The organism is Marisediminitalea lipolytica (assembly GCF_001758465.1).
GTDB lineage: Bacteria > Pseudomonadota > Gammaproteobacteria > Enterobacterales > Alteromonadaceae > Alteromonas > Alteromonas lipolytica.
In genome coordinates this window covers 1-57,671 of record NZ_MJIC01000004.1, presented here as the reverse complement: position 1 = coordinate 57,671, position 57,671 = coordinate 1, and the positions used below count along the sequence as shown (strand labels likewise).

Here is a 57,671-nt window from a genome sequence, read left to right as displayed (position 1 = left end):
GAAGCTCATGTTGTGAAATTTAAGTCGAAATTTCCCCGAATCGAAACGCCGCCGCCATCTCCTGAGAGTGATGATATGGCCTTGTTTCAGCAGGAAATGAAAGGCATTGCACCGCTTAAGCAAGACACCTATGTCGCTCCGGTGAGCAGGCCCGAAATAAAAATCAGACGACAGCAAAAGACCACCAGACAGGCTCAGGCCAGTTTTGAATTTTCTGATGCGTTTGAAGGGTTTGTGCCACCGGAAGGTGCGCTAAGGTATTGTCGGCAGGATGTCCCGGGCTACGAGCTGAAACAGCTGCGCCGCGGCGACTATTTGCCGGACTACATTCTTGATTTACACGGCATGACCCGCGCTCAGGCTAAACATGAACTAGGCGCGCTGCTGCACACGGCTTGGCAAGAACATATCGACTGTGTTTGCATCGTCCACGGGGTCGGATCAGGTGTCCTGAAGCAGGCACTTCCCCATTATCTGATCCAGCATCCCCGCGTGATGGCTTTTCATCAGGCGCCCCTGGAATATGGCGGTCAGGGCGCACTATTAGTGCTACTTGAAATAGAGTCTCCTTTCAGTAAAAAGCGCTAGCCTCCCCAGGCTTGCTACAAGCGCACAGTTTACTTATTTATGATCGTCGCCACTGTTGTGGATAAACAGGTAGGTATAGTACGCCATCATCACACAGACGATAAAAATACCAAGCAGAGAGCCCCAAACCACCGGATCTTTTAATAACATTGACCACATAATAATCACCTTTTAATTTGCTGTTTCTATGGTGATAGTGTGCGCTGCTGAACGAAAAAAAACGCTGATCCAAATCAATATCAAAATGCCCCCGTACGGCAAATCATGACCTGGATCAAAAGAATGCGGGGAATCTAATATAAGTGCGTTTTAAATCTATTATTGATAATAATTATCATTTAGATTAAAGTAAAAATGCCTGTTGGGTTTCCGCAATTTTACGGTCTTGGACGGAATCCCACTTCTATCAGGCGGGCCCGTGCCCGCCTGTTTTTTTAGGTGAAATAATTAATCAAACAGCTTCCAGAACCAGCTTTTTTGCAGGTCTTCTTCGCAGGTTTTAAGTTGTGTAGCATAGCGCAGGGAGCGGGCCTTTACCTTTTGCGATACTTTTACCAGCCAGCCTTTTTTCAGATAGGTTTTGCGTTTGTAGCCGCCCCAGCCTTCATGGTAATTAAGATACTGAGCGTAAGCGTCCCATTTGGAAACGCCGTTAATTTTATGGGTTTTGCTGATAAACCAGCCCATAAAATCCATGGCATCCTCAAAGTCGTCCCGATCAGCACCGGAGTTTCCGGTTTCGCGCATGTAATCACTCCAGGTCGGCGTTTTGGCCTGAGAATAGCCATAGGCAGAACTCACCCGCCCCCAGGGGATCAGGCCAAACAAGACGTAATCACGGGGTGGTAAGGCATCATGGCGAAACGAACTTTCCTGGTACATCATCGCCATAGGAACGTGAATGGGCACGCCCCATTTATCCCGCATGTCCGCAGCTGCATCGTACCAATCTTCTTTTTCGTAAAAAATTTCGCACAGATTACTGGTATCCTGCGGCGGCGTGGTGGCACAGCCGCTGATGGTTAGCGGCAATAAGATCACCCAACCCGAAAAAAAGAAGCAAATCTTTTTGAACTTTTCGTACATACGCTGTCCAACTTAGTGTTCCGAATGTGTGTTTCCCTGGAACAAATTCTTATGCCTGACCCATGTCAGGCATTTTTTTTAGCAGGCTCCTTGCTGAAATAGTCGCTGATAAACTGGCTAAATGACACTTCATCACCGGCTTCTATTTCCCGTTGCAACGCAAAGGAACGCTCAGCTTCGGCCTCAAAGGCTTCGGCCGATTTAAAATGATAGCTAAAATCCCCGATTTGCTGGCGATAGGTCTCAGCAAGTTCTCTTCCCAGCACCGCGTTATCCCCTTCTGCCAGCAATTTATTTAACCAGCGGCCTGAATAAGTAAGGTCCGGATTTTCGATTTTCTGCCATTCGCGCTTCACCGCATCGCTGTAGCGGCTGTCGCCATAGTTTTCATCCATCATTGCTGCCACGTCAGCATACTGGCTAAACAGGGCTTTAGCCCAGTCCTGCATGGCGACTTCCTGATTGTTTTGCAATAAGGATAAACCGGGTTTACGCCCTTCCAGCACAACCCGGTTTAAATTTACTTCCGTTTCTTTAAAGCCATCTTCGTTAAATTCCGGGCTGTCCTTTAACAAACAGGTTACCAGGAACACATCGAGAAAATCCACTTGCTCTTTTGCAATACCTATCGGACTGAACGGATTGACATCCAGCGCTCTGACTTCGATGTAATTTACCCCACGCAGCGCCAGAGCATCGGTTGGCTTCTCGCCTGATGCGGTAGGTTGTTTAGGGCGGATTGGCGAGTAAAATTCGTTTTCAATTTGCAGTACATTTTTACTTAACTGCTGGAAATTGCCGCCTTCTCCTGCGGCGAAACCGGCATAATTTTTTGATGGCTTGTACATCGCCTCACGCAGTAACTGTACGTAGGTATCAATGGAGTTATAGCAAATCCGTAACGAGGATTGCTCATTACTGGTGTAGCCCAGTCCGCTCATGCGCAACGACGTAGCGTAAGGTAAATAAAGCGTACCCCGGCCAAGCTTTTTAAAATCGAGTCCATGTTCACGGCCTTCAACGAAGGAGCTGCATAAAGCCGGTGACGCACCAAACAAATAAGGGATGAGCCAGCAACTGCGACGGTAGTTACGAATAAGGCCAAAATACGCAGCTGAAATCCAGTCCTGGGTGGCTTCTTCGCCTTTTTGCGTAGCCAAATGCTGCCAGAAACTCTCTGGCACGGAAAAGTTAAAATGAACGCCAGAAATAACCTGCATCATACTGCCATAGCGATTACGCAGCCCCATACGATAGGCTTTTTTCATTTTGCCTACGTTGGACTCACCAAAATAAGCCAGGGGAATATCATCGGCATTCTCGATAAAACAAGGCATGCTGAGTGGCCACAAGCGCTCCTCACCAATATTATCAATGGTGAATTTGTGGACATCCTCTAACTGTGCAATGGTGGTATTAACATCCGACTCAGGCGGCGTAATAAATTCCAGTAACGACTCAGAATAATCTGTTGTGATACTTTCATGGGTAAGTGCGGCACCTAACGCTTGGGGATGCGGGGTTAGTGCCAGCGTTCCGGCCGGATTTATGCGCAAACACTCCCTTTCCACACCACGTTTTATCATGCTTAAAGCTGAAAACGCAGAAGTAGATTTAAGAGCGTCAAAATCGTAAGAAAAATCGTGAGTCAATGGGCGCAATGTCGATTCCATGTTGTCGGTGGCGACTTACATTTATTGCAAGACGGTTAAGCTATGGGTCGTATAGTATCAAATATTTATATCGACCCAAGTATAATTCATAGCGGATAGTCGTTAATTCGTACCTGTTATGCCGCAATTACTCTAATTTGTAACCTGAAGGCCTGTTGCAGCATTTATCTCAACAACAGGAATCCCCAGAGATTGCAATTGTGGCAGAATCGCCGCTTTATCGCCGACCACCAGAATTTGCAGTTCCTCCGGGGTTAATGTTCGTTCTGCTACCCCATCAATTTCGGCTTTATCGATACTTAACAGAATTCGCTTCTGCGCTTTTTTGTAATTTACCGGCAAATCATGAGCCAGTAACCGACGCAGAAAAGAGGCTTTATCCAGGGGCGTTTCATATTCCAGAGCTTCACTTAAGGTAAAAGCATTCTGCATGTAGCTGAGCTCTTCTGCCGTTATGCCCTGCTCCCGGTATTGACGAATTTCATCCAGCAGTGCAGCAATGCCTGCGCCAGTAAATTGCTGTTTTAAGTCGGCGCTGGCTTCAAACCAACCCAGGGTTTTACCGCCATTAAAAGCCGAAAACGCACCGTACGTGTAACCTTTGTCCTCACGCAAACTTAAATTAATACGGCTGTTAAAATCATCACCTAAGGGAAAATTCATCAACTGAGCCTTAAAGTATTCACCGGTAGCATCATAAGGCAGCGCGCGCTTTACCATTCTGACCAGACTCTGGGTTGTACCGGGCACGTCTACCAGCATGATCTGCTGACCGGGGTACTGCGGGAAGTCGCCATAGTCTGCCAGTGAATAATCCTCGCCCTCCCAGCGATTAAGAAAATCGAAATAACCGGGAATTTGCCCGGGGGTCATATCGCCTACCACCACCACAGTGCCTTTAGCCGGCACATAATAACGCTGATAAAACGCCTTAACATCTGCCAGGGTTATCCGGGATACCGTTTCTACCGTTCCGCCTTCAGGCAGACCAATGCGGTTGTCGCTGCCCCATAGCACCTTACTCTTTATGCGCTCGGCGATAGCGGACGGCTCTTTAGCCTGAGCATTAATATTGTCGATCATCTGCTGTTTAATTCGCTTAAAGTCAGCTTCTTTAAAGGCCGGATTAAACAACTTTTCCTGCATTAATTGTAGGGTTGGTATGAAATGTTCGGTCAGGCTGGACACATTCACCTGGGTATAGCGTCCGCTGCTGGCAAAACTCACCGAGGATCCCATTTTAGCCAGTGCATTTGCCATCTCTTCATTGCTGTAATGCTGAGTTGATTCATTCATCATCATCGCGGTCAGCACCGACAGCCCTGCTTTATCGATAGGATCCAGCAGCATACCGCCGTCTAAATCCAGGGTCACGGTAACCGTTGGGGTTTCATCATTAGTGACTCCTAATACCTGAATACCATTACGAAACTTTAACTGCCAGAAACTGGGAATAGTAACCACCGGCGGTTCACCGGCCTGCGGGACTTCACTGCGGTCAAAAGCCGATTTGATCTCTGTTGTTGTCAGCTCAGCAACGTTATTAGTATCCGGGATGTTTCGCTCAGGTCGCGCCACAGTTGGCGCAGCCACAGCTAATTCAGGCTGAGCTGTAGGTACCACACTGAGGACCACCGCAGCTTTACCCTTAATGTACTGATTAAACACCCGGTATACGTCTTCCTTCGTGACTTCGCTATAGCGTTTAACGTCTTCATTCATCAGGTCTGGCTGGCCAAAAAAGGTTTCGTTATAAGCCAGCGTCGACACTTTACCGCTTACACTTTGTAAACCATAGATGGTGGATGCCTTAATGTTGCCCTTTACCCGCTCAAGGGCGTCTTCATCAAATGGGCGCTGTTCAAACTCATTGAGGATGGTCTGAATGTCCTGGTAAATTGAGGCCAGAGACAAACCTGACTCTGGCGACGTCAGGGCCACCAGGTTAAATTCACAAGCCAGTTCGCTGCAAGGGTGAGAAACGCCAGCCTGCACCACTCTGCCGGTTTTCACCAGTTGCTCATAAAATACCGAAGTCTTGCCGGTCCCCAAAATACTGGCCAGAACGTCCAGAGCAGCTTCATCTTCATGTCGCGCGTACACGGTAGGAAAAACAATCTGCACCAACGGCAGGTGAACATTGTCCTCCAGCGTTATAAAAGTACTTTCTTCCAGTTTTGCCGGGGCCGGAGCCTGCTTATTTACGGCCGGGCCGGCCGGCAACTCAGCGAAGTACTTTTCGATCCAGGCCTTGGTTTGCTGCACATTAATATCACCGCCAATGGAGAGCACGGCATTGTTGGGGCCATACCAGCGTTTGAAGAAGGCTTTGAGGTCGTCAACGTTGACCCGGTCCAAATCCTCAATATAGCCAATAGTGAGCCAGGAATAGGGATGCCCTTCGGGATACAGCACTTCGCCGATGCGCTCGTGGCGACGGGCATAGGGTTGGTTATCGATGCGTTCCGCGCGTTCGTTTTTAACCGTTTCCCGCTGAATTTCAAACTTCGCCTGAGTGACGGCCGGGAGCAGAAACCCCATCCGGTCAGACTCCAGCCACAGCACCTTTTCCAGCTGATTAGCCGGCACCGTTTCATAATAGTTAGTGCGATCCCGATTGGTCGAACCGTTCAGATTGCCACCGGCATCCGTAATCAGCTTAAAGTGCTGCTCATCGGCCACATTTGCCGAGCCCTGAAACATCATATGCTCAAAAAAATGAGCAAAACCGGTTTTACCTGCCTCCTCTCTTGCAGAGCCCACATGGTAAGTAACATCAACATGCACTAGAGGGTCAGAGTGATCTTCATGCAAAATAACGGTAAGTCCATTTTTTAATTGGTATTTCTCATAAGCAATAGAAACAGGCTGTGCTACACTTTGTTGAGGCGCAGATGAGAGATCTGACGTTTGGGTGCAACCATAAATAAGCGGGGCTAGAAACCCCAAAAGGATAAATCTGTACAACATTAGACATTCCGTAATTGATGAAGCTAAGTCCCATAGCGAGAATATACGTTAACTTTTCGTGACAACTTTAACAATAAATATACGGAAAAGGTTATAGTTAATGACTTAACCGGTTATAATTTTCAGTACAATTATTGAGATAACAGGAACTTATGCAAGAACAGCCCATGGTAATAGATTTTGACTTCGGATTACGACAATTAAATGGAAATCGTAGCCTGTTGTACAGGCTGTTACGTAAATTTGCCGCTGAATACCGCACACTGGACGCCCGGTTGCAGGTTATGATGGCCGAAAAGGATATAGCTAATGCGGAAAATCTGGTGCACACGCTTAAGGGTGTATCAGGTAATTTGGGCTGTACTGCCGTTTACCAAACCAGTCGCCTGGTAAACGAAGAACTAAAGCTTGGTAAGCCCGAGCCGTCATCACTCAAGGAGTTGATTGAGCAGCTGAACGAAACCATTCGTGTTATTGAGGAGCTCCCGGATGACAGCCATACTCCGCAGGCATCAGATGCCCCGGCAGACGCTAAACAGCAAACCTTGCAGGCGTTAACCCAGGCACTGCAGCACCACGAATACATCAACGACGACAAACTCAACAAATGGCTCGCTGTTTTAGATTTTGATAATTCCCATCGGCAAAGTCTGATCGATGCCGTCTCCTCGCTGGAATATGATAAGGCGCTGACCATTATTGAAGGTGCCACCGCCTGATGACCGAAGTGATTTTTAATCACTCCGACTTTCTCATCATTAATAAGCCTTGTGGAATAACCATGCACGACGCTCAGGCGGGTGTTGTGCAGCAGGTTCAGTCGGCCCTGGGAGAGAGCGGTTTACATCTGGTACATCGACTTGACGATGGCACTTCAGGTTGTTTGATCCTGGCCAGAAATGCCAGGGCAGCAGCCAATTTTGAGGTTATGTTTCGCCAGCATCAGATCCAAAAATACTATCTGGCACTGGTCGAAAAAAAGCCGAAGAAAAAACAGGGTACCGTTATGGGCGATATGAAAAACCGCCGCAATGGCCAGCATATTTTATTGAAAACAAAAACGAATCCGGCAATTACCCAATTTTTCAGCTATGGCTTTGCTGACGCACCACGTATGATGTTGGTTAAGCCATTAAGTGGCAAGACCCACCAGATCAGGGTGGCAATGAAAAGTCTTGGCAGCCCGATTGTCGGCGATACCCTGTATGGCGCTGCACCTGCCGACAGGTTGTATTTGCATGCCTGGGGACTGGATTTTGACTATCAGGGTGAGTCTGTCAACGTGTTCTGCCAGCCTCCTGCCGGTGAATACTTTTTGCAGCCCCCCATAGCGGACTGGCTGGCTTGTGCGCCAGCGCCACAAACCCTTAACTGGCCCAAAACCAACTTCAAATTCGAGCAGAACAACGTACTATGACAACAACGGTGAATATTCTTGGCAGCGGTGCGATTGGCGGACTATGCGCAGCCGGAGCACAGCTGTCAGGTACGGATTATCGTTTAATCCCGCGAGCAGGCAGCCCGGCACTTACCCACGTAGAACTCATCAACGGTGAGCTGTTATCGCTAACACCCAAACAGACAGAACCTGATCTTTGCAAATCCAATCACAGTGACCTGTTGTTAATCCCACTGAAAGTCACCCAGTTAAAAGAAGCGCTAAAATCCTGGCGACAGCAACTAAGTGCACATACACCAGTGGTGCTTCTGCACAACGGAATGGGTGGAATGGAACTGGCCGAAAAGTACCTGCCAGACAATCCGGTTTACCTGGCGACCACCAGTCATGGCGCGTTAAAAATCGCTCCTGACACAGTGCGGCACACTGGTAAGGGCGAAACCATGTTAGGTTTATCACCAAAGCACCAGGCCAATACACCGCTCAACACCAGTGTTGCTGAAATTCTTAACCGCTGCATTGGCCCGGTCACCTGGCGCGAAGACATCGAAACCGCGCTATGGCAAAAACTCGCGGTAAACTGCGCCATTAATCCTTTAACCGCGCTTAACAACATTCCCAATGGCAAACTCAGCGATAAATCCTACCTGCCAACACTGGAAAAGGTATGCAAGGAAGTATGTAAAGTCGCCGCCGCCTGTAAAGTTGAACTGGACAAACATGCCACCCTCACCCTGGTGTTAAACGTGATTGCGCGCACCGCCGAGAATTTTTCGAGCATGCATCAGGATGTAATAAATAAACGCCCGACAGAAATTGATGGTATCAATGGTTACATCGTCAGGCAGGCAAAGAAAAAGGGTATTGATGTGCCCACCAATACCCTTTTGTTTGAATCGATTAAATCGCTCTAGGCTTACTCTGAATCCTGGGCCTGCACTTCTGGTTTCATGTGCGGGAACAGGATAACGTCTTTGATTGTGGGACTGTCAGTAAACAGCATGGTCAGGCGATCAATACCAATGCCCTCACCCGCAGTCGGTGGCAAACCGTATTCCAGTGCACGGATGTAGTCTTCATCGTAGTGCATCGCTTCATCATCGCCGGCGTCTTTTTCTTCAACCTGCTTACGGAAGCGCTCAGCCTGATCTTCCGGATCGTTCAGCTCGCTGAAACCATTGGCCAGCTCACGTCCACCCACGAAAAACTCAAAGCGATCAGTGATAAACGGATTCGCATCATTACGACGCGCCAGTGGCGAGACTTCCCATGGGTATTCGGTAATAAAGGTAGGTTGTTCCAGTTTTTCTTCAGCAGTCGCTTCAAAGATTTCACACAGATACTTACCAGCACCCCAGATACCGTCAACTTCCGGCTCTTTAATATGCAGTTGCTTGGCCATGGCTTTTAGCTCATCCAGATGTGCTTCCGGGTCACGGATAGCCGCTTCGTTGGCTTCAGGCCAGTACTTCAGGATGGCCTCACCCATGCTTAAGCGATCAAAGGGCTTGCCAAAGTCATAGTGTTTCTCTTCTACCACGTTGCCTTCAGTATCACGCACGGTATTAACCAGCTCAGTGGTACCCAGAATATCTTCGGCCAGGGTACGCAGCATGTCTTCGGTCAGGTTCATCAGATCGTTATAATCTGCATACGCCTGGTAAAATTCCAGCATGGTAAATTCCGGATTATGGCGGGTTGATAAGCCCTCGTTACGGAAGTTACGGTTAATTTCGAACACGCGCTCAAAGCCACCCACAACCAGACGCTTCAGATAAAGCTCTGGTGCAATACGCAGATACATATCGATATCCAGTGAGTTATGGTGAGTCACAAAAGGCTTAGCGGTAGCACCGCCTGGGATCACCTGCAGCATCGGGGTTTCTACCTCGATATAATTACGGGTAGTCAAAAAGTTACGAATACCGTTAACGATTTTGCTGCGCACTACGAAAGTTTCGCGGGTCTTCTCGCTGGTGATCAAATCAACGTAACGCTGGCGATACTTGGTTTCCTGATCGGTCAGGCCGTGGAATTTTTCTGGCAACGGACGCAGTGACTTGGTCAGCAGCTCGTAGCTTGCCATGTTCACATACAGGTCGCCTTTGCCAGACTTATGCAGCGCACCGGCTACGCCGATGATGTCGCCAATATCCAGCGAACCATAGCGTGCTTTAATGTCTTTTTGCGTGTCTTTATCGGCGTAAGCCTGAATTCGTCCGGTCATGTCCTGTAACAGCAGGAAAGGACCACGTTTAGCCATGATACGTCCGGCGATACTGACCTGATTATCCTGCTCAGCCAGGGTCTCTTTGTCCAGTTCACCGTACTGACCTTGCAGTTCTTCGGCGTAATTTTCACGACGAAAGCCATTCGGGAAACCGTTAGCGCGGCAGTTTTCGCGGATAGCGCTTAACTTGGCACGGCGCTCAGCAATCAATTTGTTTTCGTCGAGTTGTTGTTCGCTCATAGTCTGTTCACTTAAAGTTGAGTTACTACAGCCCCGATTTCAGGCTGGCTTCAATAAATTTGTCTAACCCACCGTCCAGAACGGCCTGGGTATTGCGGGTTTCCACACCGGTGCGCAAATCTTTAATGCGCGAATCATCTAGCACGTAAGAACGGATCTGGCTGCCCCAGCCGATGTCAGACTTATTGTCTTCCAAAGCCTGTTTTTCGGCATTTTGCTTTTGCAGTTCAAACTCATAGAGTTTGGCTTTTAACTGCTTCATGGCCTGATCTTTGTTTTTGTGCTGTGACCGATCGTTCTGACACTGGGCCACTATGTTGGTGGGAATGTGGGTAATACGTACCGCAGAATCTGTTCGGTTAACGTGCTGACCACCGGCACCAGAAGCGCGATAGGTATCAATACGTAAATCCGCCGGATTAATTTCGATTTCGATATCGTCATCAATTTCCGGATAAACAAAGGCTGAAGCAAAAGAAGTATGACGTCGGTTACCCGAATCAAACGGCGACTTACGAACCAGGCGGTGAACGCCGGTTTCGGTGCGCAACCAGCCAAAGGCATATTCGCCTTCAAAACGAATGGTGGCACTCTTAATACCGGCAACATCGCCGTCTGAAACCTCGATCAGTTCGGTTTTAAAGCCGTGTTCCTCACCCCAGCGCAAATACATACGCAGCAGCATATTCGCCCAGTCCTGAGCTTCTGTACCGCCAGAACCCGACTGAATATCAAGGTAACAATCGCAGGTATCGTTAGGACCAGCAAACATACGGCGAAACTCCAGCGTCTCCAGCTGTGAGATCAGACCGTCCAGCTCACTTTGGGCTTCAGTAAAGGTTTCTTCGTCTTCGGCTTCAACGGCCAGTTCGACCAGGCCTTCAACATCCTCAGCGCCCTGCTCGAGATTGACGATGGTCTCGACCACCTGTTCCAGGGCAACCTTTTCTTTACCCAGAGCCTGGGCACGCTCTGGCTCATTCCACACATCGGGACTTTCGAGTTCGCGGTTAACTTCTTCTAAGCGCTCTGACTTTACATCAAAGTCAAAGATACCCCCGAAGCGCTGCGGTGCGTTCGCGGATATCGCGGATCGCATTTAGCACAGGGTTTACTTCAAACATAATGACCTTTTTAATGATTCATTTTTCAGGGCCCGGATAGTACCGGATTTGGCTAACTTTTAACAGTCGTTTTGCGTGGACTTAACACCGCCGCGCGGTGTTACGCCTTTAATTTTTCGGCCATGGAGACAACCTGCTGTGCCAGCACAGCCAGTTGTTTTTGCGTTGGCTCATCACACAGCTTACCTGCGGCATCGAGCTTTTCACCCGCTCTGGCCACTGACACCTGTTGCGGTGCCACCACACACATCAGGTTTTGCATCAGCATACGCAGTACCATCAGTACCCGCATTCCGCCCAGCGCACCACCGGAGGCCGCCATCAAACCGACCACTTTGTCTTTGTAGGCCGCCAGAACGGCCTCATCGCCCACTTTGCGAGAGGCCCAGTCAATGGCATTTTTGAGCACCGCAGGATAACTGCTGTTGTATTCAGGGCTCGCTATTAAAAACGCATCATGCTCAATCAGTAATTGCTTAAATGCCTGGGCCCGCTCGGGGACACCATAGTCATCTTCTTCGTCCTGATTGTAAATCGGCATGGCATAATCGGCCAGGTTAATCACCGTCACTTCTGCCCCCGCGTTCCGCGCAGCCTGGGCTGCGCATTCAACAATTGCCTGATTTAACGAGCCGCGCCGGGTGCTGCCGGAAAATGCCAGAACTTTTACCATGATGCCATCCTTCTTAGTCGACGATTGCTGTTGAGCTTAAGTTCAGACTTACATTTTTTCCAGTGTTTCAATACCAAGTAAGTCCAGTCCCAGCCGCAGTTCTTTAGCTACCAGTGCAGACAATGCCAAACGACTGTTGCGAGTAGCTTCTGGTACGTCAGACTTCAGAATCGGGCAGGCCTCGTAGAAACTCATAAAGTGACTGGCAAGGTCGTACAAGTAGCTACATAACACGTGTGGTGTTGCATCACGGGCAACCACACTTAACTGCTCTTCCAGTTGCAGTAATTGTACTGCCAGCGCATGTTCCTGGGCATGTTCGATGACGATATCTGCGGATAACGCTGTCGGCGCGACTTCAGCCTTACGGAACAGGCTTTGCACCCGGGTATAGGCATACTGCAAATACGGCGCGGTATTGCCTTCAAAGCTCAGCATAGTATCCCAGTTAAACACGTAATCGGTGGTCCGGTTTTTACTTAAATCGGCGTATTTCACTGCGCCGATGCCCACTTTACGGGCCACGTCCTTAAGCTCGTCCGCCGTTAAATCCGTATCACGCTCGGCCAGTAATTTACTCGCGCGTTCAACAGCTTCATCTAACAGCTCTACCAGTTTTACGGTACCGCCGGAACGGGTTTTAAAGGGCTTACCATCACTCCCCAGCATCATACCAAAAGGACAGTGCTCATAGGTTTGCTCTGGTTTCATAAAGCCGGCTTTGCGACCCACAATTTCGGTTTGTTTAAAGTGCAGGGCCTGACGGGCATCGGTGAGGATCAGCGTACGGTCTGCGTTGAGTTTACCGCTGCGATAGCGCATGGCCGCTAAATCCGTGGTGGCATATAAATAACCGCCACCGGATTTTTGTACAATATACACCGCCGGCTTGCCTTCTTTGTCGGCCAGTTCAGGAATAAACACCACCTGGGCGCCCTGATCTTCAACCGCAATGCCTTTTTCTTTCAGCTCGGCAACCACATGTGGTAAGTCTTCGTTATAGGCCGATTCGCCCATGATATCCTTACGGGTAAGGCTGACATTGAGCTTTTCGTATACTTCTTCACTGTGAGAGATGGAAACATCGATAAACAAATGCCACAGTTCGGCGCATTGTTGATCGCCGCTTTGCAATTTAACGACGTATTCCCGGGCACGATCGGCAAAACCTTCTTCTTCGTCAAAGCGGACTTTGGCTTCACGGTAAAAGTTTTCAAGATCCGAAAGCGCGGTTTCTGCCACTTCATTGGCACTTAACTTATCGCTAAGATGCGCAAGCAACATACCAAACTGCGTTCCCCAGTCACCCATGTGATTCTGACGAATCACTTTATGGCCAAGAAATTCCAGCAGTTTTACTACAGCATCACCAATAATGGTGGTACGCAGATGCCCCACGTGCATCTCTTTAGCCAGGTTTGGCGACGAATAATCCACCACAATAGTCTGCGCGTTCTGCGCGGGAATACCAGAGCGGGTATCCGCCAGTGCTTGCTGACACTGACTGGCCAGCCATTCGTCGGCCAGATGAATATTAATAAAACCAGGACCGGCAATTTCCAGCTTACTGGCAACATCATCCAGCTTAACGTGCTCGAGAATTTTCTCAGCGATGTCACGAGGCTTTTGTTTAAGTTGCTTAGCCAGCGCCATGGCACCGTTAAACTGATATTCACCAAACTCAGGACGGCCACTGCGCGCCACCGGCACCGGTGCGTCAGTAATGCCCATATCGCTTAAGGCCTGAGAAAAACGGGTAATAAGAAGTGCGTGAATATTCATTGTAATGTCTAGTGCTCGCGAGTCGTTCTAAATTCAATATCGGGGTAGCGTTCCTGAGCTAATGACAGGTTCACCATCGTTGGGGCAACATAGGCTAAGTTGTCACCGCCATCCAGCGCCAGGTTTTGTTCGGCTTTGCGGCGGAATTCATCGAGTTTTTTGTCACTGTCAGAATACACCCAACGCGCCGTGGCTACGCTGACATGTTCGTACAACGCATCAACGTTGTATTCAGCCTTGAGTCGGGCTACTACAACATCAAACTGCAGCACACCCACCGCCCCTACAATCAGGTCGTTGTTGGCCAGCGGACGAAATACCTGAACTGCCCCTTCTTCAGATAACTGAATAAGGCCTTTTTGCAGTTGTTTCATCTTTAACGGATCGCGCAGGCGAATACGTTTAAACAACTCAGGGGCAAAGTTAGGGATACCGGTAAAGCGATAATCATCACCCGAAGAAAAAGTATCACCAATGCGGATTGAGCCATGATTATGCAAACCAATAATATCGCCGGCATAGGCTTCTTCCAGCAGCGAGCGATCGCCAGCCAGGAAAGTCAGTGCATCAGAAATTCGCACATCCTTACCTATCCGGGTGTGGCGCATTTTCATGCCCTTTTCGTACTTGCCCGAGACTATGCGGCAAAAAGCAATACGGTCACGGTGTTTCGGGTCCATGTTGGCCTGAATCTTAAACACAAAACCGCTGAATTTTGGATCCAGTGAATCAACACTTCCCTTGTCAGTTTCGCGACCCTGAGGCTGCGGCGCCCAGGCCACCAGTCCGTCAAGCATGTGGTCCACACCAAAGTTACCCAGTGCAGTACCAAAAAATACCGGGGTAATTTCGCCAGCAAGGAACAGCTCTTCATCAAACTCGTTAGACGCGCCCATCACCAGTTCCAGCTCTTCGCGGAACTCGGCGGCTAAACCTTCACCCACTTCGGCATCCAGCTCCGGATTGTCGAGTCCTTTGATAATACGGACATCCTGAATGGTGTGACCATGACCGGTTTTATACAAAATGGTCTCATCACGGTGCAGGTGATACACTCCTTTAAACTGCTTACCACAGCCAATAGGCCAGGTAATCGGCGCACAAGCGATATTCAGTTCGGTTTCAACCTCGTCCAACAGCTCCATCGGGTCGCGGATATCGCGGTCGAGCTTGTTCATAAACGTGATGATCGGGGTATCACGCAACCGGGTAACTTCCATCAGTTTACGGGTCCGGTCCTCAACACCTTTCGCGGCGTCGATAACCATCAGACAGGAATCTACCGCGGTCAGCGTGCGGTAAGTGTCTTCAGAGAAGTCTTCGTGTCCCGGGGTATCAAGCAGGTTAACCAGGTTATCACCATAGGGAAACTGCATCACCGAGGTGGTTACTGAGATGCCCCGCTCTTTTTCCATTTCCATCCAGTCGGATTTAGCATGCTGGCCAGACTTTTTACCTTTAACGGTACCGGCGGTTTGCAGCGCTTGTCCGTACAACAGCACTTTTTCTGTAATGGTTGTTTTACCGGCATCCGGGTGCGAGATGATCGCAAACGTGCGCCGACGTTTAATTTCTTCTAACAGCTGGGTCATTCAATAAACCTGATTTTTATTCGGGAGTGCTGGCCCTGAGTGTACTTACTGTCATTATGAATACAACGACAATACCCCGGCCTTACGTTTTCGCGGGATTATACGGACTTTTGCGTTTTATTGGTAGTGAAGCGGCGGGGGCAGCGCAGGAAATAACCACTATTTACTGCGCTGCAACAGGTATGGGTGGACTAATGCTGTTCCAGCAAATGTATCACCTGTTCACGTAACACCATTCTCAGAATTTTACCCGCGCCATTGCGCGGAATAGCATCAGTAAGCGTAACATATTTGGGGATTTTATATTTCGCCAGATGCTCGGACAAACTGGCAAGGAAAACGCTTTCGTCGGCAAAGTCGTCTTCATTATAAGGCACCACAAACAAGTGGCCGACTTCTCCCCAGCGTTCATCCGGAACACCAATTAAAGCACAATCTTTTACTGCCGGATGTTTCAGCACAACACCTTCTACCTCAACCGGGTAGACGTTTTCTCCGCCGGAGATAAACATGTCTTTTTTGCGGTCGACAATACGATAAAACCCCGCTTTATTACGAATCGCAATATCACCGGTTTTAAACCAACCATCAGCAGTAAAACATTGTTTGTACACGTTCTCTTGTTGCCAGATTCCAATAAACAGATTGCCGCCTTTGAGCACTATCTCGCCGGCTTCTCCAGCAGCAACATCCGCACCATGATCATCGAGCAAGCGCACCTGGACACGAGGCGTCGCCAGTCCAACACAACCGGCATTTTCATCCAGTAATTGCAAATCAAAAGGCATACCAAAAACGGTACCAGCCTCACTCATACCGTAGCCATCAACAATAGGAATACCGTCTCTCAGCCAGGCCCGGATTTGCACTTCAGGATGAGGGGCTCCGCCGGTCAGTAAGGCTTTAAGGTTTTTTAGCTTACTAACATCAAATTGCTCATGCTGACGGAGCATATTGGCCATTTGAGGTACACAAAAATAATGGGTAATCCCCAGAGATTCATCCGCCAGTCGATTTAACGTGCGAGACGGTTCAAAGGCGTCGGAAATGACCAGACCACCACCGTTATACAGCGCCGGACGAATACAGGTAACCAGCCCGATGACATGGAACATCGGCGTCTCACACAAAAACACACTGTGTTCATTGACCTGCCCCAGTAGCGCTATATTAATGGTGGTTTCCATCAGCGTGGCTTCGCTGTGTATTATCCCTTTTGGCTTCCCGGTTGTCCCTGACGTATACAGGATTAACGATGGCCAGTTAGCATCGTATTCGGGCTGAGCAATATCAGCCCCGGCACAATCACTAAACAGCTGGTTTATGTCATAGTAATTAAACTGCATTTGCGCAGCAGTTTCGTCTGCTATTAATAAAGCCGGCGTGCAGTCGGCCATTAGCGCTCCTAACTCTTCTTTTGCCAGTCGCCAGTTAAGCGGCACAAACAGCAAACCGGCGCGGGCGCAAGCCAGGTGCAATGCCACCAGCTCGGCCCGATTTTTAGATAAACAGGCAACTCTGTCACCCTGCTTTAACTTATTCCCCCAAAGCCAGGTCACCAATTGATTTATCGAGTTGTCAAATTCGGCATACGTCCAACGCCGTTGATGAGTAACATCGTTAATAGCGATACTTCGCGGTCGCAAGCTAGCCTGCAGGGTCACAAAATCCATGTCCCCCCCAATTAACTTTGCTGTTTTGACTTATCATAAGCCCCTAAACCAGGCTTATATGTTTTGTCGTCAATAAACTGTTTAATGCCTTCCTTACGACCGTCATTATCATAGCTGTTTGCCGCTTCCTGAGCGCGAACCAGATAATCTTCGGCGTTATCGTAAGTCATTTCTTTAACCCGACGAATGGCATCTTTGGTCGCTTTCAGCGCTACCGGATTCTTCTCCAGTAACACGTTACAAATTTCGGTTACACGCGCCTTCAGCTGCTCCGCTGGCACGGCTTCGTTAATTAAGCCCCATTCAACAGCCGTTTTACCGTCGATATTTTCACCCATCATGGCGTGGTACATCGCTTTACGAAGTGGCATTAAGTCTGCGACGACTTTACTGGCCCCACCGCCTGGTAAAATACCCCAGTTAATTTCACTCAGGCCAAAGGTGGCATCTTCGGCAGAGACTGCCAGATCACAACTAAACAGCGGACCATAGCCACCGCCGAAACACCAGCCATTAACCATGGCAATAGTGGGTTTATGGTACCAGCGAAGCGCGCGCCACCAGCCATAAGCTTCACGTTGTGCCTTACGCGTAGCGCCTAATCCTTTTGCTTCGTTTTCACGGAAGTACTCTTTTAAGTCCATCCCAGCCGTCCACGCTGTACCCTCACCACTTAGTACCAGCACACCAACATCGTCGCGATATTCGAGTTCTTCCAGTACCCGCATCATCTGGCGATTGAGTTTGGGACTCATACAGTTACGCTTTTCCGGACGGTTGTAATACACCCAGGCGATCTTATTCTCGACAACAACTTTTACGGTTTCTTCTTCTGTTCTTTCTACTGACACTTTCGTATCCTCTTGATTTAAGTATAAATTGACGCATTCGATGCCATGCACCAGTGAAAACAATGCGTCGCGTGATTAAATTGGGTAATGGCCGGGCTCGGTTTCAACGGTGATCCAACGCAATTCGGTAAACTGGTCAATACCCGCTTTGCCGCCAAACCGGCCATAGCCTGAGGCACCAACACCACCAAAGGGCATTTGCGCTTCATCATGAACGGTCGGGCCATTAACGTGGCAAATACCGGATTTAATTTGCTTAGCCACCTTAAGTCCGTTGGCAATATCCGTGGTGAATACCGCAGCGCTTAAGCCGTATTCACTGTCATTAGCGATACGAATCGCATCCGCCTCGTCCTTGGCCCGGATAACCGCGACGACAGGGCCAAAGCTTTCGTCTGCATAGATAGCCATGTCTTTGGTCACTCCGTCGAGAATGGTTGCTGGCATCAGCACTGAGTCAGCTTTCCCGCCGGTAACGATAGTGGCGCCTTTACTCACCGCGTCATCAATTAAAGCATTGACCTTTTCCACGGTTTTCATGTCGATTACTGCGCCAAGAGGTGTCGTACCTTCACGGGGATCACCGGTTTCCATGCCTGACACTTTCTGCTTAAATGCCGCTACGAATTCATCGGCAATAGCGTCAACAACCACCAGACGCTCAGTCGACATACAGATTTGGCCCTGATTCATGTAGGCACCAAAAGCGGCGGCTTTAACCGTTTCTTCTAAGTTGGCATCTTCCAGTACCAGTAATGGCGCTTTGCCTCCCAATTCAAGTAAGCAAGGTTTTAAGTTATCTGCGGCGCGGCGGGCAATAATACGACCGACATTGGTCGACCCGGTGAAGTTGATTCGTTTTACTTCTTTGGCGTCAATTAATGCGCCAACCACATCCGCGGCATCATCCAGCGAATTGGTCACGATGTTTACCGTGCCTTCCGGAAAACCCGCTTCTGCTAACGCTTCAATAATCAGAGAATGGGTTTGAGGACAAATCTCTGAGGCCTTAAGAATAACCGCATTACCGCAGGCCAGCGCTGTTGATACAGCGCGAGTGCCAAGAATAATTGGCGCATTCCACGGGGCGATACCCAGAATAACGCCTACCGGCTCACGTAGCGCCATTGCCATACAACCAGGCTTGTCTGAAGGGATAACTTCACCGCTGATTTGCGTGGTCAGCGCACTGGCTTCACGTAACATCGATGCTGCCAGCATCAGGTTGAACATTGCCCACCCGGCAGTTGCACCGGTTTCACCCATCATGGCTGCAACAAAAGCTTCCTGTTTACTTTCCAGCGCGGTTGCGGCTTTTTGCAAAACGGCACGACGGGCGTTAGGTCCTACTTTTGACCAGGCTTCGAATCCTAGCTGGGCTTTCGCCGCCACTGCAGCCATTTCAGCAGGCTGCATCGCATCTGCTTCACTGGCAATTTCACCGGTAACCGGATTTAATCGGGTGAATTTCATTCCATTATCCTCTTCGTTATCACTAGTTTAATTAGTTGAATTTGGCGTAATTGCCTGATGGGTGTGAAGTTGCTGCACCCGGCCCAACAGAATGACAGCCACAGCGGCAGCCAGGGCTCCCGCGCCCATTACCACCGCAACGCCTTGCAGCGACACGCCCTGGGTAAATAAAATGCCGGCCACTACCGGACTCAGAGCGGCGCCGCCACGGCCAACACCGATCACAATTCCGGTGCCTGAACCTCTGACCTCAGGAGGAAAAGCCTGTGCCATCAGGGCGTACAAGCCCACCACTCCGGCATTAGTAAAAAAGCCTGTGGCCGCGGAAACCAGTGCCAGCTGACTGAGTGATTGATAGCCAATACCAAACACTGACACCATGACAAAACCCGCTAACAAGACAATGACTAACAATTGTTTGAGCGGCAGCTTCGATGAAAATAAGCCAAGAAGCGTTGCGCCAATGGCGCCGCCGACGTTAGCCCAAACCAGTACCTGGCCGGCCTGTGACGGATGAAAGTCCATATCAACGACGATTTTGGGGATCCACTTCAGGATGAAATAAAACGTCATAATTTGCGCGAAATACGCGGCAATGAGTAATAACGTTGTGGCCCTTAGCTGTGGCGTAAATAAAGCCGTAAAAGTGTTATTGCTGGTACCGTGTGACAACGGCGGCAACGCTGACAGAAGCGGCTTACCCATTCGCTGCAAACCACTGTTTATTCGCTGCAGAGCATTGACTGGCTGTCTGGCTGCCAGATACACCACTGATTCAGACATGCACCATTGCACAATGATTAGGAAAGCGCCGGTGACAGCCCCACCAAACACAAATACCGACCGCCAACTGTATGTTTCGAGTAGTACAGAACTTATCGACCCGCCAATGATGGCCCCGAGGGGATAGCCAGTGGCCATCAGAATGACGCATAAATGCCGGTATTTACGATTAGAATATTCAGCGACCATCGCATTGGTGGAAGCCAGCATGCCACCAATTCCAAGCCCGGTAACAAACCGAACTGTTAATAGCCATGCAACAGAATTAGCGAAAGCAGAGAGACACATGCCTGCGGTCATGATCACCAGACAGGCCTGAATAGTGGGTTTGCGGCCAATTTTATCAGCAAAACCGCCCAAAAAGATGGAACCTATGGCCATCCCCACCAGTTCCATGGCCAGCACAACTCCCAACTCAGCGCGGTTGATAGCCCATTCAGCAGCAATACCTGGTGACGCAAAACTGATTGCCAGCACATCAAATCCATCCAATGCATTTAGCGCAATGCAGAGAACGACAGCAAAGACCTGCTGCTGACTCATGTTGCTGTGGTCGAGGATTTCTGACGGGTGTTGATTCATAACATTCACTCTGTGTTCTGTCAGGTTAATATTGCAAACCTGAAACGCATCAAAATGTTAATATTATGTACCAGATTGTAAAATAGCAGAAAGTGACGAAATAATTACCAAAAAATGACAATGCGTATTTTTTGCATAAAATAAAAAATAAAACGCGTAGCATTTTGAAAGACCAATGCTGTGGCCGAAATCTGACAGAATTAGTTAATTTCTGCTGTATGCAAGTCTCTGAATTTTTTAGGTGTGACGCCAGTCCATCCCCGAAAAGCCCGGGTAAACGCGGCAGGATCGGCAAACCCAACTGATTCAGCGATGACACTAATGGGGGTGTTCTGCTGCGTCAGTAACATCACTGCCCGATCGCGTCTGACCACATCTTTTATTTGTTGAAAGCAGGTTCCCTCTTCTTTCAGTCGACGCATCAGTGTACGGCTGGTCATATGTAAAGATGAGGCAACTAAATCTATTGTTAACAACCCACTTTCGATATCACTGATTAGCAAATGTCTGATCTCTGAGGTCAGGGAATAGTCTGATTTATACTGGCGAAAAAGTTCCAGCGGGCAGCGCTGCATAAAAGAACTGAGCGCTCCTTCGTTCTGTTTAACGGGCTTTGACAGATAATGCGCCGGAAAAGCAATTGATAAACGCTGACAGTTAAATTCGTGCTCACCGGGAAACAAGTAATGATATTCATGAACATGGGGTGGTGGCGGATAGTTAAATTTAACGACAGACAAAGGGATGCTGCTGGCAATCAGCCAGGAACAGTAACGGTGCCAGGCCAGCAATACCATTTCGGCGAACAGGAATTTGTGGTCACTTTCGGGTGATGGCAGACGGAATATAAGCTCAGCTTTGTCGCCCTCTAAGGAGAGCTCAACAAAATCATCAGCGACTACCAGATTATAAAAGGCAATGCCTCTGATAATGGCTTGTTTAAGCGTGGGCTGATGCACTGTGAGCAGTCCCATCATGTTATAAGTTCCGGTCTTCATTGGTATACCACACAAGCGGGCTGACTCATCGCCCAACAGCCGCCATACCAGACTCTGTAGTTTAGACAGTTTTTCGGTTTTCACCCTCAATCCGGGCTTATTGATCACGCCATAATCTATATTGCACCGTCTTAATAAACGTTTCAGATTGAGGTGGTTCGCTTTAGCCACTTCACACAACGCGGTGAGATAATGGTTCGATGCACTGCCATATTTCGTTTTATCCTCGCGCATCATTTTCTCCATCGAAATAATTGTCAAAAACTGACAGTGCAATTCAGAAGCAAACAAAAATAACAAATAACACGCAAAATAAACATTAAATATTTACAATAAAGTCATTATTTAAATCTGCTAGTGTCGCGCAGAAGCCGGACCAGGCAATTTAACAGTAGCTTTAAGAATGCTCATTTTATAACCTATACACATAGTAGCTCTGCTGCGTTGTAAAAGTTTTACATAATATAAAAATGGTGTTTTAGGGAAGTATTATATGAAGTCAGTAAAATTAGCAGGGCTATGTAGCAGCCTGATGATTTTCGCGTCGTCAGCTGTCCATGCTGATCAGTATCACTACGGCAACTTGTTAGTTGGGGGTAAAGCCATCGGCTTTGGTGGCGCCTATGCATCCATTGCGGATGACTTATCGGCCATGCATTACAATCCGGCGGGTCTGGCTTTTCAGAAAGCCACCAAGTCAGCCTCGGTAAACACGCTTGCCTTTGAAGATACCGAGTTTCTCGGCGTTTTTACCGATGGCTCTGATCTTAAACGTTCTTCATTCTCCGTGGTTCCTGGTTTTATCGGACTAAGCTCTCAGAATAATAAACTATCATATGGTACATTTTTTACTGTACTCGATTTTAGTCAGGAGCGATCTACTTCAGAAGCTACTTACACCATGGAAATTCAGCAAATCCCGCAAGATGTGGTGGAATTTGTAGATTATGATTTGGATAGTGCCGGTTATAAAATCGGCGGTTCGCTCGCATACGAATTGTCTGATTCGTTATCGGTCGGCTTTACACTGTCTTTTATTTATAAAGATCTTATTACTTCCCAGGGTTCGGGCGGAATATATACGTTACCTGCCGAATACGGCGGAACATCTACCGGCTTTAATGCCAGGCAGCGCATCACAGAAGAACAGTACCTTGTAGAACCGACACTCGGTCTATTGTGGAAAAGCAACCTGATTAATATCGGGCTTACTTACTCACATCAAATATCCTTCCACAGGGAATTTGAGTCTTCCAGTCGGATAACGGCACCGATGGTATTAGCAATGAATCCTTATGCTACTTCGGCGACAATGTTTCTATCCACCAGCAATAATAAACAAAAATATCCTCATCAGTTTTCGCTTGGTGTGAGTAAAGAGTTTGAAAGAGTTACCTTATCAGCACAGGTTGATTACTACACTTCCGTTGATGACCTTTCCTACCAGGAGGCTATCCCGCTGGCTGACACCTTAAACCTGCAGACTGTAACTAACTACTCCGTTGGATTGGAGTTTAAACTCACCGCGGACTCTGCAGTTCAGGTTGCCTTTTTCACTGATAACTCAAATGGCGACATCGATACCAACGAAGCCTATCAACGGGTTGAGGATATCGATATTAATGGGGTAAGTATTGCCTATAAATCGAAAGTTTATGACTACCCCTATCGAGTTGGTTTTTATGTTAAAGAAGGCAGTGGTAACGTACGTTACTCTGACGTGCGATTTGTTGAATCCGTGTTTGGCTTTCCACTCTACCCGCCCAACGATACGCAGGATATCTCAAGAGCGAAGAAACACGCTTTTGTGCTGTTTGCGAGCATGGATTTTTAGGTCGAATGACGCTTATTGTGCTGCAGCGTCTAGCTGCAGCCACATCATCAGCGCGTCTTCGCGCCCTTCGGCGGTAGGGTAATAGCCTTTGCGTCGCTCTAATTGAGTAAAGCCGCTGCGTAAATAGAGCTGCTGCGCTACCACGTTGGACTCTCTGACTTCAAGAAAGCAGCATCTCGCATTGAGCTGTCGACACCGTTCAATCACAAAGTTCAGCAGCGCTTTACCGGCACCCAGACCACGCTGTGATTGGCTAATGGCAATATCCATCAGCGTTACCTCATCCAGCACAATCAGTAAAATGGCATAACCTACAACCTGCCCTTCGTGTTTCATTAACCAACATTCATAGGGCGGCGTAGTGCAGTCCAGAAAAGTCGACTCACTCCAGGGCGCATACTGAGCTTCACAATGGATAGGATAAGCATCGCCTGCCGAGGCTGGCCCAGCCTGACAAATTTCAAGTGAATTTATGTTCAGTTCCGATTGCACAGGGCCTGCCAGAGCTGCTTTTTGTGTTGTGCGGTGAGTTTTGCAGGGATTACCGGCAGAGTTATCTCCGTAGCCGTAACAGCAATAACATCACCCGCTTTTACTTGCTTAACAGGTATATTAAGCGACGCTAAAGCCTGATGCAGATCGGCAAAAAACAGCGGGTAATCGGCTTCGGTATACATCACTGGCTGCGCTTTCTCTGTCACCGGAGTCACTGGCGCTGGCGACGAAACACTTTCTTTTAACCGTTGCAAATGTGAGCGAGCGGTATCCTGGGAAACCGGTTTATGCATTTTTTCTGGATTAACAACGGGGCTGTCAGGCGATTTTTCAAGCCGTGTTTCCTGGCGTTGCCACACTGGAATTTGCATTTCCTGAAGCGCCGCTATTTGATAATCCGTTAACGCAAAAGTCATATCAGGCTTTAAACATATCAGTGAATAATGATGAACGGAGCATATCAGAAAAGAAGGGAAAGTGGCAGGGGTGGAGGGACTCGAACCCCCAACCATCGGTTTTGGAGACCGCTGTTCTACCAATTCGAACTACACCCCTAGCGCGCTGTGAATTATACGTATGCCGGATCAAAGGTAAAGTGTTTTTCAACGAAATAAATAAAAACCTGTTTAAGCGCGCAAATAATAGTCGCTTTTGTTATTTTATCGCCGCTGCCGTCCACAATCGATTGGTAAAGTCGACCACGGGCAAAAAGGCTATCAGGCTGGCCGTGACTTTTTCGACGGATAAATCAGCAAGTTTGGCATAAGCCCGGCACAGTGCCATCCTCTCACCTTCGTTAAGCTCGTTGATGATGGCACAGGACGCTAAATCAAAATAACGATTGCCGGTAGCAGCGTATTCCCAATCCACAATCAGTTGGTGCTGCTCCCCGACCAGATGGGCGAAGGACAAATCGTTGTGGCAAAAACAGAAATCCTGGTAATGACTGTACTGAGAGATCACCGCCACCAGCGTGTCCCTTTCGCTGGCAAATTCTTGCGCCGTTTTACCTGCCAGTTGCTCAATATAATGTTGCCAGCAAGGTAACAATGCCAACGTCGGTGAAGCGACTTTACAGGCATGGATCCGCGCTAACGCCTCTGCCAGCAATTGCACATTAACCGGCCCCGCTTCGGCCACAGGTGTTTCAATCCACTGTTCTATCCAGATCCGCAGCGCTGGCTCAAAAGCAACCACTTTTGGTGCTAACCCAGACTCCGCCAGTTGCCCCTGCAGTTGCAACACTGACGGGTAATCCACCGTATTGAAATCGCCACGCCCCAGCAGTTTAACCGCCCAGGCCGACTGTCCGTCAGAAGCTTTAAACACATTATTCGCCAGCCCCTGCCGAACCGGCTCAAAGCTCAGAGCTTTGCCACTGTTGTTACATACAGCGTTGATATAAGCAACTAGTTGCTGGTTTGATAACGTCCTGACCATTCCCGTTTCCACTGACTATATCCGTATAACGAAAACCCAACGTACCCTAAAAACAAACACGCCGACAGAATAAGCCCGCTTTGCCAGTAAAGGAACACAGCGGCCGTATTAATCACCAGCCAGTACAGCCAGTTTTGCAGTACTTTATGAGCAACCATAAACGTTGTGGCGACACTAAACACGTTTATCGCTGCATCAAGCCACAGATACTCACCATTAAACTGAGAAGCTGCCAGTTTCCCCAGCACCACAGCAACCGCCGTCAAGCCGAACACAGTGGCCAGATGCCAGCTTAAAGGCCAGGACTGAATCGACCGCGTCTGCCCGGGCTGATGATGCCACTGCCAGTAGCCATAAACAGCCATGATCATATAAAAGAAATTGAGCACCGACTGAAAAGGTAACGCGACCTGCCAGAAAAGCCAGGTATAAATAGCCGTACTGGCAAGCGCTGCCGCCCAGCACCAGGCACTTTGCCGGGCGGCCAGCAGCACGTAGGCAATCGCCAGAATGACAGCCAGCCACTCAGGCACCGAGGTAGCAAGTACCTGTTCAACAAAGCGCGAAAGCGACTGCTCCATACCCTGCCCTATTTACTGCTCATGGCATCAAAGTTAAGAAACTTGGCGACAAAAATTGCCTGGCCAACCTCTTCGTGAGTACGCTGCATTTCCTGACCTAAAATGGTCATTACCTGTGTGTACTCGCCATGTACCTGCGTACTGGTAGAACAGGTAGTTACCGTTAGTTCAGCATAGCTGTTAAGCCTTTCAATAAAGGCTTTGATCGGCGGGATATAATCGTTAACCAGAGGGTACAGCGATAATTCAACCATTACTTGCATAGTGTTCTCCTAAAACTGATAACGCAGGGTAACGCCAGTCTGACGACCATTCCCCAACTGATAGTAGGGCTCTTCAAACGCATAATAATCGCGCGGGTCGTTACTGAAACCGCCAAAACCACGGGTGTAGAAGGTTTTATTCAACGCATTATTTATCCACAGCTGCACTTGCCACTGCTGCTCAACCTGCCAGCTTAGCTGAGTATGCAGTAAAACGCGGGACGGTGCGCTCACATTGTGACCATCAGAAAAGCGGTAGCGGTCGGTATAATCCAACTCCACATTCCACCGTAACGCATCGGTTAAATACAGCTGGCTAAACACATTGGCGGTATATTTTGGCGCCTGGGCCTGCTGTTGTCTGGCTACCCTTGTACCATCGGCACGAGTGTAATCTTCAAAATACGCATCCAGATAACCCGCAGACAGGCTGACAGACCAGTTGTCCAGCGCTTGCCAGCTTAATTCGGCTTCAAATCCCTGATTGGTACCCAGGTCGGCATTTTTAATAATATCGATAAACTCTGCCGAACCGTCTTCTCTGTACTGCAATTCATAATCACTGATCTGGGTGTCTTCCCGTTTCATAACGAAAACCGCGATGCGAGACGTCAGCGAATCACCAATTCGCCCTTTCAGGCCGGCCTCGTAATTCCAGTTGTATTCCTCATCGTAGAAGCGACTGTTAGCGGTCACGTTTTGCGCCGGATTGATACCCGCGCCTTTAAACCCCCGTGACACGCTGACATAAGCCATCTGCTGGCCAAACTGATAACTCAGCGCAAGTTTGCCGCCCAGCATGGTGGAATCATGCTTTCCGGTCATCCCCTGATTGTCGCTGTAGGTGAAGTCGTAATTCTCCGCCCGTAATGCAAAGGACAGTTGCAAGTCATCAGTTAACTGGCTGTCCAACTGGCCATAAACGGCTTTGGTCACGGGCTGATAACGACTGACAAAATCACCATCTGCATAGGTATACTGGCGCAACAGGTCTTCCTGATTGTTTTTAATCCGGCCACCAATTACCCAGGACGTGGTATCGTTAAACAACGCCCACTTGTCAGCGCTCACCAAACGAACCTCCACCGTATCACTGTCTACTTCGCGGTAGTAGTAATCGGTCGATGTGTAGCCCCAGGGGTGAAATCCCTCAAAGGTCCAGTCTTCATCGTAGCCATAGCCTAAATCATGACTGGCATGGGTGAAGATAAAGTGCATGTCTCCACCTTCCAGGCGGGTAAGCAAATTCGCACTGACGGCTTGTGTTTGCTGACGATCAAAGCCGGGTTCATCCGACAGCGTCTCGCGAATGTTATCCAGAGTAAAAGCATCAAAACCGTTGTCGATATCGTACCAGCGATAAGCGAGCTTTAGCTCAACATCATCAGAATAGGCATATTTAGCGGCCAGTCGCACAGCGCTTTCATCGATGTTATTGGTATCGTCACGCTGTAAATAACTATTGTGAACAAAACCATCACTCTGGTTATGTATCGCCGCGCCCCGCACCGTAAGCGCATCACTTAAGCTGACGCTTTTACCGACTTCAAACTGGTAGCTGTTTTTAGTAGCTGCTGATAACTTAACAAAATCGGCCTGTTCTGCATCGGCTTCGGTAGATTTAATTAATACTGCGCCAGCCAGTGCGCCGGCACCAAAAACGGTTGCCTGAGGGCCTCGGAAAATCTCGACCTGCTGGGTATCAAACAGTAGGGCAGCAGCACCTAATCCGGCAAAGTCGAAATCGTCGACCATGATACTGACCGAGGGGTTGATTGGCTCGGCATACTGACTGCGCTCACCAATACCGCGAATTTGCACAAAGCGTCCTCTGGAGGCGCCACTGGAAAAATTCACATTGGGGGCAATACGCAAAATATCTTCGATATGTTCAGCTGGACGACTTTGCAGTCGCTCCGCTTCAAGAATTGAGGCACTGGCACTGAGCTGTGCTAACGAGCTTTGCTGGAAATCACCGTAAACGATGATCTTCTCTACGCTGGCATCTTCTGCAGCGACCAACGCACTGCAACATAAACTTAAAATGGATAAAGGAAAACGACTTTTAACTAATTTCATACTGGATCTCTTGTGCAAAAATGGCCAAAAGATCCGGCTTTAACGGCAGGTGATGAGGCTTGATTGTAACCATCCCTACGCCGGTATTATCCGGATCAGGTTTAAGGGTTCCCACGCAGTGGATCTCAGCCGGTAACGGCACCCCTTGGCAAACGCATTAATAATGCGCGACGGAGTCTATCAAGCTCAGCAGGATTTGCAACTCGTAATAGTTACAGTTGAGCTATGCTGGCAAAAGAAAAAAACGAACTGATAAGAAAAACGCCCATCGTGACGGGATGGGCGTTTGTTTATTTGCTCCCGGAATAAGAGCGGTACAGGCCAGCGGTGACGGCGCTGACCTGTTATGACCTTAACCGGTAAGACAAACAAAATGCGGTTGGCACGTTTACCCGGTTAAGCTCAAAACAAATGAGACATTTTAATTTACTAATTTAATCGAAGGTATTTTCGGTCAAACTTAGTATAAGTTAATGATAAATAAACCCTTCAGCCTTAACTAGGACACTTGTTATCATCCTTTAGGACATTTTTGTTTGACTAAAGCGCTCTCATGGTCAACAGTCATATCTAAGCTTAAGTTATTAATGAGGATAGCAATTACTGTGATGTCGGTTAGCTACACAGGATCATTCTGGTCTGCGGTCACTCGTGCTCTGTTGTCACTACGACGGGATAAAGAGTTCGTTACAGAAAATGAAGCGGCTATACTCGAGGCACTTAGTGCTATAGAAAGTGGCGAATACCCGGTCGGACATTTAAACGAAACGCTGCACAGGCTGCTGCAAACTGACACACCACATCGTATAAGTCAGTCTTTGTTAGGCTATCTCGACTTTAATAAGATGGGTAGTTTCCATTGTTATTTATCGATGTGTCAGGATATCAGTGCAGCACTTGCCGCAATTCAAACCTACTGCACTCCTCTGTTCGAGCCAGGCGAAAAAATCCGCGTTGAACACAATAAAGAGCAGGTAGAACTGCGAATAAAAGCCAGCACGCAAGGAGAAATGGAACCCTTTATGGTGGCATTTTTGCTGGCGTTGTTCAGGCATCTGGCAGGGCGACACTTTGACTTTACTAAGGTAGAGATGGTCAGTGCTCATCCGGAATGGTTGTTAAAAGAAGTCAGTACTGTGCCGCCACAGGAACATTGCCCTGAAATGGCGGTCTCTTTTGCCAGCGAATGGCTTAATATTCCCTCGTTCTTTTACAGTCCTAAATTACAAATGGTACTGGCCAAAAATTTACAAACCTCAGAAACACCCGGCCTGAAACAAGACTTACTCAACGCCTTCAAACGCTTTGATGCCCCGGCCCGAATTCGTTCTGAAGCCGTTGCCGAAAGTCTGGGCATGACAGAATCTACACTGCGCCGTAAGTTAAAGCAGGAAAATCTCTCATTCAGCGCTTTGCTAAAATCTCATATTCATGAACGCAGTATCAACGGCTTACTCAGCGGTGAAAAAATAGACACATTAGCCGCAGCGCTTGGATTTTCTGACCGCCGCTCCTTCGACAGAAGCTTTAAAGAGTATACGGGTGTCAGCCCTGGTCAGCTAAGACAAGTAGGAAGCAGGCTGCGGTTCCAGCGCGGTAATCAGGCGCTGATTGAAGTTACCGAAACACTGCCTCCCCTGCCGGAGACCATCAATCACATTATCCATCTGCCAGATGAAAGGCTGACCGTGAGTAACGTGGTTAAATTAATAGAGCCGGATCCGGTATTTCTGGCCCATATTATCGGCAAAGCCAGTAAAGCCGTTTATGGCTCCGTTCCTCATACTCCGGAACAGGCCATCGGGCGGAACCTGGGTGTTCAGAATGTGAGAAATCTGGCGGTACTGTTTGCTGCTCAGCAATACCTGACCACTCAAAGCGTGCACCCGGATATAGAGCAATTAACTGATGCCATGTTGCTCAGCAACCGTTTATTTGAGCATCTGTTTGGATCGGAATACAGTAACCAGGACAGCGCTCTTATTTCGCAGCTGATGTTATTTGGTCCACTGGCGTTAATCCTCATTTTCCATACTGAAAATCTCGACGCTGCACGCTTTTACGAACAGTGGCAAACTGCCGACACCTTTGAAACCTATCAGTCCATACTCTTAGGTGAACATAACCTGTGTTTGTATGGCGCATCGTCATTACTGTTAATGCGCTGGGGCTTTACCAGTAAAATAAACCAGACGCTTTGGCGCTTGTGTCAGAATTCAGACTCCAAAACAAATGTGCGCATACGGCTTTGTCATGAACTGGCCTTTAACTATTTATGCTTTGACAAGGCAGAGAGCAAGGACGAACAGTTGCTGGCATTACTTGACGAAGACCAGCAAGAACAAATAAAAGTGCTGTTAGCAAATTGGTGAGCTGCGATTATCACGTTACAATCAGTGTTTTCGTTTAAAGCCAACATAACACCTTGGAACCGACTCCGAAAAGCTTAACCAACTGGCTCGCCTCTGGTAGTGAAACATCGTCATTGCACCGCCGCTTACTCGTTATCAGCGGCAGTGAATCTTTTTGCCGCGGGCAACTCACTCACCTGCTAAAGCAACAGCACCCTAAAGAGGTCCAAATCCTTGGTCAGGCTTTATTGCCAGAAGCGCCAGCGATTGCTCTCAGCGCTTTCAGGCAGCGCCTTGGTACCGAATGCAAGCTCGCCGTTTATGACGCATATGAAGCACTAAGACCCAACGCCGTTTTAGCCTTAGCCGGTACGGTTACCCGCGGCGGCACCATGGTACTTTGCTGTCCTGACTTCGACAGCTGGCCAGCTTACCAGGAGCAAAACGCCGGGCATTACCTAAGTTATGGGGAGACACTGCGTTTTAGTGAGATAAGGGCAAGCCTGATACCGCAGTTTTATTCTGCTGCCGGGGTCGCCATTATCCGGGAGGGGCATGAGGCCATTTTACCCACACCGCTAAAAGCAGTTAAACAAGATGCATCCCCATGGCCATTTAAAAGCGCGGAACAACAAAGCCTGTTCGAGGCTCTGACATTGCCATCGGCGACACCCAGCGCATTACTCACTGCTGATCGCGGCCGCGGAAAATCAACATTACTTGGAATGCTGGCAGGCTATTACCTTGCCACGCAGCGCAAATCGGTTCTGGTTACCAGTCGCTATGCTGATTCAGTTACTCAGGTGTTTAAAGGGCTAAAGCTGTTGTGTCCTCAGGCAGAACAAAGTGACAAATATTTTTATGAATTTGGCAGTCTGCATTGTCAGTGGGTTCCGCTGGATCATCCGGCATTAAAACAATGTCAGGATCAGTTACTGATCATTGACGAAGCCGCAGGCATCCCTATTCCGTTATTAACTGCGCTTTGCGCACAAGCCTCGCAGGTATTAATGACCACTACCATGCGTGGCTATGAAGGTTCGGGACGGGGGTTTATCACCCGCTTTCTTCCCTGGCTAACGGACAACCGGCCGGATATATGTCATTACCGCCTGACCACGCCGGTGCGATGGTATCCTGAGGACCCCCTTGAGACCTTTTGGTATAAGGCCTTTTGTTTAACACAGCAGGATGATGTTATCGAGGAGGCTCAGACAACCTCGTGCGTAAACCAGCATGAGATTAACATCACGCTGGCAGACAAAAGCCAGCCAGGCAATCCACTCAATCAACAATTGCTGCCTCTGCTGATGCAAGCCCATTATCAAACCAGTGCAGATGAGCTTATCCGGCTTTACGATTCCCCCCAGAATGAAACCCTGCTGGCCTGGGCAGGAGAAAAGTTGATAGGCGTTGTTAACTTTCAGTCAGAAGGAACCAAGGCTTTAGCACCTTTATCCGCAGCCATTGCCTGTGGCACCAGGCGCGTAAACGGCCACCTGTCTGCGCAGGGACTGGCTTTATTAACCGCCGCGCCCGATCTCGCCACTCTCACCTACTGGCGTATAAACCGTATTGCCGTGTTACCCGCCTATCGGCGTCAGCATATTGCCTCTAAACTTATTCAATCGCTTCTGGCGCGGGCAAATGATGCAAACGTCGATGCGCTGACAACGTCTTTTGGCGTTACCGGCGACTTACAACGTTTTTGGCTGCAGGCGGGATTCATCCCGGCAAAGCCTGGCTTAAAACAGGATGCCTCAAGTGGTGAATACAGCTTATTAATGTTACGGCCCCTAACAGCGAAATGTCAGTCCTATCAGCCACTGATCAGTCAGCGCTACAGACAGGAACTCCAACTTCATCCCACGCCTGCCCTTTTTACCGAGCCACAGACGAGCCTGGATGATTCTGCTCTAGCCGAATGCTGCACCCTTATGCTGCGGCAGATCATTGATGGTAAGCGCAGTGTTCAGCATGCCCGTGGTCCGATTCAGTGGTACCAACAACAACTCAGCCAGAGTAGCCTGGTGCCCGCTAACGACCTTAGCTTACTGGGCGATTTTATTTCCCACATTAACGATATTAGTACTTTTGCAAAGCGCTACAGGTTGACCGGTAAAAAGGCGGCAGAACTAGAAATTAAAGCCTGTCTCGAAAGATTAATTGGTGTGAATTAAAGACGCCGGATTAGGGCAAAGAAGCGGAGAACAAGTGAAAAAAAGCGCCTTAAAAGGCGCTTTTTCGATTAGATATTGATACCGCGGTTTTTGGCTTTCTGTTTGATGTAAGGTTCCCAGGCATTCGCGTTACGGCGTAATGACTTGTCCTTCTTAGCTTCCTTAATATGCTCGTAAGCTTGTTTAAACTTACCCGCATAGAAGTTAGCTTCCATCAGACTGAAGTGCACTTTAGCAGGGTCTTCAACACCACGTTCCAGTGCATTATTCAGGGCTGTGATAGCACCTTTATAATCTTCTGCAACCAGTAACAGAACACCTTGCTTACGATAGAATTCCGGATCGGAAGACATCTCGGCGGCTTGCTGATAAAACTTAGCAGCTGACTCATATTCCATTGCCTGGTGGTAGCTGTTAGCTACAGCGGCAAGGTTGTCAGCGGTTTTCTCAATTTTGCCATTGGCAATATTCTTAGACAGCACTTCTGCTGCCTTGAAAGGCATATTGTTTGTGGCATAAAGCTGAGACAGCATTTTTAACAGGTTTGGTTTGTCTAAGAAGCCCTGGTTATACGCTACTTCTAATGTTGAAAGCGACTTTTTGTAGTCTTCAATCATCAGATAGAACTGACCTAACTGTACCCACCATTTCGCCTCTTCAGGGAAGGTGTTTACGATGTCCTCAGCAACCGCAACGGTTTCTTTGTACATCTTACGCTCATAGTATGCTGACAACTTCAGCACGTATGAGTTTTTGTTAGGCTTTTCGTACAACGCAATAGACTTATCAGCCGGCGCGATTACCGATGCGTAATCCTTCAGTTCGTAATACGCATTCGCCATGCGCAGATACACTTCCGGATCTTCTTTACAGGTAAAATCTAACCATTCCTGATAATACTTGATCGCTTGTTTATATTCTTTTTCCTGTAAGCTCAGGTCCGCAACCAGCTTAAGCGTTTGTGAATGCTCAAGATCGTTTAACACCTTTGGCGTTACAGAGGACACTAATAACTTAAGGGCTTTTTGTCCCATATCGTCTTTAGTGGCCAGAATATTACCTAAAAAGCGATTTACGTAAGCTGTGTCAAAGTCTTCTTTGGCATCAATTTCCGATAAAATCGTGATGGCATCATCAATTAAATCTTCGTTGTATGCTTCAAAGGCCTTTTGAACTTTCTTACCAACGCGTTCACCAACCAGGTTGGTTGTACCTTTTTCATAGCCTGGACAAACCACCGGGGCCGAACTTTGCGCTGCCGCCGGCAGCGCTAAAGCTGAACCCAGCGTCAGAGCGGCTACTACCAAAGACTTTTTAAACAGAGTGGATTTCAACATGATTATTGCTCCAGTTTAAAGTCTAGTTGTACAAACATGTTTGGCTGTTTCACAGGCTTGCCGTCAACGATCTTAGGCTTGTATTTCCACTTCGCCAAAGCTCGACGGGCTTCACGGTCAAAGATACGTTTTGGGTCGGCATCGATAACATCGATATCACCAACTGAACCATCTTCGTTGATAGTAAACTGGAGTTTAACCCAACCCTCTTTACCATCACGTGCTGCCTGCGGCGGATATTTTGGATCGATACGAACGATAGGCGTTGCGTCACCATCACTCTGCATCGCGCCAACACCACCAATGTTTACGCCAACACCACCGGTGTCCACACTTGGGATATCCAGACTAAAGCCATCGGCATCCGGCTCAGCTTCTTCCGGCTCAACAGGCTCCATTTTTGGCGGCTGTTGTGGCGGCGGAGGCGGCGGAGGCGGAACACGAGTACGCGTTTGCGTATCTTCTTCCGGCGGCTGCATCACGATATCAATCACCGGCGCATCAGGGATTTCATCCATTGGACGCGCTGAGTTTTCTATCAGCTTTGCCATTACTACGAACAAGCCAAAGGCTACGGCTGCACCGATAAGAATAGAAGCGATAAATCTAATCATTGGTTAGTTCCTCGCTGCTACTGCTACACGGTCAATGCCGGCGGCTTTAACCTGGTCCATGACTTCAACCACAACACCGTGTTTGGCTTTAATATCAGCCTGAATAAACACATAGTCAGTTGGTTGCTCCGTAAGTAATCGCTCTAAGTTAGCCCTGACGCTGTCTACAGACACCTCGCGTTTATCTAACCACACATTACCATCTTCGGTGATCGCAATGAAAATGTTAGCATTTTTGTGTAAGAACGCTCGGCTCGCATCGGGCTTGTTTACTTCAATACCGGCTTCCTTAACGAAAACCGTTGTCACGATAAAGAAGATCAGCATGATAAATACGATGTCCAGCATGGGCGTCATATCAATCGCTGCATCTTCCTCTTCGGTTCTGACTTTTCGAGCCATAATCTCTCTCTCTAATGATACGGCAAGCTATCAACTAGCTTTTCCCGCGCAATCTTAACCTTCGCTTCGAGACGAGTACTGATAAACAGCCCAGACAACGCCGCGACCATACCCGCCATTGTCGGGATAGTAGCCATCGAGATACCACCCGCCATAAGACGTGCGTTACTCGTGCCTTGCGTTGCCATTGTCTCAAACACGCTGATCATCCCGGTTACAGTACCTAGCAGACCGATTAACGGACACATAGCTACCAACGTACGAATGATAAGCATTCTGGCATTCAGTTGATCTGAAGCCTCGGAGATCCACGCTTCACGGATTCTATGCGCATACCATGACTTAGTATCTGCACGGGCATTCCAATCCTGAATAATTTGTTTCTTCATTTTTGGAAATACTGATGTCAAATACCAGTAGCGCTCAATCATTAATACCCACATGAGAAAGAGCGCGGCAGCAACGGCGTATAACACGTCACCGCCGGTAGCGATAAAGTCCCTGACCGATTCCCATAATCCAATCAGGTAAACCATATTATGCTTTCTCCGACTCTGCGTGAGCAGCGATGATGCCTGCAGTCTGCTCGTCCAGGATGTGAACGATCTGCTTGCTCTTAGAGGCAACAATGCTGTGCGTCAGGATTAATGGCAGAGCTGCAATGATACCTTGCGCGGTAGTTACAAGTGCCATAGAGATACTTCCCGCCATCATACGTGGGTCACCAGTACCGAACAGTGTGATAGTTTGGAAAGTTGCGATCATACCCAGTACTGTACCTAACAGACCCAGTAACGGTGCGATTGCAGCGAAGATTTTGATTACGTTGATACCAGAATCAATGCTTGGCAGTTCTTTCAGAATTGCTTCATCCAGTTTCAGCTCCAGGCTTTCTGCATCAACACCCTTGTTTTCGCTGTACACTTTCAGGATACGACCCAGAGGGTTGCTTTCTGAAGGTGATGCTGGGTTTTTAAGCTGTGAACGGATTTTGCCGCCAACTAAAGTCAGGGTGATCAGCTTGTAAAGACCAATTAGCAGGCCGATAGCCAGCATACCAGTGATTACATAACCAACTACGCCACCCGCGTGATAACGCTCAGCCATAGTCGCTTTTTGCTTTAACAGACCCAGGATTTGACCACGTGAAGGGTCAGCATAGAATGGTACGAAACCAGAAGTAGCTGCACGAGCGCCTTCTGCTGCAGATACCAGGTAACCATCAGGCTGACGACCCAGCGGCTGAACGATGTCGTTCTCGTCGTCGTAAGTCAGGTAACCTTCGTCACCAACCAGGTTAAAGGTACCAACACGCAGAATTTCTTGTGAAGTTGTACCACCTTCCAGGCTGATTACGTCAGTAGTAAATTTAACTACTGAACCCTGTTCAGTCATTTCAGTTTGCAGAGAGATCCACAGTTCTTCCAGTTCGTCGATGTTAGGAAGACCTTTAGATTCTTCAGACATACGAGCCAGGAAGTCGTCACGGCCAGGATACTGAGCACTAACGATTGAAGTAGCAATACGACCATAAGCTTCAGAAGAGGCCTGACGTACCACACCGAACATCTCACCTAACGTACCGGTTGCTTGTTCCAGTTCAGCGGCTTTTTCGTTCAGGGTTACTTCGTTGTCAGAGAATTGCTTCTGTAAACGATCACCACGGTCTTGCTCGGCTTTCAGTTGAGACTGAGCTTTACGCAGCAGCGCTTGCTTGTCTGCACGAGCTGATTGGAACTCAGCTTCACGCTGAGCGTTGATTTTTGCTTCAGATGAACGGTTAGCTTTTACAGAGTTCAGCAGGTCTTGCAGAGATGCTGGCTCTTGTGCTACCGCAGTTGAAGACATAACCGCTACCGTCGCAGCGGCGAGTAGAGATTTAAATACTGGTTTCATTAACGCTTACTCCGCTGCTTTAATTGGAAGTTTAATCAGGTCAGCCGGAACTAGACCATTAGCCATTTTAACGGCTTCATTAACAGAACCCAGGTATTCATCACCCAGTGCTTCCCAAGAACGAGTGTCGTTGTTCCAAACCCATGCGTGTTTTTGGTCCAGTGACAGAGCCAGCATTGCAGTACGGCCAAGGTTGAAGAAATCAACTGTTACTTCAGTACCGTTGTCATCCAGAGTACCCTGGTAAGACGCGATGCGCGTGCCGTATTCGGTTTCAATCAGGTAAGCATCCAGCACCTGACGGAACTGTTCGGAAACGGTTACATTCGAGTTAGACATCAGGTCACGCAGTTTCTCGATACGCTCTTTACGCTCTTCCAGGCGAATTGGAACGTCCAGCTCGATGAATTTCTCCAGGCTGTCGATCATGCGGAACATCAGAGGAACGATACCTTGCTTGGTATCTTCGATGCTGTCGATTTGTTTCTGTAAAGAATCGATACCACGCTGCTGGTCAGCAACCAGGCTCGCCAGGTAATCGTTGTAGATTTTCAGGTTTTCTGTTTCATCTACAACACCACGGTATTCTACTAACAGTTCTTGTGACTGTTCGAAAAGTGCGTTGATCTTTTCTTGAGATTTCGCTGCAGCCGCGTGAATCTTTGCTTCTTCGTTATGAAGATCGCTCAGAGTCGTTGCAGAGACGACTGCGCTACCAGTCAGTGCGAATGCACCCATCATAGTAGAAGCAATAAGAGTTCTCTTGCTCATTTTGGACATAGTTCCCAACCAATTTCTTATTTGAATCCTTGCGACTTGTAATAAAAATACTGCTTCGCAAGGGGCGTATAAAATTTATCTATATTTTAGGAAGGTAGTATTTGCCAGAGTGACACCAATACTACGAACGTCTTATAGTCACACGAGATCAATAAAGGAGTCAAGTAACAAGCTCCTGCACCTGAGGAATCCCCTTTTGTTTGGTCAGTGATTATACAAATCAGCTGTTCGCGGTATGTTATAAAACTTCTCAAAGTGTAAATAAATTACAAAATATACACAACATCTCGTGAACAGTTATTCGATTTAATCAGTAAAGTCCGACCAGCCTGTGGAGGCTCTTTGCATGCGGTATTTCTGATGGAATCTATGTAAGCAACCAAATTAAATCGAAACTGATAAACTCACTTCGGTGGTTGAAATAACTTGCCCCAGTATTCTACAGCTGAGTAAACATTTTGTTCAGTTTGTTATTTCACAACAAAGTCAGCGGCCACAGTTAGCCTGTTGTTTCCGCCTTTTAATGGAAGAGTGCCGTGCCAGAAACAGGAAGGGAAAACCAATAAGACACCAGTACGAGGCCTGTACTTTACGCTTTGAGGAACGAATGATGTTAAAAATGGCGGTACGCCAAATTGTATTGCGCCATTATCCTCTGATATACATTCAGGAAGCGAAATATAACAAACTGAGCTCACTAAACCCATTGGGTGTATATGATTCGAATGGTTTCCTTCTTCCTTAGTATTAATTGACCAGGAACCACTACAGTAGGTTTGACCTTGCCGGTAAAATCCTTCGTGGAGTACCTTTTTTTTAGTCATCTCAGTTAATGTTTGGCTCACACAACGATGAAACTCAGAGCTTAAATGCGTTATCAATGGGTCTTTTACTGCAAATAAGTTTGCCTGGGTTTGTGTTCCCCCCTGAATTGTCAGGTTGAGTGGGCTATTTTTTGAGACGGAGTGCATCTGATTCAGTCGCGTAGAGAGCGCTTTAAGATAGTCCTCAGTACTGTCATAATTTTCAGGAGCCTTTATCTGATAATCAAAAATATAATCTTCATATCTTAGTATCTGGGGAGCGGGCACCACCGAATTTTTTGACAATAAAAAATACAACGAAAAAGCCCACTGGTTGAATTTGTCCAATGACAGCACTCGATTTAAAAACGCCTGAGCTAACACGTATTCTTTAGTGGAAATCAAGTGCTGAGACAGTTGGCATAACTCGTCGTTAGTGAGTAATTCAGGTTCAATAGCTTTAATGGTTTGCAGTGCTTTTTGTTCGCTTCCGTTAAGCCTTTCCGCCTCAGCTCTGAAATACAGCAATGAGCGGCTCTTAAATTGTACTTTATACCCTTCCAGTACATTTAAGACCTTGTCATAAGCATTCAACCTCAGTAAAAACTGCAGATAGTCTTTAAAGGTGTAAATATTGAATCGATTTTTTGTATCCAGAAGCTCATAGCTGGTCAGCATACTGTCAGCCAAACCCTGCTGATATAATAGTTCGGCAATATTAAAATGACTAAATCTGTATTGGTCATTTAACGCAATTGCTGCCTCATAATACTGACAGGCAGTACGAAGTTCGCCCAAGTCAGAATAACAATTACCAAGTTGATGGAAAATTGCATGGTGACTGCCAAATTGGTCTTTAACAGAAAGTAACCTTGTCACCGCCTTTTGGCTATCCCCTTTTAGCCTTTGCGCTACGGCTATGGTCATTTCAATATCGGCGGAGCCAGTAGATTCAACAGAACTCAATACCTGCAAGGCCTCATCTATTTTTTCCTGCGTTAAAAATATATTCGCTAATGCATTTTTAGCTTGGTCACCAATCACCAATTCTGCACTTAAAAAGTCTGAGAGAACACTGAGTTCTGATTCATGAAGGTGGTTTAAAAGAGATTTATGCAGGAATATTACTGCCTGAGAATAGAAACGATCTTTATACGATAATGCCTTAGAGATATTGCTAAAGGCCTTAGGAATTTCATCAATGAAAAAATACGCTTTAGCTAGGTTTACATAAATTTCGCCGTCTTCCATTCCTAGCATGCAGGCTTGTTGCAGATCATCGATCGCCTGTTTATATTCTTGCAAGGCAAAACAGCACGTAGCTCTTAAACGCAAGAGTATGGGTTGATGGCGCCCGCCTTTATTTCGCTTCAGCAATGAAGTAGCGGCTTGCTTACCCTCGGGGTACTGCTTTTGATTAATTAAAGTAAGTATGGTTTGCAGAGGATTCATTAAGGTTTACTTGCCGAAATAAGAAGTCCAATTACACTGGCATTGTTATCATTTATAACGTCTTCGACCTGGAAATTTTCCATTTTGTTCAGTGCGAATAACTGTTTTAATAGTTGGATTTTATCGGTATCAAGCGCAATATTCACAATATCCCGGGCTCTTGATTCTAGTTCATCACACTGAGCCACTGCGCTTTCGCACCACTCTAACACATCCTTTTCATTGTAACTTTTGAGCTGCAATATCATTTTTTTGAGTGACGCGTGAATATGCGCAGCAAACGTTTGTGGGTATTCCGAGGCAAATCTGGCAAGTAAGGGTTCAACCTTCCTGAATTGCCCCACATACTTCTCTATCATGGGCACATCATTGCTATACATGGCTGCTATACAGTGCATTGCTAACGATAAGAACTCAGTGGTTCTTATCAACTCAATTCCTTCCAGTTGTTGTCGTTGTTGAAGCGGAATTGAACTATTTTGCCCATGACATAAGCAGTGTACTGAGCCACCTGAGGAGAGCATAGCAAGCGCAACTTTGAAAGCTGCGATACCACCATATTCAATACCGAACTGACTCACAACATGATCAGCGCGCTCTACTTCAGGATTGTGTACTGTAATATCCTGCTCAATCGTGGTGACTTCCGGCAAGTCTTTAGACAAGGCGTTTAACGCAGCAGTTGAGCCATCGACTGCAACTAAATTTGAAAAATTTTTAGCCCCTATTGAGCGGTATATAGAACCAGCTCCGCTGGCTATATCGATTATTCTTGCCTGGCTACTAAACTGTGCAAAAACAGAGTGCCACAGCTTTCTTAAGGCATTGTTATTATCATCGCCTCCACAAACGAAGACCTCATGAAAATCAGATTCCGTTGCCCAGAACTCATTCCATTTTTGCTTTTTATTCATTCTGTATCAACTCACTTATTTTTCGAGCACTTCACCAACAAGAAAGCCTCCCGAAGGAGGCTTTTTTATCTTATTACATAATGATTCTTAGTACGATACGCGGAAGTTCACGTAATAAGTACGGCCGAATACATCATAGGTAGCCGGGTAGGTGTTTGACTGTTCGTCGTTACCACCGATGATTGGTGGTGTTTTATCAAACATGTTGTCGACACCTGCAGTTACGCGGAAGTTCTCTGTTAAGAAGTAAGTTCCGGCAACATCGAAGTAGTTGAATCCATCGATTTTTTCAACAGTGTAATCCTGTGAATCATCGTCATCACTTACTTCGCCTACATAACGCCATAATAATTGCAGAGTATAATCGTCAGCAGAGTAAGTCATTGTAGTTCTGTGCTTGTACTCAGGCACTGGCTCACCGCAGTTTGCACCAAAGTTTCCGGCACACTCAATCAGGTCCGGAGAACCGTCAAATGGCAGGAAGTCGCTTTCTGTGGTGTATGTACCTAAGTAACGAACAGATAAATCACCGCCCATTACTTCAGTTTCGTAGGAAGCAATTAAGTCGTAACCTTTAAGAGTGATAGACGCAACGTTTTGAGTACCCGCTTCTACATAGTCGATAGTACCGTCAGAACGACGATTAATCGCATTACAGAAAGCACCACCTAAACCAGAACCGGCTTTAGATGAGTCATAACACGTATCAAGAATATTGTTAGCACCACCACCGAAAGAAGATACCGCATCATCAATTTCAATGTCGAAGTAATCAAGACTTAAAGATATCTCGTCTGTTGCATCGAACACGAAACCAACAGTTAAGGTTTCTGCTTCTTCTTCAACCAGGTTAGGGTTACCACCACTAAGCGCACGAACCTGACCGGATGCAGGGTTGATTGCCGCAGTGTGAACTACGTCAGCAGGAACACCAGTCTGAACACACAGATCAGCCACTTCTGCCGTTTTAAATGCTTCCGGAGCGTTACCCGCACAAGGATCGGTTGCACCCGGGAAGTTTTCACCCTGAGGGCTGAACAGTTCAGAGATGTTTGGCGCTCTTACTGCCGTGTTGAAACCAGCTCGTAGACGGAAACTATCAATCGGCGCCCAGCTACCAGCAATTTTATATGCACTTACTGAACCTGCAGTAGTGTAATCTTCTGTACGGTAAGCAAGTTCTAAATCTAACAGTTCAGCAAAAGGCGCGCCTACCAAGATTGGTAAATAAGCTTCAACCGCGTAACTGCTAACGTTAAAACCACCTGCAACCGCAGGAGAACCGTTAAATCCGGCAATTGTACTGGCTGCTAAGTCCTGAGATGGCAAGAATTCGAAGTCATCTTCACGGTGTTCATAGGTAAATGATAACCCGATTGGACCACCAGGAAGTTCGAAGAAACCTTCTGTGTCACCCGTGATGTTAGCACCGAATAAGCGCTGCTCGAAGGTTGAAGTTGCAGAAACCGCAGTACGTAAAAATGCAGCAGAGCTCTCAGAAATATTGCCTTCACCGAAAATGTTCAGTGGCGTACAACCCACGGTAGAACCATTGTTTGAAGTGTCAGCACATGAAGGATTACCGTTTGCGTCAAGAATGACCTGACCATTTTCGTCAGTGGCCAGTAATAAGGCCTGATCGAAACGACCACGGTTAACGTTACCTAACTGAGCATTAGCATTACGAACACGGCCAGTTTGATAATAAACATCGTAGCTCCAGCTTGAATCGCCGAAGAAGCCTCGTACTCCACCCATAACCTGGAATGACGTAAAAGTATCTTCAGAACGACGAGGACCCACCTCTTCAAGACGGCGTCTTAACAGTGCACGTCCTTCATCGTCAATACCATCACCATCAGTATCAACGCCTAAACCAATCGCACCAGAAATGATTTGTTGCGCCTCTGGTGAAATGAATGGGTTACCATCCAGTGTAAACGTACTGGTCTGGAAAATCGGAGTCGGAGCTAACTGAGAAGGAACGTTACTGTCGGTAAACATCGCACTACCGTAAACTTCCATATTATCAGTAACTTCATAGTGACCTAATGCAGAAAACTGGTGGCGTTCCTGAGGTAACTGAATGTAGTTAACCGGCGCGTAGTTATAATAATCGTTAACCTGACCTGAGGTTACGAATGGGCGAACGCTGCCGTCTTGTCCAAAAATGATGCCTGAGCTATCAGAAAAATCTGAAAAACCACCAGCAAAAATAGCAGTTTGAGGAACACCAGAAGAACCACCAGGCTCTAAACCACCGGCACCATCATCAAATAATGCGGTGTTTGCGAAGCTACGGTCGCCTTGGAAAAGGTCTTCACGACTAGTGTAGGCCATGTTGAATACAACGTTACCTTTACCATCATCGAAGTTACCACCGATGGTCAGGTCAGCATTCCAGATGCCTGCATCGCCTTCCTCAGTTGATTCATAACCTACCGAAGCATCAACGCCTTCAAAGTCGTCTTTAAGGATAAAGTTGATTACCCCGGAAATCGCATCAGAACCGTATACCGCTGAAGCACCACCGGTCAGAACTTCAACGTTCTCAATCATAGCGGTAGGAATGGCGTTGATATCAACCACACCAGATGCGGTTGTTGGCGTTACACGCTTACCATTAACAAGCACCAACGTTCTGTTCGCACCTAAACCCCGAAGGTCGGCGGTTGCAGTACCATTACCTGGGTTGTTAGAGGTTCTGTCCAGGCCTGGAACAACCTGAGGCATTGTGTTTAGAAGTGACTCGGTGTTTACCGTTGCAGTCATTTCGAATTCTTGCTCACCCACAGTAGCAATTGGCGCATTTGAAGCAAATTCGATTTTGCGAATTCTTGAACCAGTTACTTGAATTTTTTCAACCGAAGCTTCGTCGACTTCTGATGATTCCTGTGCCAAGACTGTGTTAGGTGCAATCAGTGCTGCCGACGCAGCACTAAGGGCAAAAGCCAGCTTTACTGACTTAGCCAGTTTAGTGTTTGTAAACATTAATTGTCTCCCTGGACCACTATTTACTTTTTATGGTTGTCGCTCAAACACGACTTTTTATCAGCATGGCGCCTTTACGGCACAACGCCATTTTAATACCGACGGTACGCCAGTTTGCACTGACAATACGCATTACGACACAGCAGATAATAACCAGAGAGCGACCAGAGGGTCAACTAGCTTGCAAACTTGTATTCTAAAAAGTTCCCCTAAAAAGGTAATAAAAAATTCCTATCGTAAACATATCCTTACGCAGTGTTAAAAAATATTCACATAATTCCGGACAAAAAATAACGGCAAAATAAAACAACTGTTTACCAAACACCCTGACTGACTAATTTCATCGCGTCTGGCCATCGAATTAAAAAAAGTTAAAAGCCCCTGAAAATCAGGGGCTTGATATTTTTAAAATCTTACATTTGCACTTAATTGTACATAACGAGGCGTCTGGAAAGCCTGCGCCAGACCATAACGCGGGCTAGCCTGACCTTGCGAACTTTCAGCCACTTCGTTAACACGTGTGACATTATCAGCATCTAACAAGTTAAATACATCAATTTTGAATCGCGTTTCCAATCCGGCAATTTCGGTGCTGTATGCAAGGTTTACGTCAATACGAGAAACCCATGGCGTACGCCCTTGAGAACCACGGGTTACCTGATCATAGTCATAAATGATTGAACCATCATCGTTGAATTCACCACTTGGCGTAGACAGGTAATAGGTATAACCGTAATCCACTTCACCATCAGGGCCTGGGTGAGCAACACCAAAGGCATTTACCGGACGACCAGATTGCAGTGAGTAGTTAATACCTAATGTGAAGTTTTCGCTGATCGCGTAAGAACCAAAGACTTTCAGCATATGGCGGCGGTCATTCGGCAGGTTACCGTAAGCACCATCCATCAGTTCAGGGAAGTCAAAATCGGTTGTCAAACCAGCATCATCCTGACCGTTATCAGATTTAACCAAACCTTCTGAGTTACCATAACTATGCGACCAGGTATAGGTTGCATCCAGACTCCACACACCATCCCATGCTTTCGCTACGTTTAAGTCAACCGCATAGTAAGTACGCTCGGCTTCCGGATACACCAGCTCCTCTGCAGTAAAGGTAGCCCAGCCATCAACGCTGCCGTCACAGTCTGTGTCGGTATAGACTTCCATGCTTTCGCCAGGATTACCCAATACATATTGGTTCGGGTGGTAGTCATCGCTACAACCAAAGCGTTCTGCGATGGCGTGGTCGATAATCATATCGTCGATCGCTCCATTTAACTGACGCTGTGTACCCTTGATACCCCAGCTCCAGTCGTCAGTCAGCATGCCCTGATAACCGATGATGATTTCATCCTGATACATCGCATCCAGATTGCTTGAAACAATCGAACGGGTGTCCGGCACTTCACCGGTAGACGTTACGCGGGTTGCACCAATTTGGTCGCCCAGACCCGGCGCATAGTAGGTACCGCCATTGTAAGAGAACTCTTCCCAGCCAGTGAACACATAGTAGTTACGCTGGTCAGCTTCGTTACCAGCAAGACGTACGTTGGTGTTGTTAGCCACAGGCAGGAAATAACGGCCCGCGCTGGCGAATACTTTATGCTCGCCTACACCACCAATATCCCAGGCAAAACCAATACGAGGCGCCCACATGTTATCAATTTTAGCGAAGGTTTCACCCGACGCGTTTTTATTGTCGAATTGCTCATTACGCAGACCTAACGTCAGTGTAATTTCGTCAGTAACGGTCCAGGTATCTTCAATGTAGAAAGCCGAAGCTTCTGTTTCAAAATTACCACCCACAGTACGGGTACGCCCCATGGCATAATCAGTATCAGCGTCCAGTACTACGTTGTTAACGGTTTCACCGTCAAAGCCACCGTAAATCAGCCAGTATGTACCGCGAGGGCCGGCATAAAACTCATTGCCGTAAGATGTATTCGTTTCGTTATCCATACCAAAACGAAGTAAATGGTTATCACTTACCGCCCAGTCGAAGTCAAGACGCATGGCTTCACGCTTATCTTCCCCTTCTTCCAGATAATAATTACTGGTTGTCGCACAGCCATTACTTACAACGCCGGTCCCCGGAATATCAGTTGCAAACCCATAGTAATAACGATAATCAAGCGCTAACTCACAATCTGCTGAAGAATCTGTTTCTGTAGTCAGATCATACTTGTTTTCACCATACATGGCAGAGACAGTTAAATCGTCCGTCAGATAACCAATGTACTTCACTGACCAGTTAGTACCACCACTGTAAGAGGTTGAAGAACCAATTCGATATCTTTCGCCATCTTCAGTTACGTTAGAGATTTCTGTTACGTCTTCTGAATCATCAGAGAAGGTCAGTAATTCAAGGCGATGATTATCGGTGATGTTCCAGTCAAGCTTAACCCCCCAGAAAGCATTATCATCTTTGCTTTCATTCAGGTTTCCGTCTGATAATCTACGGTCGCTTCGTGATTCCACATCACGCGGGTTATACAACGCATAGAAGAACAAGGTATCTTCGATTAACGCTCCTGAAGCCCAGATATTGTAGTTAACTTCACTGCTTCTATCGTTGTCACGATAAGTGAAGTAAGAGCCGTCTGCCTCAAACACTGAAGGCGCTTGTTCGCGAAGATCAGAAGGCACTACGTAAGCACTGGCGCCGGCATGGAAATCATTGGTACCTGATTTAACTACGGCGTTGATCACACCACCGGTCGAACGACCGAATTCTGCAGAATAACCACCGGTTTTAACCTGGAACTGGTCATAAAATTCGTACGGAGGATTACTGAAACCCAGACCGTTACGGAAGTTGGTAACGTTTAGACCGTTAATATAAACCTGGTTTTCTGCTACCGACGAACCACCGAAAGATACCCCACCGAAGCGGTTATCACCCTGAGTAGTCCCTGGCGCCAACAGTGCAACCGAGTTTACGCTTCGCGGTACCGGTAAGCGATCCAGTTCAACAGCGCTGATGTTAAGCGCGGATTCAGTTGAGGTAAAATCGATGCTCGCAATAGCTGAGCCGGTAACAGAGATAGTTTCAACATTGTCCGGGTAAAGGGTTAAATTAACGTTGGTGTTCTGACCAATTTTTACTGTGACTTCGCCCAGTGACACGGTGTCATAACCGTCTTTTTCGGCAACCACTTCATACACACCAACTGGCAGCAGGCCTACGCGCAGATTACCGTCGCTGTCGGTGGTAACGGCGCGGCGAAAACCGGTATTGCTATTACGGATGACGATTGCAACGTTGGCCAGTGGTGACTGAGAACTATCACTCACACTCACTACAATACCACCGTCATTGTTCCCGGCATAAGCGTTTGCGCCCATACCAAGTGATGCAGCCACTGCAAGGGCAGCTATGCTTTTCTTCATTTTGAACATTTTTATCTCCCTGGACCAACCAGCTAACCAAAGCGGTTGGAAGATCTGCCGTTTTTATAGCGGCTTATGACATTTGTTTGGGAAAAATCCCATGTCCATACTAAGCAGCAAATTATTCGGCAGACAATTTTGAGGAAAACAAAGCGGTTGATTTCAGTGCAAAAAACGTAAAAAAAGTATAATTTGTACAATTTAAGTTCCACAGAATTACAAATTAAATACATTTAACTTCACTAAAATTAAAAGGTGCTACAGAACGCTTAAGCAGGGAAACAGGTTCCCGCCATTTACCCTTATATAAGTGCCATTTATCTCAATCGGTGAAATATTTCATTTACATGACAGTATTTACAGCAAAGTAGAATGATTTATCACCACAGAAAAGTAGCATCTGGCTGAGGTTCGGCCCGAATTGGTTTAACTATAGCCGCGGATAACGCTAAAGCGTCCCGTTTGTACGTATTCGACAACCTCATGTCATCGTATTATGACCACATAATTCAGCTTTTTGTCATAAAGCTGCTCGACAACTGAGCCAGAATAGCTATAACTGAATACTGAAATGAGGTTAAAAATAGGAACTTGCAGTGAAATTAGATGACGATATCCATAATTATTACGAACATCTTGTGCTGGAACACATTAGCCAGCTCGGTCTTGACCAGACGAAGTCTGCTGATTACCTTGCCGACCTTTGCTGCCTGGCATTAAATCAGGTACCACCACGTTACATTCGCTACGAAGTGGATATGGCATTTTACCTGCCGCAAAGTGAGCGTCAGCAAATGGAAATGAACGTAGAGTATGCTATTGAAAAAGCGATTAAGTTTTTAGACCAACCTAAATCGCGACAAGACGAAGCGTAAAATATTGGGTGGCAGGCTTCCAGCCACATCCCGGCACATGAGTCGTCTGCTGCGGCTGCTCCCTTCCAGGCCTGACCGGGTTCACAGAGTATCATTGCGGGAGGACCAAAAGCCCACCATTGAAACTTGCGCGCCGTGTCTTTGGTACAAGTCACGAGCGCGGCGCATTATGACGATTTGTTTACTAAAGTTCAACCCTACTTTGCAAATCGTTCTTCAGCAATACGATTTGCCACCAGATTAGTGGCGGTATTTTCAGCTTCTGCACGCTCATAAATTTCACACAGCGTATCACCAATTTTCGCTATGTGTTCACGCATGGCGGTATCTGATGAGTCATTTTGCTTCTGGTGATAAATATCAATAATACCGCCGACATTAATCACATAATCAGGCGCATACACAATGCCTTTTTGGTGCAGTACACTACCGAGCTCTTCCCGCGCCAGCTGATTGTTGGCAGCGCCAGCGATAATTTTCGCGCGTATATCAGGCAAAGATTCGTCATTAATTGACGAGCCCATGGCACAAGGCGCGATAACATCCACCGCTAAGGTCAGAATTTCTTCCGGCGCTACGACAGTTGCGCCAAGTTCTTCCTGGGCTCGGGCCAGACCTTCAGGGAAAATATCCGCCACATAAAGTTCCGCACCTTCGGCGTGTAACTGTTTAGCTAAGCGAAAACCTACGTGCCCCATACCCTGGATCGCCACTTTTACGCCTTTCAGATCACTGCCCAACACATGCTTTACCGTTTGCTTTAAGCCAACAAATACACCGTAGGCAGTGGAAGGCGCCGGGTTACCGGTTGGCGCTTCGCCCAGGGCGTTGTATTGTGCGAAAGTCCCTGCCACATGGCTCGTTTGTGTCGCCACGGCTTTAAGATCGTCAACGGTAATGCCGGAATCTTCTGCGGTAATGTACTTACCACTTAAACTCTCAACAAAGCGTCCCATGGCCTGCATAAAAGCTTCATTTTTTTGCTTACGCGGATCGCCAATGATGACGGCTTTGCCGCCGCCCTGCTGCAGGTTGGCCATTGCTGCTTTGTAGGTCATGCCTTTTGACAACCGAAGAACATCTGTCAGTGCTTCACTGCTGTTGAGATATGGCCACATTCTGCACCCACCCAGCGAAGGTCCGAGGTTGGTGTTGTGAATAGCTATGATAGCTTTAAGACCAGTAACGGGATCAGAGTAAAACGCAACATGCTCGTGGGCATCGAATTCCGGATGTTCAAACACAGACATTAGCTTCACAGTTTCCTAGAGATGAAATGCGTATATTAACGCAGCTCGATGAGGACAAGCCTTGCGCTTTTTTACTGATTAACTTTACAGCCCGCAAACGGCTTTTTTTTACTGCACTGCTTTCTAGGATGGTTATCCTAGTATTATAATGGATGCACAATAACTATCATAATGTCCGGTTGCGAGACCGGCACAGGCACCGTCGATGAAACTGGATAAATTTGACCGCGAAATTCTGCGTGTTTTACAACAAAATGCCACCATCTCAATGGCCGATTTAAGCCAACAGGTAGGTCTGTCTCATACACCTTGCTGGCGCCGGGTCAAGCGCCTTGAATCAGAAGGAATCATCCTGCGCAAAGTCACCCTGTTAGATGGCAAAAAACTCAATTTGGGTGTGTCAGTATTTATTTATGTGTCGCTGAAAAATCACGACGGGGATTCGCTGACGGATTTTGAAAATGCCGTGCAATCTATCGACGAAATTGTAGAGTGCCACACCACCAGCGGTGAAAAAGACTACTTGCTAAAGGTGATCGTAGAAAGTATTGAAGAATACGAGTACATATTGAAAACCAAACTCACTCACCTGCCCTGCGTTGATCACCTCAGCTCAACCTTTGCTTTAAAGCAGGTAAAAAACACGACGTCCTTGCCAATAAAAAATCAGTGAAGCAGGCGCTTCACTGATATAATTTATTGCAATTTACGGCGCGTCCGGTTGATTTTCCGGCTGCGCTTTCTGAAAGGCTTCCAGCATCAGGCATTGATCGTTGATTTTACTTATCAGCGGAAACTGCGACATGTCTACGTCGAAGCGTTTGGCATTGTATACCTGTGGCACCAGACAAACATCGGCCAAAGAGATATCAAAATCAAAACAGTAGCGCCCGGCCTGGGTTTGCAAACGTCGCTCGATGGCGGCAAAGCCCTGGGCAATCCATTGTTTAGCCCAGTGATGGGTTTGTTCTGTGGAAACCGCAAAACTTTCCTGTAACCGGTTCAGCACACGCAGGTTGGCCAGCGGCTGAATGTCGCAGGCAATATCCTGCGCCAGCGCTCTTATCCGCGCCCTTTCTACTGCATGCGCTGGTAGCAACGGACAAGGCTCCCGGTACCGCTCATCCAGATACTCAATAATACTCATCGACTGATTAAGAATAATGTCTTCATCATCGTCAACAAAGGTCGGAACCAGGTGCGCTGGATTAAGTCGGTCGTACCCTTCCTGATGCTGCTGTCCTCCATCCTGAGCAAGGTGCACCGGAATATATTCGTACTCCAGCCCCTTTAAATTCATTGCAATGCGAACCCGGTAAGTCGCCGATGAACGCCAGTAGCCGTATAATTTTAAGCTCATTTGCACAACCTTATTGTCGTTATCATCAGTTTAAGCATAACTCATTTTTTAATTTTTACGCGCTGATCTATGGCGCCAAAAATACTGGCCCCGTCAGCATCCAGCATTTCGATACGCACCCGGTCGCCGTCGTGCATAAACGCGGTAGCAGGCTGACCATCCCGAATGGTCTCGATCATTCTGACCTCCGCGATGCAAGAATAACCAACGCCACCGTGAACAATGGCAGAACCATGCTCAGTACCTTGTTTATTAGAGACCGTGCCAGAGCCTATAATTGTTCCGGCCGAGAGATTACGGGTTCTGGCTGCATGGGCAATTAACTGAGCAAAATTAAACGTCATGTCCACTCCCGCTTCTGGTTTGCCAAACAACTCATTATTAAAGTGAGTAAATAAAGGCAGATGCACTTTGGCATCAGACCAGCTGCCACCCAATTCATCTGGCGTCACTGCCACGGGGGCAAAGCTGCTGGCCGGCTTGGATTGATAAAACCCGAACCCTTTTGCCAATTCCCCCGGAATAAGGCCTCGTAGTGACACATCATTCACCAGCATCACCAGCCTGATTTGCTCTGCGGCCTGAGTGGTAGTTGTGCCCATAGGTACGTCTGCGGTTACCACTGCAACTTCCGCCTCGAAATCGATGCCCAGGGTTTCATCCGGCGCTTCAATATCATCATAAGGGCCGATAAAGTCATCGCTGCCGCCCTGATACATCAGCGGATCGTGCCAGAAACTCTCAGGTACTTCTGCGCCGCGGGCGCGTCTTACCAATTCCACATGATTCACATAGGCACTGCCATCTGCCCAGTGATAAGCCCGGGGCAGCGGAGAGTGACACTTTAGCGGGTTAAATTTTTCGCCCATTAAATCCCCCGAGCACAACGCCTGATAACGTTGCTGAAGCGCGGGGGCCAGTTCATCCCAGTTATCCAGTAGTTCTTGCATAGTCCCGGCAACCGGCGCCGCCGGACAGGTCAGTTTCAGGTCCCGGCTTACCAACATCAGACGGCCATCCCGGGTGGTATTTTTATAGGTTGCTAGTTTCATAATGTTCTCCTGTTACCCACGCCAGCTGTACACGTATTGCGGATTTTCCACCGATTCAGCCGCCGCTGTTATATGCAGTGCATCACGAGTGTCGAGCATTACCGCCACTTCATCCGTAAAGGTTTTGGCGTGAGCCTGCCCTGCCGCAAAAGCCTTAGGATGAGGTCCGTGAGTAAAGCCTGCCGGATGAAAAGTCACCATGCCAGCGTCGATGTTGTCACGGCTGAAAAAGTCACCCGCGTGATAAAACAACACTTCATCGAAGTCATCATTACTGTGATAGAAAGGCACTTTTAGCGCGCCGGGATCGCTTTCGATCGGGCGCGGAACAAAAGTGCATACCACAAAACGCCTGGCCACAAAGGTGGTGTGAGCAGAGGGAGGCAGATGATAGCGATGACTCATTAGTGGCCGGATATCGCGCCAGTTTATTTTCATGACGGTAAGGTCGCCATGCCATCCCTGAGCATCAAGGGGGTTAAAGGGATACGTGATGCGGGATAATCGTTGATGCCGTTTTACGTCGACACACCAACTGTTTTCATCCTGTTGGGCCAAAAAAGTCTCATTAATATGCGGATGTTCGAGCATCGCCGGATCAAATACCGCGTGCTGACCAACCATGCCTTTCTCTGGCAACTGGTAACTGTCTTCGGTAGCCTCAATCATTAGCAGTTGCATTGGCGAGCGCGGAGATAAGCGCCACATGGTAGACCGCGGTATAACAATGTAATCGCCTTCGGTTACGGCAAAATGGCCATAGTCACAGAAGAAATCGCCATGTCCTTTATGAACGAAGAGTAAGTCGTCACCATCAGCATTGCGCACCAGTGCCGTCATTGCTTCATCACAATGCCAGAAGCGATACTGACAATGGGCATTATGCAAAATCACCGGTGCACAAAAAGGCGAGCGGGCAGACGCCAGCGGCGTCAGTTGATTTAAATCCATCGCGCGGGGACGAAGATCGCCTTCCCACTCCACCCAGGCGGTTGGCGGGTGTTTATGATGAAGGTGTGAAGCCGGACCAAAAAAGCCCTCCCGACCGACTTCACGTTCGTAAATAGCCAGTTCAGGCAGATCCGCATGAGCCTGGCGGGAGTGCAGGCCCTCCTTAAGCGGAAACCGCGCAGGATTACGCATTGCCACCCTCGGCGTTCAGCACACCACGACGAATTTGATCCTGCTCGATACTTTCAAACAGCGCTTTAAAATTACCTTCGCCAAAGCCTTCGTTACCTTTGCGTTGAATAATTTCAAAGAACACCGGCCCGATAACGGTATCGGTAAATATTTGTAGCAGAATGCCGTCTTTTTGTGGGGCACCGTCGATCAGAATGCGCAACTCACGTAACTGACTCAGCGATTCATTATGCCCTTCCACCCGCTCGTTCACCGCATCGTAATAGGTATCCGGCGTATCCATAAATGCCAGTCCCCGTTGCTTAAGATCCCTCACGGTCTGGTATATATCGTCTGTTGCCAGAGCAATGTGCTGAATACCTTCGCCATTATAGGCTTTAATAAACTCTTCAATCTGGGAATGGTCATCTACCGATTCATTAATAGGAATACGGATTTTACCGCACGGCGATGTCATGGCTTTGCTCACCAGCCCGGTTAATTTACCCTCGATATCGAAGTAACGAATTTCCCGGAAGTTACCGATGTTTTCGTAAAATTCGGCCCACACAGCCATGTTGCCGCGTTTTACGTTATGCGTGAGATGATCAACCAGTCTGAGCCCGGCATCGGCTTTTGCCATTCGTGCCTGCCAGTCTGAATAAAACCGGAAATCCACATCGTATATGCTTTGTTTCCCGTACAAATCGACAAAGTACAGCGTACTCTCGCCAATGCCATATATCGCCGGAATGTTGAGTTCCATAGGCCCCAAATTGCCGTGAAATTCCTTGCCGCCGTGTTGCTTTGCGTGCTCAATGGCCACTTTGGCGTCTTTCACCCGAAATGCCATGCCACAAACGCTCGGACCGCGTAGCCGGGCAAATTCCTCAGCCTGAGAAGCGGGTTCCGCGTTGACTATAAAGTTGATATCGCCCTGGCGGTACAACCAGACCCGTTTAGATTTATGCTCAGCCACTTCAGCAAAGCCCAATGAGCTGAATAAGTGTTTAAGCGCCCCGATACCCTCTTCATCTGCCGCTGTATATTCGACAAACTCAAAACCGTCGGTACCCAAAGGATTATAATTATTGCTATTCGCCATGTTCACCTTCTCCATTTAACAAATACGCAACATATATAATCAGAGAAAATGTGTTGCTCAAAGCAAGAGATAAAAGGCTGTGTTCAGGCTGGATTTACAGAATATGTAAATAAATTGTGACAATTTGAAATTGCATTAATTAACCGGGATAAAATGCAGGAAGGGCCGCCGCTGGCGGCCCTCATAAAGGCAGAACTTGCGTACTTATAACTTTACAGAAGCCTTATTAATGCCATATTCGCGCAGCTTATTGGCAATGGCGGTGTGACTTAATCCTAACTTTTTGGCAAGTTGACGGGTACTTGGGTAGGAGGGATAAAGTTTACGGAGCAGATCCCGCTCAAACTTTTTCACTTCTTCGTCCAGTGTCCCTTCAAAATTTTCGTCAACGTAGGTCATGCTCGGCGTACAGCTGGGTAACTGAATATCTTCTTTCGTTATCTCGTTACCATCAAGCAGTGACAGTGCTCTGAAAAGGGCATTTTGCAACTGTCTGACGTTACCTGGCCAGGGATAGTGCTGTAAAAAATCCACGCAGGACTTACTCAACTTGGCCGGGCGACGCCCCAGTTTGGCACTGTGTTGCATTATAAACGATTCGGACAAGGGCACGATGTCAGAGCGTCTTTCGCGCAAAGCAGGCACCACCAGACCAAGCACGTTAAGGCGATAGTAGAGCTCTTTACGAAACTTACCTTCGTCTACGAGTTGGCCAAGGTCCTGACAGGTTGTGCAAATAAACCGGACATCAACAGAAACCGGGTTTACGTCACCAACACGACGAAACTCTCCGTCCTCCAGTACCCGCAGCAGTTTTGCCTGCAAGTGCACAGACATGTCAGCAATTTCATCCAGCAACAGCGTGCCACCAGCGGCCTGTTCCAGCAAACCGGCTTTACCTTCTGTCTGGTTAAAGGTGCCGGCTGCGTAGCCAAACAGTTCGGTCTCGGCCACGTTATCGGGTAATGCGCCACAGTTAAGCGCAAGGAAGGCTTTGTCTGCACGACGACTACTTTGATGACAGGCTTTGGCCAGCATTTCCTTGCCGGTGCCCGTTTCGCCAAATATCAGAATGGGCGCATCCAGATCGGCAACCCGTTTGGCTTCATTAATGGTTTGCTGCATTATCGGCGACTGTGTTATCAGCTTATCAAAGCTATCAGTGCCATGCTGATGGAATACCGTAATTTGCTGACCCAGTCTGACTTCGGATTTTAACATCACCACAGCGCCGGCTAAAATCGCCGTCTCGGCAGCATCCGGCACCATAATTGGCAAAATGTCAGCCACAAAGTCCTGTTGGATAAACTTTACTTTAGTGCTTTTATGCCCGGGAGATTTGCCTTCCAGCCAGCGGCCAAAGTTAAAACCTTTCACATATTCACTGATTTCGGTGTTGAGCAAGTCGTCAATATCCATTTCCAGACCACTGGTTACCGCATCATTACACAGTAGCAGCTTGCCTTTGTTATCAATGGAAAAAACCGGATCAGGCAAAGTTTGAACAATGGCCGAGAGCTGATTGCGCTCTCGCTCACCAGGCATAAACAGCGTGGTTTTAACGTCTTCGATACCTTCGATTCGCCGAATCTTTGGCATCAAATGCTGGAAGTCCTCAAATTTAATGTTGGGAAAATTAAGAAATATTTTCCCCACCTCATCAATTTCGATACCGCGCAAATCGATATTATGGGTAACCAGAATATCCAGCACATCCTGGGTGATCCCCAGACGATCCTGACAGCTAATTTCTAAACGCATCGAACACTCAATAACTGTAAACTATATTTTACAAGATATCACAATATCATTACTTTTAAAGTCTAATACGCCAATGCAGCGCTAATTGTTCATTTCAACATCAATCAGTGCTGCATTAACTTTAGGGGACTTGGTAGACCGGGCTTAAGATGCCTGTTGTTTGGGGGTAAACAGTGGTTCGACCAAACCGAGTTGACGGGCCTCATCAACCAGCGGCATGACATCCATATTTGCCATGTCCATCAGTTGATCAAAACTGTCCAGCACATAATAAAGTGGCTGAAGAATATCTATTCGATAAGGGGTTCTTAGTGCATCCAGCACGTTTAACGGATGGCGGACAGCAGCCGCACTCTCCAGTGCATAGCGGGTTTCCCTGGGAGAACTTAAAATACCGCCACCAAGAATACGCAGCTCACCCCGTTGCTTTACCAGGCCAAATTCCACGGTAAACCAGTAAAGCCTGGCAAGAAACACGCGTTCTTCCTTACTGGCCTTAAGACCCAGCTTTCCATAGGTTTCGGTAAACGCCGCAAACGCAGGATTGGTCAGTAACGGACAATGTCCCATTACCTCATGAAAAATATCCGGCTCCTGTAAGTAGTGGAATTCTTCACGACTGCGGATAAACGTCGCCACCGGAAATCGCTTATTCGCCAGTAGCTCAAAAAATTCAGCAAAACTGATGAGCGCAGGAACAGCAGCTGTTTGCCAGCCAGTTGCGGACATAAGTACATCATCAATCGCTGGCAACTGAGGAATAGCATCGGCAGCTAACCCCAGCATGTCAACGCCGGTAAAGTACTCGTCACAGGCTCGGCCTGGTAACAATGCCATTTGCTGTTGGTAGAGTTCGCACCAGACCGCATTTTCTGCCTGAGTCCATTTTATTATTCCGTTTTTATCAGGATGTTTTGAATTATATTTTGATTGTTTGGACATAATCCGAATTTCTGTCAGCTACTACCCTATCAAGTGTAACGATTTAAACGGCAGACTAAACACTTGGGATGAGGATAACCGCCCTCACCATGTAACATTTTTTTTACAATTTTAGCTTCATCCCCCGATTTCCTGCGGACATAGATTCCCCCGGGCATGCCCGGGGTTCTTTCTGTTACAGCTCCATTCGGAGCTGATCTGAATCCTTCCGACCTTGATGCTCAACGTAGTTCCGTATTGTGTGCTCGTCTAAGCCTACGCTGCTTACAAAGTAACCCGGCGACCAAACAATATTTTCATTCCAATAGACCTTTCCTAGCCATTTGAATGTCTTTCTCATGTTTGACGCTGACTGGGCTTTGAGTTTACCCATCACTTCTGCTATCGAGTATTTCGGTGGAATGACCATCAACATGTGCATATGGTCATTATCAAAGCCCATTCGCTCTATCGTTACGCCGGGCATACTTCGAAGCAGCTTCGGCAACACTTTGCGCAAATACTCCACGACGAAAGGCTTCAGTATCCGACGCCTGTATTTGGTTACCCAGACGACGTGATATTGAAGTCTATATAGACCATGTGATGAGACTCGAACTTCCATCTTCGTAGCATACAGGCCTCGGACTCATTCATCCACGGGTAAACCCGTGGTGTTCTGTCGCTTCGCGACCGGTCACATAAA

At 47.6% G+C, this 57,671-nt stretch carries 47 protein-coding genes, 1 tRNA gene, 1 other RNA gene and 1 riboswitch; of the genes, 9 read left to right on the top strand and 40 right to left on the bottom strand.

The genetic code is table 11. The features are described 5' to 3' along the window. Window positions 1–12: 12 nt before the first annotated feature. On the top strand, window positions 13–588 hold the full coding sequence (gene smrB / locus BFC17_RS01925; RefSeq protein WP_229680969.1) for an endonuclease SmrB: 576 nt from the start codon (window positions 13–15) through the stop codon (window positions 586–588). 33 nt (window positions 589–621) lie between these two features. Here the strand turns inward: smrB and BFC17_RS22205 are convergent, their stop codons facing one another. The 4 genes from BFC17_RS22205 to BFC17_RS01910 form a co-directional block, all read right to left on the bottom strand. Then, the gene (locus tag BFC17_RS22205) at window positions 622–747 is read right to left on the bottom strand and encodes a DUF3149 domain-containing protein (RefSeq protein WP_083271529.1); all 126 of its coding nucleotides are present in this window, start codon (window positions 745–747) and stop codon (window positions 622–624) included. 288 nt (window positions 748–1,035) lie between these two features. Next, entirely contained in the window at window positions 1,036–1,674 is a 639-nt protein-coding gene (locus BFC17_RS01920; protein WP_070174782.1) for a transglycosylase SLT domain-containing protein, read from the bottom strand. Window positions 1,675–1,739: 65 nt separating this feature from the next. Next, window positions 1,740–3,347: a glutamate--cysteine ligase gene (gshA, locus tag BFC17_RS01915; RefSeq protein ID WP_070174781.1), complete on the bottom strand. Its 1,608-nt coding sequence runs from the start codon at window positions 3,345–3,347 to the stop codon at window positions 1,740–1,742. 132 nt (window positions 3,348–3,479) lie between these two features. Next, window positions 3,480–6,317 carry a M16 family metallopeptidase gene (locus BFC17_RS01910; RefSeq protein WP_070174780.1) on the bottom strand — a complete coding sequence of 946 codons (2,838 nt, stop codon included), beginning with the start codon at window positions 6,315–6,317 and terminating at the stop codon, window positions 3,480–3,482. A 152-nt stretch (window positions 6,318–6,469) separates the two neighbouring features. On the opposite strand from BFC17_RS01910, the gene BFC17_RS01905 reads away from it, so the two are divergent. The 3 genes from BFC17_RS01905 to BFC17_RS01895 are packed head-to-tail and all read left to right on the top strand — an operon-like array spanning window position 6,470 to window position 8,630. Then, window positions 6,470–7,036, top strand: coding sequence for an Hpt domain-containing protein (locus BFC17_RS01905; RefSeq protein WP_070174779.1), 567 nt, complete (start codon window positions 6,470–6,472; stop codon window positions 7,034–7,036). After that, window positions 7,036–7,734: a TIGR01621 family pseudouridine synthase gene (locus tag BFC17_RS01900; RefSeq protein ID WP_070174778.1), complete on the top strand. Its 699-nt coding sequence runs from the start codon at window positions 7,036–7,038 to the stop codon at window positions 7,732–7,734. The genes BFC17_RS01905 and BFC17_RS01900 overlap by 1 nt, the downstream gene beginning before the upstream one ends. After that, complete coding sequence (locus BFC17_RS01895) at window positions 7,731–8,630, top strand: ketopantoate reductase family protein (RefSeq protein ID WP_070174777.1); 900 nt, start codon at window positions 7,731–7,733, stop codon at window positions 8,628–8,630. Before BFC17_RS01900 ends, BFC17_RS01895 begins: the two co-directional genes overlap by 4 nt. 2 nt (window positions 8,631–8,632) lie before the next feature. Here the strand turns inward: BFC17_RS01895 and lysS are convergent, their stop codons facing one another. The 10 genes from lysS to BFC17_RS01845 form a co-directional block, all read right to left on the bottom strand. After that, window positions 8,633–10,186 carry a lysine--tRNA ligase gene (lysS, locus tag BFC17_RS01890; RefSeq protein WP_070174776.1) on the bottom strand — a complete coding sequence of 518 codons (1,554 nt, stop codon included), beginning with the start codon at window positions 10,184–10,186 and terminating at the stop codon, window positions 8,633–8,635. Window positions 10,187–10,211: 25 nt separating this feature from the next. After that, a protein-coding gene (gene prfB / locus BFC17_RS01885) for a peptide chain release factor 2 (RefSeq protein ID WP_139141973.1) occupies window positions 10,212–11,310 on the bottom strand; the annotation gives its coding sequence in 2 pieces (ribosomal slippage) (window positions 10,212–11,234 and window positions 11,236–11,310; 1,098 coding nt in all). Between the two features lie 100 nt (window positions 11,311–11,410). After that, entirely contained in the window at window positions 11,411–11,983 is a 573-nt protein-coding gene (locus BFC17_RS01880) for an NADPH-dependent FMN reductase (RefSeq protein ID WP_070174775.1), read from the bottom strand. Window positions 11,984–12,031: 48 nt separating this feature from the next. Further along, window positions 12,032–13,765, bottom strand: coding sequence for an arginine--tRNA ligase (argS, locus tag BFC17_RS01875; RefSeq protein WP_070174774.1), 1,734 nt, complete (start codon window positions 13,763–13,765; stop codon window positions 12,032–12,034). Window positions 13,766–13,773: 8 nt separating this feature from the next. Further along, window positions 13,774–15,357, bottom strand: a complete 1,584-nt coding sequence (gene prfC / locus BFC17_RS01870) for a peptide chain release factor 3 (protein ID WP_070174773.1) — start codon at window positions 15,355–15,357, stop codon at window positions 13,774–13,776. Window positions 15,358–15,548: 191 nt separating this feature from the next. Beyond that, the gene (locus BFC17_RS01865; RefSeq protein ID WP_070174772.1) at window positions 15,549–17,030 is read right to left on the bottom strand and encodes an AMP-binding protein; all 1,482 of its coding nucleotides are present in this window, start codon (window positions 17,028–17,030) and stop codon (window positions 15,549–15,551) included. Window positions 17,031–17,041: 11 nt separating this feature from the next. Then, on the bottom strand, window positions 17,042–17,881 hold the full coding sequence (locus tag BFC17_RS01860) for a p-hydroxycinnamoyl CoA hydratase/lyase (RefSeq protein ID WP_070174771.1): 840 nt from the start codon (window positions 17,879–17,881) through the stop codon (window positions 17,042–17,044). 75 nt (window positions 17,882–17,956) lie between these two features. Then, window positions 17,957–19,354 (bottom strand): aldehyde dehydrogenase, encoded by a 1,398-nt coding sequence (locus tag BFC17_RS01855; RefSeq protein WP_070174770.1) that lies wholly within the window; start codon window positions 19,352–19,354, stop codon window positions 17,957–17,959. Window positions 19,355–19,381: 27 nt separating this feature from the next. After that, window positions 19,382–20,719 carry an MFS transporter gene (locus BFC17_RS01850; RefSeq protein WP_070174769.1) on the bottom strand — a complete coding sequence of 446 codons (1,338 nt, stop codon included), beginning with the start codon at window positions 20,717–20,719 and terminating at the stop codon, window positions 19,382–19,384. A 200-nt stretch (window positions 20,720–20,919) separates the two neighbouring features. Further along, window positions 20,920–21,954, bottom strand: a complete 1,035-nt coding sequence (locus tag BFC17_RS01845) for an AraC family transcriptional regulator (protein ID WP_070174768.1) — start codon at window positions 21,952–21,954, stop codon at window positions 20,920–20,922. 256 nt (window positions 21,955–22,210) lie between these two features. On the opposite strand from BFC17_RS01845, the gene BFC17_RS01840 reads away from it, so the two are divergent. Further along, on the top strand, window positions 22,211–23,551 hold the full coding sequence (locus BFC17_RS01840) for an OmpP1/FadL family transporter (RefSeq protein ID WP_139141972.1): 1,341 nt from the start codon (window positions 22,211–22,213) through the stop codon (window positions 23,549–23,551). A 12-nt stretch (window positions 23,552–23,563) separates the two neighbouring features. Here the strand turns inward: BFC17_RS01840 and rimI are convergent, their stop codons facing one another. The 7 genes from rimI to BFC17_RS01805 form a co-directional block, all read right to left on the bottom strand. Beyond that, window positions 23,564–24,043, bottom strand: a complete 480-nt coding sequence (gene rimI / locus BFC17_RS01835) for a ribosomal protein S18-alanine N-acetyltransferase (protein ID WP_229680973.1) — start codon at window positions 24,041–24,043, stop codon at window positions 23,564–23,566. After that, window positions 24,028–24,462, bottom strand: coding sequence for a hypothetical protein (locus BFC17_RS01830; protein WP_070174766.1), 435 nt, complete (start codon window positions 24,460–24,462; stop codon window positions 24,028–24,030). Before BFC17_RS01830 ends, rimI begins: the two co-directional genes overlap by 16 nt. A 62-nt stretch (window positions 24,463–24,524) precedes the next feature. Further along, window positions 24,525–24,601: transfer RNA gene (locus BFC17_RS01825), tRNA-Trp, on the bottom strand. A gap of 99 nt (window positions 24,602–24,700) precedes the next feature. After that, window positions 24,701–25,486 (bottom strand): phosphotransferase, encoded by a 786-nt coding sequence (locus BFC17_RS01820; protein WP_070174765.1) that lies wholly within the window; start codon window positions 25,484–25,486, stop codon window positions 24,701–24,703. Beyond that, window positions 25,456–26,067, bottom strand: a complete 612-nt coding sequence (gene pnuC / locus BFC17_RS01815; protein ID WP_070174764.1) for a nicotinamide riboside transporter PnuC — start codon at window positions 26,065–26,067, stop codon at window positions 25,456–25,458. Before pnuC ends, BFC17_RS01820 begins: the two co-directional genes overlap by 31 nt. An 8-nt stretch (window positions 26,068–26,075) precedes the next feature. Continuing rightward, a complete protein-coding gene (locus BFC17_RS01810) occupies window positions 26,076–26,330 on the bottom strand; it encodes a YkoF family thiamine/hydroxymethylpyrimidine-binding protein (RefSeq protein WP_070174763.1) in 255 nt (84 codons plus the stop codon). 9 nt (window positions 26,331–26,339) lie between these two features. Then, the gene (locus BFC17_RS01805; RefSeq protein ID WP_070174762.1) at window positions 26,340–28,409 is read right to left on the bottom strand and encodes a TonB-dependent receptor; all 2,070 of its coding nucleotides are present in this window, start codon (window positions 28,407–28,409) and stop codon (window positions 26,340–26,342) included. A 55-nt stretch (window positions 28,410–28,464) separates the two neighbouring features. Further along, a riboswitch (TPP riboswitch) is annotated at window positions 28,465–28,565 on the bottom strand. Window positions 28,566–29,017: 452 nt separating this feature from the next. Here BFC17_RS01805 and BFC17_RS01800 point away from each other — a divergent pair. Both BFC17_RS01800 and BFC17_RS01795 read left to right on the top strand, forming a co-directional pair. Further along, a complete protein-coding gene (locus tag BFC17_RS01800) occupies window positions 29,018–30,781 on the top strand; it encodes a helix-turn-helix domain-containing protein (protein WP_229680980.1) in 1,764 nt (587 codons plus the stop codon). A gap of 53 nt (window positions 30,782–30,834) precedes the next feature. Next, complete coding sequence (locus tag BFC17_RS01795) at window positions 30,835–32,940, top strand: GNAT family N-acetyltransferase (RefSeq protein ID WP_070174760.1); 2,106 nt, start codon at window positions 30,835–30,837, stop codon at window positions 32,938–32,940. Between the two features lie 68 nt (window positions 32,941–33,008). Here the strand turns inward: BFC17_RS01795 and BFC17_RS01790 are convergent, their stop codons facing one another. The 10 genes from BFC17_RS01790 to BFC17_RS01745 all read right to left on the bottom strand — a co-directional run bounded on the left by BFC17_RS01790 (window position 33,009) and on the right by BFC17_RS01745 (window position 47,528). After that, window positions 33,009–34,277, bottom strand: a complete 1,269-nt coding sequence (locus tag BFC17_RS01790) for a tetratricopeptide repeat protein (protein WP_070174759.1) — start codon at window positions 34,275–34,277, stop codon at window positions 33,009–33,011. Between the two features lie 2 nt (window positions 34,278–34,279). Next, window positions 34,280–34,891: an energy transducer TonB gene (locus BFC17_RS01785; RefSeq protein WP_070174758.1), complete on the bottom strand. Its 612-nt coding sequence runs from the start codon at window positions 34,889–34,891 to the stop codon at window positions 34,280–34,282. A 3-nt stretch (window positions 34,892–34,894) separates the two neighbouring features. Continuing rightward, window positions 34,895–35,293: an ExbD/TolR family protein gene (locus BFC17_RS01780; RefSeq protein WP_070174757.1), complete on the bottom strand. Its 399-nt coding sequence runs from the start codon at window positions 35,291–35,293 to the stop codon at window positions 34,895–34,897. A gap of 11 nt (window positions 35,294–35,304) precedes the next feature. Beyond that, window positions 35,305–35,829 carry a MotA/TolQ/ExbB proton channel family protein gene (locus tag BFC17_RS01775; protein WP_070174756.1) on the bottom strand — a complete coding sequence of 175 codons (525 nt, stop codon included), beginning with the start codon at window positions 35,827–35,829 and terminating at the stop codon, window positions 35,305–35,307. 1 nt (window position 35,830) lies between these two features. After that, a complete protein-coding gene (locus tag BFC17_RS01770; protein WP_070174755.1) occupies window positions 35,831–37,189 on the bottom strand; it encodes a MotA/TolQ/ExbB proton channel family protein in 1,359 nt (452 codons plus the stop codon). Between the two features lie 6 nt (window positions 37,190–37,195). Beyond that, window positions 37,196–37,960: a DUF3450 domain-containing protein gene (locus tag BFC17_RS01765; protein WP_070174936.1), complete on the bottom strand. Its 765-nt coding sequence runs from the start codon at window positions 37,958–37,960 to the stop codon at window positions 37,196–37,198. 479 nt (window positions 37,961–38,439) lie between these two features. Continuing rightward, window positions 38,440–40,224 (bottom strand): 2OG-Fe(II) oxygenase family protein, encoded by a 1,785-nt coding sequence (locus tag BFC17_RS01760; RefSeq protein WP_070174754.1) that lies wholly within the window; start codon window positions 40,222–40,224, stop codon window positions 38,440–38,442. After that, window positions 40,224–41,138, bottom strand: coding sequence for a class I SAM-dependent methyltransferase (locus tag BFC17_RS01755; protein ID WP_070174753.1), 915 nt, complete (start codon window positions 41,136–41,138; stop codon window positions 40,224–40,226). The genes BFC17_RS01760 and BFC17_RS01755 overlap by 1 nt, the downstream gene beginning before the upstream one ends. Before the next feature lie 87 nt (window positions 41,139–41,225). Beyond that, the gene (locus BFC17_RS01750) at window positions 41,226–44,129 is read right to left on the bottom strand and encodes a TonB-dependent receptor domain-containing protein (RefSeq protein WP_070174752.1); all 2,904 of its coding nucleotides are present in this window, start codon (window positions 44,127–44,129) and stop codon (window positions 41,226–41,228) included. 405 nt (window positions 44,130–44,534) lie between these two features. Continuing rightward, entirely contained in the window at window positions 44,535–47,528 is a 2,994-nt protein-coding gene (locus tag BFC17_RS01745) for a TonB-dependent receptor (protein WP_070174751.1), read from the bottom strand. A 587-nt stretch (window positions 47,529–48,115) separates the two neighbouring features. Here BFC17_RS01745 and BFC17_RS01740 point away from each other — a divergent pair. After that, the gene (locus tag BFC17_RS01740; RefSeq protein ID WP_070174750.1) at window positions 48,116–48,394 is read left to right on the top strand and encodes a late competence development ComFB family protein; all 279 of its coding nucleotides are present in this window, start codon (window positions 48,116–48,118) and stop codon (window positions 48,392–48,394) included. A 14-nt stretch (window positions 48,395–48,408) separates the two neighbouring features. Here the strand turns inward: BFC17_RS01740 and ffs are convergent. Beyond that, an RNA gene (gene ffs, locus BFC17_RS01735) (signal recognition particle sRNA small type) lies at window positions 48,409–48,505 on the bottom strand. 86 nt (window positions 48,506–48,591) lie between these two features. Next, window positions 48,592–49,644 carry a Glu/Leu/Phe/Val dehydrogenase dimerization domain-containing protein gene (locus tag BFC17_RS01730; protein WP_070174749.1) on the bottom strand — a complete coding sequence of 351 codons (1,053 nt, stop codon included), beginning with the start codon at window positions 49,642–49,644 and terminating at the stop codon, window positions 48,592–48,594. Between the two features lie 205 nt (window positions 49,645–49,849). Between BFC17_RS01730 and BFC17_RS01725 the strand changes: the two genes are divergently transcribed. Further along, window positions 49,850–50,317, top strand: coding sequence for an Lrp/AsnC family transcriptional regulator (locus BFC17_RS01725; RefSeq protein WP_070174748.1), 468 nt, complete (start codon window positions 49,850–49,852; stop codon window positions 50,315–50,317). Window positions 50,318–50,350: 33 nt separating this feature from the next. On the opposite strand, the gene maiA is transcribed toward BFC17_RS01725, so the two are convergent. The 7 genes from maiA to tnpA all read right to left on the bottom strand — a co-directional run bounded on the left by maiA (window position 50,351) and on the right by tnpA (window position 57,590). After that, a complete protein-coding gene (gene maiA, locus BFC17_RS01720; RefSeq protein ID WP_070174747.1) occupies window positions 50,351–51,004 on the bottom strand; it encodes a maleylacetoacetate isomerase in 654 nt (217 codons plus the stop codon). 41 nt (window positions 51,005–51,045) lie between these two features. Beyond that, complete coding sequence (locus BFC17_RS01715; protein WP_070174746.1) at window positions 51,046–52,056, bottom strand: fumarylacetoacetate hydrolase family protein; 1,011 nt, start codon at window positions 52,054–52,056, stop codon at window positions 51,046–51,048. A gap of 12 nt (window positions 52,057–52,068) precedes the next feature. Beyond that, window positions 52,069–53,199: a homogentisate 1,2-dioxygenase gene (locus BFC17_RS01710; RefSeq protein ID WP_070174745.1), complete on the bottom strand. Its 1,131-nt coding sequence runs from the start codon at window positions 53,197–53,199 to the stop codon at window positions 52,069–52,071. Continuing rightward, complete coding sequence (gene hppD / locus BFC17_RS01705; protein ID WP_070174744.1) at window positions 53,192–54,283, bottom strand: 4-hydroxyphenylpyruvate dioxygenase; 1,092 nt, start codon at window positions 54,281–54,283, stop codon at window positions 53,192–53,194. The genes BFC17_RS01710 and hppD overlap by 8 nt, the downstream gene beginning before the upstream one ends. Before the next feature lie 204 nt (window positions 54,284–54,487). Then, on the bottom strand, window positions 54,488–56,044 hold the full coding sequence (tyrR, locus tag BFC17_RS01700; RefSeq protein WP_070174743.1) for a transcriptional regulator TyrR: 1,557 nt from the start codon (window positions 56,042–56,044) through the stop codon (window positions 54,488–54,490). Between the two features lie 144 nt (window positions 56,045–56,188). Next, complete coding sequence (phhA, locus tag BFC17_RS01695) at window positions 56,189–56,986, bottom strand: phenylalanine 4-monooxygenase (protein WP_070174742.1); 798 nt, start codon at window positions 56,984–56,986, stop codon at window positions 56,189–56,191. 175 nt (window positions 56,987–57,161) lie between these two features. Beyond that, window positions 57,162–57,590, bottom strand: a complete 429-nt coding sequence (tnpA, locus tag BFC17_RS01690; RefSeq protein WP_070174559.1) for an IS200/IS605 family transposase — start codon at window positions 57,588–57,590, stop codon at window positions 57,162–57,164. Window positions 57,591–57,671: the final 81 nt, after the last annotated feature.

Excerpts from the sequence above, each read along its gene's own strand:
- pnuC (WP_070174764.1), bottom strand. The coding sequence starts at position 26,067 with ATGGAGCAGTCGCTTTCGCGCTTTGTTGAACAGGTACTTGCTACCTCG.
- BFC17_RS01855 (WP_070174770.1), bottom strand. The coding sequence starts at position 19,354 with ATGAAATTCACCCGATTAAATCCGGTTACCGGTGAAATTGCCAGTGAA.
- BFC17_RS01790 (WP_070174759.1), bottom strand. The coding sequence starts at position 34,277 with ATGTTGAAATCCACTCTGTTTAAAAAGTCTTTGGTAGTAGCCGCTCTG.
- lysS (WP_070174776.1), bottom strand. The coding sequence starts at position 10,186 with ATGAGCGAACAACAACTCGACGAAAACAAATTGATTGCTGAGCGCCGT.
- tyrR (WP_070174743.1), bottom strand. The coding sequence starts at position 56,044 with ATGCGTTTAGAAATTAGCTGTCAGGATCGTCTGGGGATCACCCAGGAT.
- BFC17_RS01840 (WP_139141972.1), top strand. The coding sequence starts at position 22,211 with ATGAAGTCAGTAAAATTAGCAGGGCTATGTAGCAGCCTGATGATTTTC.
- BFC17_RS01805 (WP_070174762.1), bottom strand. The coding sequence starts at position 28,409 with ATGAAATTAGTTAAAAGTCGTTTTCCTTTATCCATTTTAAGTTTATGT.
- BFC17_RS01730 (WP_070174749.1), bottom strand. The coding sequence starts at position 49,644 with ATGTCTGTGTTTGAACATCCGGAATTCGATGCCCACGAGCATGTTGCG.
- BFC17_RS01845 (WP_070174768.1), bottom strand. The coding sequence starts at position 21,954 with ATGATGCGCGAGGATAAAACGAAATATGGCAGTGCATCGAACCATTAT.
- BFC17_RS01810 (WP_070174763.1), bottom strand. The coding sequence starts at position 26,330 with ATGCAAGTAATGGTTGAATTATCGCTGTACCCTCTGGTTAACGATTAT.
- BFC17_RS01850 (WP_070174769.1), bottom strand. The coding sequence starts at position 20,719 with ATGAATCAACACCCGTCAGAAATCCTCGACCACAGCAACATGAGTCAG.
- BFC17_RS01800 (WP_229680980.1), top strand. The coding sequence starts at position 29,018 with ATGTCGGTTAGCTACACAGGATCATTCTGGTCTGCGGTCACTCGTGCT.
- BFC17_RS01910 (WP_070174780.1), bottom strand. The coding sequence starts at position 6,317 with ATGTTGTACAGATTTATCCTTTTGGGGTTTCTAGCCCCGCTTATTTAT.
- BFC17_RS01760 (WP_070174754.1), bottom strand. The coding sequence starts at position 40,224 with ATGAATCCTCTGCAAACCATACTTACTTTAATTAATCAAAAGCAGTAC.
- BFC17_RS01865 (WP_070174772.1), bottom strand. The coding sequence starts at position 17,030 with ATGGATTTTGTGACCCTGCAGGCTAGCTTGCGACCGCGAAGTATCGCT.
- BFC17_RS01765 (WP_070174936.1), bottom strand. The coding sequence starts at position 37,960 with ATGAGCAAGAGAACTCTTATTGCTTCTACTATGATGGGTGCATTCGCA.
- BFC17_RS01755 (WP_070174753.1), bottom strand. The coding sequence starts at position 41,138 with ATGAATAAAAAGCAAAAATGGAATGAGTTCTGGGCAACGGAATCTGAT.
- maiA (WP_070174747.1), bottom strand. The coding sequence starts at position 51,004 with ATGAGCTTAAAATTATACGGCTACTGGCGTTCATCGGCGACTTACCGG.
- BFC17_RS01780 (WP_070174757.1), bottom strand. The coding sequence starts at position 35,293 with ATGGCTCGAAAAGTCAGAACCGAAGAGGAAGATGCAGCGATTGATATG.
- BFC17_RS01900 (WP_070174778.1), top strand. The coding sequence starts at position 7,036 with ATGACCGAAGTGATTTTTAATCACTCCGACTTTCTCATCATTAATAAG.
- BFC17_RS01830 (WP_070174766.1), bottom strand. The coding sequence starts at position 24,462 with ATGACTTTTGCGTTAACGGATTATCAAATAGCGGCGCTTCAGGAAATG.
- gshA (WP_070174781.1), bottom strand. The coding sequence starts at position 3,347 with ATGGAATCGACATTGCGCCCATTGACTCACGATTTTTCTTACGATTTT.
- BFC17_RS01905 (WP_070174779.1), top strand. The coding sequence starts at position 6,470 with ATGCAAGAACAGCCCATGGTAATAGATTTTGACTTCGGATTACGACAA.
- phhA (WP_070174742.1), bottom strand. The coding sequence starts at position 56,986 with ATGTCCAAACAATCAAAATATAATTCAAAACATCCTGATAAAAACGGA.
- BFC17_RS01920 (WP_070174782.1), bottom strand. The coding sequence starts at position 1,674 with ATGTACGAAAAGTTCAAAAAGATTTGCTTCTTTTTTTCGGGTTGGGTG.
- BFC17_RS01710 (WP_070174745.1), bottom strand. The coding sequence starts at position 53,199 with ATGCGTAATCCTGCGCGGTTTCCGCTTAAGGAGGGCCTGCACTCCCGC.
- BFC17_RS22205 (WP_083271529.1), bottom strand. The coding sequence starts at position 747 with ATGTGGTCAATGTTATTAAAAGATCCGGTGGTTTGGGGCTCTCTGCTT.
- argS (WP_070174774.1), bottom strand. The coding sequence starts at position 13,765 with ATGAATATTCACGCACTTCTTATTACCCGTTTTTCTCAGGCCTTAAGC.
- BFC17_RS01745 (WP_070174751.1), bottom strand. The coding sequence starts at position 47,528 with ATGTTCAAAATGAAGAAAAGCATAGCTGCCCTTGCAGTGGCTGCATCA.
- BFC17_RS01785 (WP_070174758.1), bottom strand. The coding sequence starts at position 34,891 with ATGATTAGATTTATCGCTTCTATTCTTATCGGTGCAGCCGTAGCCTTT.
- BFC17_RS01895 (WP_070174777.1), top strand. The coding sequence starts at position 7,731 with ATGACAACAACGGTGAATATTCTTGGCAGCGGTGCGATTGGCGGACTA.
- hppD (WP_070174744.1), bottom strand. The coding sequence starts at position 54,283 with ATGGCGAATAGCAATAATTATAATCCTTTGGGTACCGACGGTTTTGAG.
- BFC17_RS01715 (WP_070174746.1), bottom strand. The coding sequence starts at position 52,056 with ATGAAACTAGCAACCTATAAAAATACCACCCGGGATGGCCGTCTGATG.
- BFC17_RS01775 (WP_070174756.1), bottom strand. The coding sequence starts at position 35,829 with ATGGTTTACCTGATTGGATTATGGGAATCGGTCAGGGACTTTATCGCT.
- BFC17_RS01725 (WP_070174748.1), top strand. The coding sequence starts at position 49,850 with ATGAAACTGGATAAATTTGACCGCGAAATTCTGCGTGTTTTACAACAA.
- BFC17_RS01750 (WP_070174752.1), bottom strand. The coding sequence starts at position 44,129 with ATGTTTACAAACACTAAACTGGCTAAGTCAGTAAAGCTGGCTTTTGCC.
- BFC17_RS01770 (WP_070174755.1), bottom strand. The coding sequence starts at position 37,189 with ATGAAACCAGTATTTAAATCTCTACTCGCCGCTGCGACGGTAGCGGTT.
- BFC17_RS01820 (WP_070174765.1), bottom strand. The coding sequence starts at position 25,486 with ATGGTCAGGACGTTATCAAACCAGCAACTAGTTGCTTATATCAACGCT.
- tnpA (WP_070174559.1), bottom strand. The coding sequence starts at position 57,590 with ATGGAAGTTCGAGTCTCATCACATGGTCTATATAGACTTCAATATCAC.
- BFC17_RS01880 (WP_070174775.1), bottom strand. The coding sequence starts at position 11,983 with ATGGTAAAAGTTCTGGCATTTTCCGGCAGCACCCGGCGCGGCTCGTTA.
- prfC (WP_070174773.1), bottom strand. The coding sequence starts at position 15,357 with ATGACCCAGCTGTTAGAAGAAATTAAACGTCGGCGCACGTTTGCGATC.